Source organism: Corynebacterium sp. P4-C1, from assembly GCF_030503595.1.
In the GTDB taxonomy this organism is placed as follows: Bacteria; Actinomycetota; Actinomycetes; order Mycobacteriales; family Mycobacteriaceae; genus Corynebacterium.
Genome location: NZ_CP129966.1, coordinates 1,603,819 through 1,658,852, shown reverse-complemented (window position 1 = coordinate 1,658,852; position 55,034 = coordinate 1,603,819). Strand labels below are relative to the sequence as shown.

Annotated in this window: 53 protein-coding genes, 6 tRNA genes, 1 other RNA gene and 1 pseudogene (2 of these 61 only partly in view); 32 read left to right on the top strand and 29 right to left on the bottom strand. The window is 64.7% G+C overall.

Features of this window, described 5'->3' with window-relative positions:
- Positions 1 to 1,046, bottom strand: partial view of an ROK family protein gene (locus QYR03_RS07860; protein WP_259849159.1) — the 5' portion only. The gene continues 34 nt to the left of window position 1, outside the view; 1,046 of the gene's 1,080 nt are visible here — the first part of the coding sequence; the start codon lies at positions 1,044 to 1,046; its stop codon lies beyond the left edge, outside the window.
- A gap of 119 nt (positions 1,047 to 1,165) precedes the next feature.
- On the opposite strand from QYR03_RS07860, the gene QYR03_RS07855 reads away from it, so the two are divergent.
- Complete coding sequence (locus tag QYR03_RS07855) at positions 1,166 to 2,818, top strand: DUF885 domain-containing protein (protein WP_301712726.1); 1,653 nt, start codon at positions 1,166 to 1,168, stop codon at positions 2,816 to 2,818.
- A 35-nt stretch (positions 2,819 to 2,853) separates the two neighbouring features.
- On the opposite strand, the gene QYR03_RS07850 is transcribed toward QYR03_RS07855, so the two are convergent.
- Positions 2,854 to 3,921, bottom strand: a complete 1,068-nt coding sequence (locus QYR03_RS07850; RefSeq protein WP_301712727.1) for an AbrB family transcriptional regulator — start codon at positions 3,919 to 3,921, stop codon at positions 2,854 to 2,856.
- Between the two features lie 26 nt (positions 3,922 to 3,947).
- On the opposite strand from QYR03_RS07850, the gene QYR03_RS07845 reads away from it, so the two are divergent.
- Positions 3,948 to 4,694, top strand: coding sequence for a TSUP family transporter (locus QYR03_RS07845; protein ID WP_301712728.1), 747 nt, complete (start codon positions 3,948 to 3,950; stop codon positions 4,692 to 4,694).
- 58 nt (positions 4,695 to 4,752) lie between these two features.
- Positions 4,753 to 5,070, top strand: a complete 318-nt coding sequence (locus QYR03_RS07840) for a hypothetical protein (protein ID WP_259849153.1) — start codon at positions 4,753 to 4,755, stop codon at positions 5,068 to 5,070.
- Here the strand turns inward: QYR03_RS07840 and QYR03_RS07835 are convergent.
- From QYR03_RS07835 to QYR03_RS07825, 3 genes are read right to left on the bottom strand one after another with little or no spacing between them, the layout of a single operon-like run.
- Positions 5,045 to 6,526 (bottom strand): amino acid permease, encoded by a 1,482-nt coding sequence (locus QYR03_RS07835; RefSeq protein ID WP_301712729.1) that lies wholly within the window; start codon positions 6,524 to 6,526, stop codon positions 5,045 to 5,047. The genes QYR03_RS07840 and QYR03_RS07835 overlap by 26 nt on opposite strands.
- A 47-nt stretch (positions 6,527 to 6,573) precedes the next feature.
- On the bottom strand, positions 6,574 to 8,844 hold the full coding sequence (locus tag QYR03_RS07830; protein WP_301712730.1) for an ATP-dependent RNA helicase: 2,271 nt from the start codon (positions 8,842 to 8,844) through the stop codon (positions 6,574 to 6,576).
- A 43-nt stretch (positions 8,845 to 8,887) separates the two neighbouring features.
- Positions 8,888 to 9,490 (bottom strand): sugar O-acetyltransferase, encoded by a 603-nt coding sequence (locus QYR03_RS07825; RefSeq protein WP_301712731.1) that lies wholly within the window; start codon positions 9,488 to 9,490, stop codon positions 8,888 to 8,890.
- A 61-nt stretch (positions 9,491 to 9,551) separates the two neighbouring features.
- On the opposite strand from QYR03_RS07825, the gene QYR03_RS07820 reads away from it, so the two are divergent.
- The 6 genes from QYR03_RS07820 to QYR03_RS07795 all read left to right on the top strand — a co-directional run bounded on the left by QYR03_RS07820 (position 9,552) and on the right by QYR03_RS07795 (position 13,318).
- Positions 9,552 to 10,262, top strand: a complete 711-nt coding sequence (locus QYR03_RS07820) for an SDR family oxidoreductase (RefSeq protein WP_301712732.1) — start codon at positions 9,552 to 9,554, stop codon at positions 10,260 to 10,262.
- Entirely contained in the window at positions 10,262 to 10,927 is a 666-nt protein-coding gene (locus QYR03_RS07815) for a LysE family translocator (RefSeq protein ID WP_301712733.1), read from the top strand. The genes QYR03_RS07820 and QYR03_RS07815 overlap by 1 nt, the downstream gene beginning before the upstream one ends.
- A gap of 40 nt (positions 10,928 to 10,967) precedes the next feature.
- The gene (locus QYR03_RS07810; RefSeq protein WP_301712734.1) at positions 10,968 to 11,288 is read left to right on the top strand and encodes a YbjQ family protein; all 321 of its coding nucleotides are present in this window, start codon (positions 10,968 to 10,970) and stop codon (positions 11,286 to 11,288) included.
- 23 nt (positions 11,289 to 11,311) lie between these two features.
- Positions 11,312 to 11,614, top strand: coding sequence for an RNA-binding S4 domain-containing protein (locus QYR03_RS07805; RefSeq protein WP_301712735.1), 303 nt, complete (start codon positions 11,312 to 11,314; stop codon positions 11,612 to 11,614).
- 3 nt (positions 11,615 to 11,617) lie between these two features.
- Positions 11,618 to 12,421: a VOC family protein gene (locus tag QYR03_RS07800; protein ID WP_301712736.1), complete on the top strand. Its 804-nt coding sequence runs from the start codon at positions 11,618 to 11,620 to the stop codon at positions 12,419 to 12,421.
- Between the two features lie 63 nt (positions 12,422 to 12,484).
- Positions 12,485 to 13,318 (top strand): hypothetical protein, encoded by an 834-nt coding sequence (locus tag QYR03_RS07795; protein WP_301712737.1) that lies wholly within the window; start codon positions 12,485 to 12,487, stop codon positions 13,316 to 13,318.
- Between the two features lie 8 nt (positions 13,319 to 13,326).
- Here QYR03_RS07795 and QYR03_RS07790 read toward each other — a convergent pair whose 3' ends face one another.
- From QYR03_RS07790 to QYR03_RS07760, 7 genes are all read right to left on the bottom strand, one after another.
- A complete protein-coding gene (locus QYR03_RS07790) occupies positions 13,327 to 14,232 on the bottom strand; it encodes an alpha/beta hydrolase (RefSeq protein ID WP_301712738.1) in 906 nt (301 codons plus the stop codon).
- Entirely contained in the window at positions 14,229 to 16,157 is a 1,929-nt protein-coding gene (locus QYR03_RS07785; protein ID WP_301712739.1) for a M13 family metallopeptidase, read from the bottom strand. Before QYR03_RS07785 ends, QYR03_RS07790 begins: the two co-directional genes overlap by 4 nt.
- 44 nt (positions 16,158 to 16,201) lie before the next feature.
- A complete protein-coding gene (locus QYR03_RS07780; RefSeq protein WP_301712757.1) occupies positions 16,202 to 19,639 on the bottom strand; it encodes an arabinosyltransferase domain-containing protein in 3,438 nt (1,145 codons plus the stop codon).
- A 155-nt stretch (positions 19,640 to 19,794) separates the two neighbouring features.
- Positions 19,795 to 21,798: a galactan 5-O-arabinofuranosyltransferase gene (locus QYR03_RS07775; protein ID WP_301712740.1), complete on the bottom strand. Its 2,004-nt coding sequence runs from the start codon at positions 21,796 to 21,798 to the stop codon at positions 19,795 to 19,797.
- Between the two features lie 38 nt (positions 21,799 to 21,836).
- The gene (locus QYR03_RS07770; protein WP_301712741.1) at positions 21,837 to 22,601 is read right to left on the bottom strand and encodes a decaprenylphospho-beta-D-erythro-pentofuranosid-2-ulose 2-reductase; all 765 of its coding nucleotides are present in this window, start codon (positions 22,599 to 22,601) and stop codon (positions 21,837 to 21,839) included.
- Positions 22,602 to 22,657: 56 nt separating this feature from the next.
- Positions 22,658 to 24,073 (bottom strand): FAD-binding oxidoreductase, encoded by a 1,416-nt coding sequence (locus QYR03_RS07765; RefSeq protein WP_301712742.1) that lies wholly within the window; start codon positions 24,071 to 24,073, stop codon positions 22,658 to 22,660.
- A gap of 117 nt (positions 24,074 to 24,190) precedes the next feature.
- The gene (locus QYR03_RS07760; protein WP_259849134.1) at positions 24,191 to 24,412 is read right to left on the bottom strand and encodes a hypothetical protein; all 222 of its coding nucleotides are present in this window, start codon (positions 24,410 to 24,412) and stop codon (positions 24,191 to 24,193) included.
- A gap of 44 nt (positions 24,413 to 24,456) precedes the next feature.
- On the opposite strand from QYR03_RS07760, the gene QYR03_RS07755 reads away from it, so the two are divergent.
- From QYR03_RS07755 to QYR03_RS07745, 3 genes are read left to right on the top strand one after another with little or no spacing between them, the layout of a single operon-like run.
- Positions 24,457 to 24,945 (top strand): hypothetical protein, encoded by a 489-nt coding sequence (locus QYR03_RS07755; RefSeq protein WP_259849132.1) that lies wholly within the window; start codon positions 24,457 to 24,459, stop codon positions 24,943 to 24,945.
- 20 nt (positions 24,946 to 24,965) lie between these two features.
- Positions 24,966 to 25,889 (top strand): hypothetical protein, encoded by a 924-nt coding sequence (locus tag QYR03_RS07750; protein ID WP_301712743.1) that lies wholly within the window; start codon positions 24,966 to 24,968, stop codon positions 25,887 to 25,889.
- A 6-nt stretch (positions 25,890 to 25,895) separates the two neighbouring features.
- Entirely contained in the window at positions 25,896 to 26,354 is a 459-nt protein-coding gene (locus QYR03_RS07745) for a GtrA family protein (protein WP_259849129.1), read from the top strand.
- Here the strand turns inward: QYR03_RS07745 and QYR03_RS07740 are convergent.
- Complete coding sequence (locus QYR03_RS07740) at positions 26,351 to 27,325, bottom strand: glycosyltransferase (RefSeq protein WP_259849128.1); 975 nt, start codon at positions 27,323 to 27,325, stop codon at positions 26,351 to 26,353. The two genes, QYR03_RS07745 and QYR03_RS07740, sit on opposite strands and share 4 nt — an antisense overlap.
- A 90-nt stretch (positions 27,326 to 27,415) precedes the next feature.
- Here QYR03_RS07740 and QYR03_RS07735 point away from each other — a divergent pair, with 90 nt between their 5' ends.
- A complete protein-coding gene (locus QYR03_RS07735) occupies positions 27,416 to 28,396 on the top strand; it encodes a hypothetical protein (protein ID WP_301712744.1) in 981 nt (326 codons plus the stop codon).
- A gap of 150 nt (positions 28,397 to 28,546) precedes the next feature.
- Here QYR03_RS07735 and QYR03_RS07730 read toward each other — a convergent pair whose 3' ends face one another.
- Complete coding sequence (locus tag QYR03_RS07730; protein ID WP_301712745.1) at positions 28,547 to 29,365, bottom strand: ABC transporter ATP-binding protein; 819 nt, start codon at positions 29,363 to 29,365, stop codon at positions 28,547 to 28,549.
- Between the two features lie 39 nt (positions 29,366 to 29,404).
- Positions 29,405 to 30,253 (bottom strand): ABC transporter permease, encoded by an 849-nt coding sequence (locus QYR03_RS07725; RefSeq protein ID WP_259849508.1) that lies wholly within the window; start codon positions 30,251 to 30,253, stop codon positions 29,405 to 29,407.
- Between the two features lie 154 nt (positions 30,254 to 30,407).
- Here QYR03_RS07725 and QYR03_RS07720 point away from each other — a divergent pair, with 154 nt between their 5' ends.
- Together QYR03_RS07720 and QYR03_RS07715 are read left to right on the top strand one after the other, a co-directional pair.
- Entirely contained in the window at positions 30,408 to 31,658 is a 1,251-nt protein-coding gene (locus QYR03_RS07720) for an aminotransferase class V-fold PLP-dependent enzyme (protein WP_301712746.1), read from the top strand.
- A gap of 77 nt (positions 31,659 to 31,735) precedes the next feature.
- A tRNA-Ser gene (locus QYR03_RS07715) sits at positions 31,736 to 31,820 on the top strand.
- A gap of 117 nt (positions 31,821 to 31,937) precedes the next feature.
- On the opposite strand, the pseudogene QYR03_RS11045 reads toward QYR03_RS07715, so the two are convergent.
- The 4 genes and pseudogenes from QYR03_RS11045 to QYR03_RS07695 all read right to left on the bottom strand — a co-directional run.
- Positions 31,938 to 32,561: pseudogene (locus tag QYR03_RS11045) on the bottom strand (SGNH/GDSL hydrolase family protein); the annotation flags it as partial.
- Positions 32,562 to 32,758: 197 nt separating this feature from the next.
- Positions 32,759 to 33,142 carry a phage holin family protein gene (locus tag QYR03_RS07705; RefSeq protein WP_301712748.1) on the bottom strand — a complete coding sequence of 128 codons (384 nt, stop codon included), beginning with the start codon at positions 33,140 to 33,142 and terminating at the stop codon, positions 32,759 to 32,761.
- 56 nt (positions 33,143 to 33,198) lie between these two features.
- Positions 33,199 to 33,627 carry a hypothetical protein gene (locus QYR03_RS07700; RefSeq protein ID WP_301712749.1) on the bottom strand — a complete coding sequence of 143 codons (429 nt, stop codon included), beginning with the start codon at positions 33,625 to 33,627 and terminating at the stop codon, positions 33,199 to 33,201.
- Between the two features lie 38 nt (positions 33,628 to 33,665).
- Positions 33,666 to 34,724: a histidinol-phosphate transaminase gene (locus tag QYR03_RS07695; protein ID WP_301712750.1), complete on the bottom strand. Its 1,059-nt coding sequence runs from the start codon at positions 34,722 to 34,724 to the stop codon at positions 33,666 to 33,668.
- A 93-nt stretch (positions 34,725 to 34,817) separates the two neighbouring features.
- On the opposite strand from QYR03_RS07695, the gene QYR03_RS07690 reads away from it, so the two are divergent.
- Positions 34,818 to 34,907 (top strand) — tRNA-Ser (locus tag QYR03_RS07690).
- Position 34,908: 1 nt separating this feature from the next.
- Positions 34,909 to 34,984, top strand: a tRNA-Arg gene (locus tag QYR03_RS07685).
- 41 nt (positions 34,985 to 35,025) lie between these two features.
- Here the strand turns inward: QYR03_RS07685 and QYR03_RS07680 are convergent.
- The 3 genes from QYR03_RS07680 to QYR03_RS07670 are packed head-to-tail and all read right to left on the bottom strand — an operon-like array spanning position 35,026 to position 36,983.
- The gene (locus QYR03_RS07680) at positions 35,026 to 35,991 is read right to left on the bottom strand and encodes a hypothetical protein (RefSeq protein WP_301713555.1); all 966 of its coding nucleotides are present in this window, start codon (positions 35,989 to 35,991) and stop codon (positions 35,026 to 35,028) included.
- A complete protein-coding gene (locus QYR03_RS07675; protein WP_301713556.1) occupies positions 35,984 to 36,637 on the bottom strand; it encodes an ATP-binding cassette domain-containing protein in 654 nt (217 codons plus the stop codon). Before QYR03_RS07675 ends, QYR03_RS07680 begins: the two co-directional genes overlap by 8 nt.
- Before the next feature lie 28 nt (positions 36,638 to 36,665).
- Positions 36,666 to 36,983, bottom strand: coding sequence for a hypothetical protein (locus QYR03_RS07670; protein WP_301713557.1), 318 nt, complete (start codon positions 36,981 to 36,983; stop codon positions 36,666 to 36,668).
- Between the two features lie 368 nt (positions 36,984 to 37,351).
- Between QYR03_RS07670 and mgtE the strand changes: the two genes are divergently transcribed.
- On the top strand, positions 37,352 to 38,653 hold the full coding sequence (gene mgtE / locus QYR03_RS07665) for a magnesium transporter (protein ID WP_301713558.1): 1,302 nt from the start codon (positions 37,352 to 37,354) through the stop codon (positions 38,651 to 38,653).
- 69 nt (positions 38,654 to 38,722) lie between these two features.
- Positions 38,723 to 38,795, top strand: a tRNA-Arg gene (locus QYR03_RS07660).
- Positions 38,796 to 38,895: 100 nt separating this feature from the next.
- Here the strand turns inward: QYR03_RS07660 and QYR03_RS07655 are convergent.
- A complete protein-coding gene (locus QYR03_RS07655) occupies positions 38,896 to 40,083 on the bottom strand; it encodes an IS481 family transposase (RefSeq protein ID WP_301713561.1) in 1,188 nt (395 codons plus the stop codon).
- Between the two features lie 287 nt (positions 40,084 to 40,370).
- The gene (locus QYR03_RS07650; protein WP_301979024.1) at positions 40,371 to 41,333 is read right to left on the bottom strand and encodes a prephenate dehydrogenase; all 963 of its coding nucleotides are present in this window, start codon (positions 41,331 to 41,333) and stop codon (positions 40,371 to 40,373) included.
- A 153-nt stretch (positions 41,334 to 41,486) separates the two neighbouring features.
- Between QYR03_RS07650 and QYR03_RS07645 the strand changes: the two genes are divergently transcribed.
- The 6 genes from QYR03_RS07645 to tgt all read left to right on the top strand — a co-directional run bounded on the left by QYR03_RS07645 (position 41,487) and on the right by tgt (position 46,761).
- Complete coding sequence (locus tag QYR03_RS07645) at positions 41,487 to 42,011, top strand: tRNA adenosine deaminase-associated protein (protein WP_301713526.1); 525 nt, start codon at positions 41,487 to 41,489, stop codon at positions 42,009 to 42,011.
- A 14-nt stretch (positions 42,012 to 42,025) separates the two neighbouring features.
- A complete protein-coding gene (locus QYR03_RS07640; protein WP_259849108.1) occupies positions 42,026 to 42,487 on the top strand; it encodes a nucleoside deaminase in 462 nt (153 codons plus the stop codon).
- Between the two features lie 107 nt (positions 42,488 to 42,594).
- Positions 42,595 to 42,807: a CsbD family protein gene (locus QYR03_RS07635; protein WP_259849107.1), complete on the top strand. Its 213-nt coding sequence runs from the start codon at positions 42,595 to 42,597 to the stop codon at positions 42,805 to 42,807.
- Positions 42,808 to 42,884: 77 nt separating this feature from the next.
- Positions 42,885 to 42,972: transfer RNA gene (locus QYR03_RS07630), tRNA-Ser, on the top strand.
- Positions 42,973 to 43,066: 94 nt separating this feature from the next.
- Positions 43,067 to 45,487, top strand: a complete 2,421-nt coding sequence (locus QYR03_RS07625; protein WP_301713527.1) for an MMPL family transporter — start codon at positions 43,067 to 43,069, stop codon at positions 45,485 to 45,487.
- The gene (gene tgt / locus QYR03_RS07620) at positions 45,484 to 46,761 is read left to right on the top strand and encodes a tRNA guanosine(34) transglycosylase Tgt (RefSeq protein WP_301713528.1); all 1,278 of its coding nucleotides are present in this window, start codon (positions 45,484 to 45,486) and stop codon (positions 46,759 to 46,761) included. The genes QYR03_RS07625 and tgt overlap by 4 nt, the downstream gene beginning before the upstream one ends.
- A gap of 166 nt (positions 46,762 to 46,927) precedes the next feature.
- Here the strand turns inward: tgt and QYR03_RS07615 are convergent, their stop codons facing one another.
- Both QYR03_RS07615 and QYR03_RS07610 read right to left on the bottom strand, forming a co-directional pair.
- On the bottom strand, positions 46,928 to 47,803 hold the full coding sequence (locus QYR03_RS07615; RefSeq protein WP_301712615.1) for an endonuclease domain-containing protein: 876 nt from the start codon (positions 47,801 to 47,803) through the stop codon (positions 46,928 to 46,930).
- A 321-nt stretch (positions 47,804 to 48,124) separates the two neighbouring features.
- The gene (locus QYR03_RS07610) at positions 48,125 to 48,799 is read right to left on the bottom strand and encodes a queuosine precursor transporter (protein WP_301712614.1); all 675 of its coding nucleotides are present in this window, start codon (positions 48,797 to 48,799) and stop codon (positions 48,125 to 48,127) included.
- 19 nt (positions 48,800 to 48,818) lie between these two features.
- On the opposite strand from QYR03_RS07610, the gene gluQRS reads away from it, so the two are divergent.
- Positions 48,819 to 49,736 (top strand): tRNA glutamyl-Q(34) synthetase GluQRS, encoded by a 918-nt coding sequence (gene gluQRS, locus QYR03_RS07605; RefSeq protein WP_301712613.1) that lies wholly within the window; start codon positions 48,819 to 48,821, stop codon positions 49,734 to 49,736.
- Positions 49,737 to 50,047: 311 nt separating this feature from the next.
- Here the strand turns inward: gluQRS and QYR03_RS07600 are convergent.
- Positions 50,048 to 50,133 (bottom strand) — tRNA-Ser (locus tag QYR03_RS07600).
- 156 nt (positions 50,134 to 50,289) lie between these two features.
- On the opposite strand from QYR03_RS07600, the gene ffs reads away from it, so the two are divergent.
- From ffs to QYR03_RS07575, 5 genes are all read left to right on the top strand, one after another.
- Positions 50,290 to 50,386, top strand: an RNA gene (ffs, locus tag QYR03_RS07595) — signal recognition particle sRNA small type.
- A gap of 90 nt (positions 50,387 to 50,476) precedes the next feature.
- Positions 50,477 to 51,748: an aminotransferase class I/II-fold pyridoxal phosphate-dependent enzyme gene (locus QYR03_RS07590; protein WP_301712612.1), complete on the top strand. Its 1,272-nt coding sequence runs from the start codon at positions 50,477 to 50,479 to the stop codon at positions 51,746 to 51,748.
- Positions 51,748 to 52,320 carry a hypothetical protein gene (locus QYR03_RS07585; protein WP_301712611.1) on the top strand — a complete coding sequence of 191 codons (573 nt, stop codon included), beginning with the start codon at positions 51,748 to 51,750 and terminating at the stop codon, positions 52,318 to 52,320. Before QYR03_RS07590 ends, QYR03_RS07585 begins: the two co-directional genes overlap by 1 nt.
- Positions 52,321 to 52,728: 408 nt before the next feature.
- The gene (locus tag QYR03_RS07580; RefSeq protein WP_301712610.1) at positions 52,729 to 52,866 is read left to right on the top strand and encodes a hypothetical protein; all 138 of its coding nucleotides are present in this window, start codon (positions 52,729 to 52,731) and stop codon (positions 52,864 to 52,866) included.
- Positions 52,867 to 52,933: 67 nt separating this feature from the next.
- Positions 52,934 to 53,095: a hypothetical protein gene (locus tag QYR03_RS07575; RefSeq protein WP_301712609.1), complete on the top strand. Its 162-nt coding sequence runs from the start codon at positions 52,934 to 52,936 to the stop codon at positions 53,093 to 53,095.
- A 116-nt stretch (positions 53,096 to 53,211) separates the two neighbouring features.
- Here QYR03_RS07575 and QYR03_RS07570 read toward each other — a convergent pair whose 3' ends face one another.
- Both QYR03_RS07570 and QYR03_RS07565 read right to left on the bottom strand, forming a co-directional pair.
- On the bottom strand, positions 53,212 to 53,856 hold the full coding sequence (locus tag QYR03_RS07570) for a response regulator transcription factor (protein ID WP_301712608.1): 645 nt from the start codon (positions 53,854 to 53,856) through the stop codon (positions 53,212 to 53,214).
- Positions 53,853 to 54,530, bottom strand: a complete 678-nt coding sequence (locus QYR03_RS07565) for a sensor histidine kinase (protein WP_301712607.1) — start codon at positions 54,528 to 54,530, stop codon at positions 53,853 to 53,855. The genes QYR03_RS07570 and QYR03_RS07565 overlap by 4 nt, the downstream gene beginning before the upstream one ends.
- Before the next feature lie 92 nt (positions 54,531 to 54,622).
- Between QYR03_RS07565 and QYR03_RS07560 the strand changes: the two genes are divergently transcribed.
- Positions 54,623 to 55,034 carry the 5' portion of an ABC transporter ATP-binding protein gene (locus tag QYR03_RS07560; RefSeq protein ID WP_301712606.1) on the top strand. Its footprint extends 269 nt past the window's final position, so only the first 412 of its 681 coding nucleotides appear in the window; the start codon lies at positions 54,623 to 54,625; its stop codon lies beyond the right edge, outside the window.

Genomic DNA, 55,034 nt, shown 5'->3' with positions numbered 1-55,034 from the left:
ACGAGGTCCAGGGCCACGGCGCGGGCGATATCGCGCACCATTTCGCGGTGGGTGGGGATCATGCGGAGGCTGGCGTCGGTGCCGTCGGCAAGCGTGTGGCGCACGGTGCGGGCGAAGATGGCGGGTGCTTTCGGGTCGTCGATGAAGGCGGAACCGGCGACGACCAGGGTGGTGGCGCCGTGCTCGGCCATCAGTTGCGCTGCGACTTCGCCCAGGCCCCCGGCGCGGCGGTCCAGGGCTTCGCGGATGGAGGGGTCGGTGCGGGAGAGGGAGATGGCGTCGTTAAGCGATTGCCCGCCGCTGCCGATCTGGTCGAGGAGACCCTGCGTGGTGAGGTCCCCGCGGTCGACGGCGATGGGCACGACGCGCTTGTCGGCTGTGACGGACGCGCCGATGGAATCGTCGGCGAAAATCGCCATGATGGGGGCATCCCCGATGATGTCGCCGGACTGGATTTCGGAGCCGATGATCGCGGCGACGGCGGAGGAGACGGTGACGGGCACCGAGAACTGCTCGTTGAGCTGCGCGGCGATATTCGCGTCGCGCCACCCGAGGTTCGGCGCGTTGACCACGCCGTCGGGGCTGACGGCGCCGGAGGTGGTCACTCCGACGGTGGCCAGGGGGCGTGCGAGGTCCGCCATGATGCGGTTGAGGCCCGCCATGATGTGCTGGATGAAGTCGTCCTGGCTGAGATCGGCGACGGGCACGTCCACGTCGAGGTCGCGGATGGTGCGCCCCTTGATGTCGAACAGCGCGATGTACGTCGCGGTCGTGCCCACGGAGATGCCGGCGAAGACGGGCTCCAAGTCGGAGAGCTCGAGGGGGATGATGGGGCGTCCGCGGCCCTTCGACTTCGACAGGTCCATTCGCTCAGTGACATAGCCGGCGGATATGAGGGCGGCGATGGCGCGTGTGACGGTGGGCTGCGACAAGCCGGTCGCGGTGACAAGCTCGCTTCTCGATGTCACCGGGTTCAATCTCACCAGGTGCAGACACTTCGCGGCAGGGTTTTGGGGGCGTGAAAACGCAGACCACGAGGATTTCATAACATTCATTCTAGAACGAGACTAGACAATGTTGTCCATTCGGGGCTCGAAAGAGCGTACCAAGCGGACTATTTTTCGCGTATGCGGAAACTACCTCTACGGGGTTAGACTCTGCACTCATGAGTGAACGCGCCCCATCGCTCCTTGACGCGACGTGCGAGGACTTCGTCTACGACCTCGCGGAGCTGTCGCCGACGCTCGCCACGGAGCTCGGTATCCCGGGTCACGACGACCAGCTGCAGGACTTCAGCCCGGAGCACTGGAACGACGTCGCCGACCGCATCCGCGACCTCATCGCGGACGTCGACGCGCTTCACGACGGCACCGACGCCTCCGACGACGAAGACGATTTCGACGAGGTCGACTACGTCACCGGTGAAATCCTGCGCGACCGCATGGTGGTGGAGCTCGACCTCCACCACCGGGGCGAGAACTTGCGCATGCTGAACAACGTCACCTGCCCGGTGCAGATCATCCGCAACGCACTGACGGTCATGCCGAAGGACACCGAGGAGGACCTCCACAACTTGGCGGAGCGCATGCTGTGCGTGCGGCGCTCGTTGGCGGGGTACCGCGAATCGCTGGCGGAGGCGGCGGGGCAGGGCGATGTGGCGTCGCAACGCCAGATCGACGCTGTGATCAGCCAGTGCGAGGCGCTCGCCGAGGACGGCTCTCTCCTGGAGTCCATGGGCCTCGCCGTCGATTCCGAGCCGGTCGCTAGCGCGAAGAACGCGTTCGCCGAGATGGCCGATTGGCTGTCGACCGAGCTCGCACCGCTGGCCTCTCACGAGGATGCTGTCGGGCGCGAACGCTACGAGCTGTTCTCGCAGTTCTTCCTCGGCCGCGAGATCGACCTGGATGAGGCGTACAACTGGTCGCTGGATGCGCTGGCGGGGATCGTCGAGAAGCAGCAGAAGGTCGCCCGCGAGCTCTTCAGCGAGGAGTGCACGGCGCGCGGCGCTTACCGACGCCTCGACGGAGACCCCGACTACACCCTCACCGACAACGACCAGCTCGTCGAATGGATGCAGAGGGTCTCCGACCAGATGATCGACCGCCTCGACGGCGAGATGTTCACCCTGCCGGAGGAGGTGCGCAGCCTCGACTGCCGCGTCGACGCCGCCGGCACCGGCGGAATGATGTACACGCCGCCGTCGGAGGACCTGCTGCGTCCCGGCATTTTGTGGTGGTCCGTGCCGCAGGGGCAAGACGGCTTCCATGCTTGGCACGAGCTCGCCCGCATCTGCCACGAAGGCGTGCCCGGCCACCACGTGCAGCAGGGCATCGCCATGACCCAGCGCAGCACACTCAACCTGTGGCGCCGCACTCTGAACTGGAACGCCGCCCACGGTGAAGGCTGGGCTGTCTACGCCGAGACCCTCATGGAGGACCTCGGTTTCTTCGACGACCTCGGCTACCGCATGGGTCTGCTCGACTCTCTGCGCATGCGCTTCGCCCGCGTGGCTGTGGACATCGGCGTGCACCTGCGCAAGAAGACCCCGGATGGCACCGGCCATTGGGACGCCTCCTACGCCAAGGCATTCCTGCGCGACAACACGGCCATGAACGAGCAGAACCTGGGCTTCGAGCTCGACCGCTACATGGGCTGGCCCGGCCAGGCCACGTCCTATGCCCTCGGCTACCGCGACTGGATGGACCTGCGCGCCAAGGCCTGCGAGAAGGGCATGACCCTGCGTGAATTCCACGACAAAGCCCTGCGCTTGGGTTCCATGCCGATGGACATGCTCGCCCGCGAGGTGTTACGCGACTAGATCGTGCGACTAGACTGCGCGACTAGATCGCGCGGTTAGCCCGCGTCCTTCCGGCGGTCCATCGCGTGCAGAATTTTCGGCAGCGACCCCGCAAAGATGAGGATGCAGATCAGGCGGATCAACTGCAGCGCCACGACGGCGGGGCCGCCCCCGCCCTCCGACGAGAGAGCCAAGACGGTCTCGATCGCGCCGGGACTGGTGGCGAGGTAGCCCTCGAAGAAGGTGATGCCCAGCCATTTCGCCACGACGAAGCCCATCATCGCGCACGACGCCATGACCACCACGATGAACGTGATGGTGGCGGGCAGCAGACGCGCGAACCGTTTCAATGCGGGCACCGAGAGTCCGCCGCCGCACGCCCAGCCGATGGACATGAACGCCACGACCGCCAGGGGTTCCGGCGGCACGATCGGCACAGGCAGCAGCGTCGCGATCACCGCGGTGAGGATCAACGGCCCGAACACGGCGGGCGCTGGCAGGTGGACCTTCCGGGCGATGGGCACACCGATCAGGGCGATGGCGATGACGAGCAGCCACATCCACCAGGTCACCTCCAGCCCGTCGGAGTGGTTGTCGCCGGGATGGGTCAAAAACGACGCGACCAGGGGCAGGGTCATTGACACCGCCAGCAGGCGCAGGTACTGGGTGAGGGCGACGTAGCGCATGTCGGCGCCGAGTTCGTCAGCAAGCGTCATCATGATCGACGCGCCGCCGGAAAGCATCGACAGCACGCCCGTCTCGCGGCTGACAGTTAGTTCGCTACCGCGGCTTTTACGTCCCGCGTACTGCGCGAGCGAGAGCCCGCCGACGAAGCCGATGCCGATGATCACCGCCGCCGACGCGAGGCCGGGCAGCAGGTAGTGCAGCAATTCCGCGGGCGGCACCCCCGCGAGGGGGACAGCGGCGAGAACGCCGATGATCCCGCGGCAGAAGTTGTAGAACTTCGCGTTCACCTTCAGCTCGCGGCCGGTGCCCAGAGCGGAAAACCCCGACACCACGATCGCGCCCAAGATCCAGGCGGCGGGCACGTGGAGCCGTGCGAGCACGTATCCGACGAGCACCGAAAGCGGCGCGACAATCATCCATCGGCTGCGTTGTTCCACGGTTGGTCATAGTAGCGTGAGTGCCTATGTGGGTGATCCTGATTGCGGCGGCGGCGCTCGCGGGCTGGGTCGACGCAGTCATTGGGGGTGGTGGCTTGATCCTCATTCCCGTGCTCATGGCGGGCACGCCCATGCCGCCGGCGGCGATCCTGGCGACGAATAAGATCGCGGCGGTGTCGGGCACCGCATCCGCGGCGGTCACGCTTGTCCGGCGAGTCGGCGTTCCCCGGGTCACCTGGGTCTACGCAGTGACCGCGGGGGTGCTGTCTGCGGCTGGTGCGCTCGTCGCGTCGCGTGTCGACGCCGCCCTCCTCCGCCCCCTCATCCTCTGCCTTCTCATCGCCGTGGGGGTATTCGTGGCGGTGAAGCCGGAGTTCGGGACGGGGGACACCGACAACAGGCCCCGGTTGACGCGCGGCCGCACCGCCGCTGCCGCGCTGCTGGCCGCAGCGGTCGGGTTTTATGACGGTACTTTCGGCCCCGGCACCGGAATGTTCCTGATCATGGGGTTCACGGCGCTGTTCGCCCAGAATTTCCTCCGGTCGGCCGCCATGTCGAAGGTGGTGAATAGCGCGACGAATATTGGTGCCCTAGTGGTGTTCATCTCCGCCGGCTTCGTGGACTGGCCGCTGGCTCTCGCGCTCGCCGTGGCGAATGTCGCCGGCGCGCAGTTCGGGGCGCGCACCGTGCTCGGCGGCGGCGCGAAACTCGTGCGGTACGCCCTGCTCACGCTGGTGGTTGTGCTGTCGACGTACCTCGCGTTCCAACTTTAGGCGGGACCTGACGCGTGCCACAGAGATTCCTCAGGCACCCGGGCTACAGTCACCGGTCATGATCAGAACTGAAACGGCCATTGCGGTCACGGTGGCTCATTGCGAGGACGCCCCCGTGGGAATCGAGGAGGCCGAAGAAATTGTGGACGCCGCGCTGCGTTTCGTCGCCGGCACCACCATCGGGCAGCTGCACATCGTCGCTGACTCGGAAGCCCTCCCAGCACTCGCCGTCGCTTTGGCGACCAGGGAGGAACTGCCCGCGAACCTGACGCTGGTCGAAGCCGGGCACGAGCTCGACAACGAATTCGTGCTCGTGTCCTCCGACTCCATTCTGGCGATGGCGGGGCGCGCTACTCCAGAGTCAGGGAGCCGTTGAACAGCCCCACCACCGCGAAGACGGCACCGATGAGGACCACGCCCACGACGACCCACTCGAAGGTGTTGAAGACCTTTTCCTTGTTGGCCAGGCGCGTCCACAGGTAGGGGACGAGACCGGGGATGACCGCCAGGGCGCCGAAGAGCACGTAGACCGGGTCGGCGGCGTAGATCAGCCACAGCGAATAAATGAAGCCGACGATGCCGATGGCGAGGTGACGGCGGTTGTCGGAGGAGGAGATGGTGGGGCCGGAATCGTCGAAAAGCTCGCCTGCGTGCGGGTGCGTCAGGCCTTTGCCGCGCACGGCGAGGAGCACGAGGTAGAGCGCCGAGAAGATGTACGGCAGCAGGTACATGATGGTCGCGAGCTGCACCATCGTGTTGTACGAGGTCTCGTTGGTGAAGAACAGGATGACGAAGAACTGGACCACCGCGGTGGAGACCAGCTGCGCCATCCACGGCGCGCCCGCCTCGTTCTTGGCGGCGAGACGCTTCGGCAAGAGGCCGTCGGAGGCCATCATCACGATCGGCTCCGCGCACAGCATCTGCCAGGAAATATAGGCGCCCAGCACCGACAGGCAAAGGCCGATGGAGATCAGCGCGCCGCCCCACGGGCCGACCGCCGCCTCGAGGACCGCGCCCATCGAGTTATCCGGCAACGCCGCAAGCTCCTCGCGGGTGAGCACGCCGTAGGACAGCGTCGACACAGCCACGAGCAGGCCCAGCACCGACAGGAAGCCGATCACGGTCGCGCGGCCGACGTCTTGGCGGGAACGCGCCTGCTTGGAGTACACCGAGGCTCCCTCGACACCGATGAACACCCACACTGTGAACAGCATGATGCCCTGGATCTGGTCGGAGAGTGAGATGCCCGAGTTCTCGCCCCAGAAGTCCAGGGTGAATTTGTCCCAGCTGAACCCGATGAAGGCGATGAGCACAATGAATGCCAGAATCGGGACCAGCTTCGCGATGGTGGTGACCAGGTTCATCAGCGCCGCCTGCTTCACACCCCGGGTCAGCGCGAAGAAAATGCCCCAGGTGAGCACAGAGACAGTCAGCGCCATCACCCAGGGGTTGTCCTGGTCGAAGAACGGCAGGTAGTGGCCCAGCGTGCCGAAGAACAGCGTCGCGTAGCCCACCTGCGCCATCACCGAGCCGAGCCAGTAGCCCCAGCCGGAGGTGAAGCCGATGAAATCGCCCAGGCCTGCACGCACATACGAGTACACGCCGGAGTCCAGGTGGGGCTTGCGCCGCGCGAGGATCTGGAACACGAACGCGATGGAGAGCATGCCCACTCCCGCGATCGCCCACCCGATCAGCATCGCGCCGGGGCTGGCCACAGACGCGATGTTCTGCGGCAGGGCGAAGATGCCGGATCCGACTGTGGAGCCGATGATCAGGGACACGAGAGTCCAGATGGTCACCGAGTGGGTGCGTTGGCTTTGGGCTGTGCTCATAAAGGTCTAACTTACTGGGAGTTTCCCAGCCTTTGTTAATAATGGAGTCACATCCGGTTCTTGGTTTTCGCGGTCGCTTGCGCGCTCCAGGGGTCTTTGGGCCAGGGGTGCTTGGGGTAGCGGCCGCGCATTTCTTTGCGGACGTCGGCGTAGGGCCCGCTCCAGAAACTGGCCAGGTCGTCGGTGACGGCGAGCTCGCGGCCGGCGGGCGACAGCAGGTGGAACAGCACGCGCACACCGCTGACCTCGGGGGATGCGGCGAGGCCGAAGCATTCCTGGAGCTTGACGCGCACGATGGGCCGCCCGGTCGAATAATCCACGCGGGGGTGGGAGCCGCTGGGTACCTCGAGGCGCTCGGGTGCGAGTGTGTCCATGTCGGCGGCTTCGGGCCAGGGGAGTTGCCGCATCATCGCGGCGTAGAAGTCGAGCTTGCTTATCGACGCCCCCCGCGCCAGCTCCCCAACCTCCGGCGCATAGTCGCCGCTGTCGATGTCGGGCCACGGATCCCCGTGCCGTGCGCGCAGGAAGTCGATCCTGTCTTTGAGACGCTGCGCTTTCTCGCCCAAAGGGATGGCGCCGAAGTCGAAGCGGAAACCGGAAAGAGCTTCCTGAGCCTCGGCGGGGGAGAGCTTGATGGGGGTGGAGGTCAACTCGATGGCGCCGATGGAGGTGGTGAGGCGGGAGCGGAGGCGGCCGTCAACAAGCGAGGCCGCAGTGGTTTCCTTGACGCGGTGCCCGGGAAAATCCGTGCCGGCGGCGGCGCGGATGATGGCGCCGGAGCTGGTGAGCTGGATTTCGGCGGCGGCGATCCACTCGGCGGGCGGGATCGTGGAGTCGAGGCGTGCGCGGGTGCCGCTGGCCAGCAGGTATTCGCGCTCGCCGAGGTGTTTGCCCACCCATTCCGGGTAGGCGGTGGCGATGACCTCGCCGGCCGGTACGTCGCCGGTGGCGGGCACCATGCTGGCGAACCGGTCGACCTGTTTGCGGGGTGCCCGCGCGCGGGCGAGGTCGCCGCTCATGCCCTCGGCGAGCGCCGCGACGGTGCGGGCGGCCCCGGAGCCGTGTGCGAGCAGCGCGGCGCCGAGACGCGGATCGAGGGGCATCGCGGCGAGACTCTCGCCCAGCCCGGTGACCGTTCCGTCTCCGTCAGGCGAGGTGAGGGCGCCCAGGGCGTGGAGGGTGCGGCGGGCGTCGGCGAGCGCGCCGGCGGGCGGCTGAGTGAGAAGCGGCAGGTCGGGAGACCCCCAGGCTGCGATGGTGAGCGCGGCCGAGGTGAGGTCCGCGGTGGTGATCTCCGGGGCGATGTCGGCGGCGAAATGCTGGTAGTCGGACTGGGAGTAGGCGCGCAGCACCTCGCCCGGACCGAGACGGCCGGCACGGCCCGCACGCTGGTCGGCGCTCGTCTTCGCACTCGAGACCGTGACCAGGCCCGTCATTGCGCGGGCGGCGTCGCGGCGCGGCACGCGGGACAAACCGGCATCGACGACGCGGTGGACACCCGGGACGGTGATCGAGGATTCGGCGATGGAGGTGGCCACGACGACCTCCGCGTCACCGTTGAGCGCCTCATCTTGCTCGGCGTTGGTGAGCCGCCCGTGGAGCGGAGCCGCGCTGGGCAGCTGCGCGCACACCATGTCCACCTCACGTGCGCCGGGGACGAAGACCAGTGTGCGGCCGTCGTGCGCGGGCGGTGTCGCGGCCAGCTCAGCGACGTGGCGGTAGAACTCCCGCGATCCCTCCGCGCGGCCGGGGTGCGGATGGTAGTTCACATCCAGCGGGTGGGTGACCGCCTCGGTCGACAGGACTTGCGCGTCCATGTGGCCGGCCAGTGCCTGGGCGTCGAGGGTCGCCGACATGGCGGCCAAGTAGAGGTCGTCCCGCAGAAACGCCACTTCCATCACCATCGCCAACACCAGGTCGGTGTCCAGCTGCCGCTCGTGGACCTCGTCGATCATCACCGCGCCCACTCCGGTCAGCTCCGGGTCTTTGAGCAGGCGGTTCAACAAAACACCGGGAGTGACGAACTGCACCAGCGAGCCGTCCTTGTGCTCGCCGCGGATGGAGTAGCCGACGCGGTCGCCTAGCGGGGAGGCGTCGAGAAGCGCGAGCCTGCGCGCCGCGGCACGCACCGCGACACGCCTGGGTGCGGTGACGAGCGTGACGCCGTTGTCTGCGGTGAGGTTGTTGATCGCCGGCGGCAGCAACGTCGTCTTGCCCGTGCCCGGCGGCGCCTCCACGACGAGCGGTCCGCGCACCGGGAGGTCCCCGATCACGTCCGCGACGGGGAGGTCGGCGCCAATGGTGGAAAGGTCGAACATCGCAGACAAATCTACCCGTGGTGCCTCCCGCGGAGATCGGGAGCTAGTTCGGCTCGCCCGGCTGGTTCAGTTGGCGGATCAGCTTCGCCGGCACACCGCCGACGAGACTGTCGCCGGGCACGTCCTTGGCCACCACCGCTCCGGCGGCGATGACGCAGCGGTCACCAATGGTCACGCCAGGCATGACCATGGCGCCGGCGCCGAACCAGCAGTCGTCGCCGATGGTGATGGGCCGGCCGCGCTCCCAGCCGTCGGCACGCGCGGCGGCATCGTTGACCGGGTGCTCGACGGTGATGAGCTGGCACGCCGGCCCGAACAGGGTGCGCTTGCCCACTGTCACCTCGGCGACGTCGAGAATGACGCAGTTGTAGTTGATGAAGCACCCTTCGCCAAAGGTGGTGTGCGCACCGAATTCGACCTGTAGCGGTGCGAAAACTTCAGGGATGGCGGAACCAGGGGCGAGGATGCCTTTCAAGAGCTCTTCCGCACGCTCAGAATTCAAATTGCCTAAAGAATTCAGTTCGCGGATGCGCTCCCACGCGGCGTGGCGGACAGTTTCCAGCTCGTCGGAATCCGGCTTGTACCAGCGGGAGGCGCGGAGGTCGGCGAGGTTGGGGTGTTCTGTCGCATCATCAAGCGTGGCCATATGCGCAAGGGTACGCGTTAAAAACCAGTGCCCGCCGAGGGGCACGCCTACACTGCACCACATGAGCGAGAAGAAGATTGCGGTAGTCACCGGCGGATCAGCAGGCATCGGGGAGGCCGCGGCCAGGGCCCTAGCTAAAGACGGGTACACCGTCTATGTCTGCGCGCGCCGTAAGGAGCTGTGCGATGACATCGCCGCAGAGATCGGCGGAGTGGGGGTGGAGTTGGATGTGACGGATGAGGGGAGCGTCGAGAAGCTTGCGAGCGTACTTGAGCGCGTTGATGTCCTGGTGAATAACGCGGGCGGTGCGCGCGGGCTTGACCCGCTGCGTGAGGCCAAGCCGGAGGATTGGGACTGGATGTATCAGACGAATGTGCTGGGCACCGTGCGCGTGACCAAGGCGCTGTACCCGGCGATTGTCGCGGCGGAAGGCCTGGTCATCAACATCGGCTCTGTCGCCGGCTGGGACGCCTACGTCGGCGGTTCCGGCTACAACGCGGCCAAATTCGGGCTGCGCGCCCTCACGCGAGCGTTCCGGCGGGAGGAGGTCGACGCCCCCATCCGCATCACCGAGATCGACCCGGGCCGCGTGAAGACCGACTTCGCTTTCAACCGTTTCGGCGACACGGCCCGTGCCGCGGAAGTTTACGACGGCAAGCTCAACCTCACCGCCGAGGACATCGCCGAGGCGATCCGGTGGGTGGCGTCGCTGCCGACGCACGTCAACATCGACACGATGAACATCATGCCGCGCGACCAAGCTGAACGCTGATGACCACCGGCACCCTCCTCGCCCTTGCAGGCATCTGGGTTGCCGCGATCGCCAGCCCCGGTCCCGATGTCGTGCAGATCGCCCGGCTGGGCGTGAAGTCGCGCGCGGTGGGCGTGGCGTGCGCCGTGGGCATCATGGTGGGCAACACCTTCTGGATCGCGGCATCGCTGCTCGGCTTGAGCTCGCTCATTCAATCCGTCCCCGAAATCCTCGCTGTCCTGCAGCTCCTCGGTGGCGCCTACCTGCTGTGGATGGGCATCGGCGCCATCCGCGCCGGGCTGGCTGCCAGCGAAAACCCGGGCCCGCCGGAAACCGCTGGCGGGGACGGCGCCGGCCAGGCAGCGGGGGCGGGGGCGGGGCCGTCGACACGCAAGGCGTTCAGCACCGGTGTGGCCACGAACTTGTCCAACCCCAAGGCGGTGCTCTTCTTCGGGGCGGTCTTCGCGCAATTCGTGCGGCCCGGCATGGGCTGGGAATGGATGCTGGTCATCCTGCTCACCCTGGTGGTCATCGGGTTCGCGTGGTTCGTGGGTGTTGCGCTGCTGGTGGATAAACTCGCTGGGTTCCTCGACCGGCACGGACACGTGGTGGACATCGCCACGGGCCTGATCTTCATCGCGCTGGCGGTGTGGATGATCGTTGAGGGCGCTACGAGCCTGCTTTGAACCCCGGCTGCGGCCGGGCAGCCACGTTAAAATCGCTTTCATGATCCTCACTACTACGCAGACAGTCGAAGACCGGGAAATCATCGAGTACATGCGCATCATCGGCGGCGAAACGATCACTGGCATGAACATGTTCAAGGACATCGGCGCAGGTTTCCGCAACATGGTGGGCGGCCGCGCGAGTTCTTGGGAGCAGGAGCTCATCCAGGCCCGCGACAGCGCGCTCAACGAGCTGTGGGAGCGCGCCCGCCAGATCGGCGCGGACGCGGTCGTGGGCGTTGAGCTGGACTATTCGCCGATGGGTGCGGACGGTTCGATGATGCTCGTCGCCGCGACGGGCACCGCGGTTCGGCTGGATTAACACCGGGCTGCTTACATAGAGGCATGGATGTAAGCATCACGGGCGGGAGCATCAAGCTCGGCCAGTTCCTCAAACTCGCGAATCTTGCGGAATCCGGCGGCCACGCCAAAGAGCTCATTTCTTCGGGCGAGGTCGACGTCAACGGCGAGGTAGTCACCTCCCGGGGCTACGAGCTTGTCGACGGCGACGTAGTCTCCATCCCCTCCGCCTCCCTGTCCGCCACCGTGTTGGCCGACGGCGGGAACAGCGGGGACAGCGGGGACGATTATTTCGACGAGCGCACCGCCAACGACGACTTCGACCCGGAGAAGTGGAGGAACCTCTAAGCCATGCCCGCATTCGAAGCCCGTGAGGGCATGCCGTACTGGATCGACCTTCTGACCTCCGAGACGAGGAAGTCGGCGTATTTCTACTCCCGGATCCTTGGCTGGGATGTCGAAGAGGGCGACTACCGGATCGCCCGCCTGCAGGGAATGCCGGTGGCCGGGATGGTGCCGCAGGCCGACTCCAGCGACGGCGACGGCGCCGCGATGCCGGATGCGTGGGTGACGTACTTCCTGTCTACGGACATTGCGCGGGACGCCGCGCGCGTCGCGGAGCTCGGCGGGCGCGTCCTGGCGGAACCGCAGCGCGTCTCCTTGGGAACGATGGCGCTGTGCGCCGACAGTGCCGGCGGCTGGTTCGGCCTGTACGAGCCCGAGGGGGAGGATTCCTTCGTCGCGGCCGGGGAGCCGGGGACACCGGTGTGGCACGAATACACGTGCACGGGGGACGTCGATAAGCTCGCTGCTTTCTACGGAGACTTGTTCAACTGGGACATCGTGGAAAACGACGGCTACCTTTTGGCCATGCAGGACGGTGCTGCGTTCGCCGGCATCTGGGATGCGCGGGAGCAGATTCCCGCGGACGTGCCGAGCTTCTGGCGCTCCTACCTGGGCGTGGCCAATATCGCTCAGACCCGCAGCCGTATCGAGGAATTCGGCGGCGAGGTGCTGCGCGGCCCGGAGAATTCCCCGTTCGGCCTGCTGCTCACCGCCGTGGACTCCACTGGCGCCGTGGTGACGCTGTGTGAGGTCGACGAACCCGTCGACGAGGAGACGCTGGACGAAGGCGATTCGATCCTGCACCTCTAGTCTTCCTGTCCGTGGCCCGCACAGATTCCGCAGTGTGCGTGGACCAGTGCATAATGTGCTGTTGTGAAAAGATTCCTCGCCGCCGCCACGGTGACCGCGGGCCTGCTCACTGCGCTCAATGCACTCAATGCGCCACAGGCCGACGCGGTCGACGTCATTCCCGGCGACCCCGGCGAGCGCACTGACCTGGCCGTCTACCACGCCGACGGTCACTGGACGGGTTCGCCGAATGCCCGGGAGACTCGCCCGGCGCTGTCCCTGGCGAAGCTGTACCTGGGCTATTACGTGCTCGCGCACGGAACCCCGCAGGAACAAGGCAAAGTGCTGCGCATGGTCCGCGTGTCCGATGATGAGCTCGCCGTTGAGCTGGATGAGGAGTACCCGGACGCGATCAACAAGGTCGCCGAGGAATTCGGTCTCGAGGGCACCTACAGCAGCGGCTACTGGGGAAAGTCCGGCACGACGCCGTACGACTTGGCGAAATTCGTCATGGAGATCATCGACGACCCCGTCGCCGAGCCCCTCATCCGCGGCATGGCCAACCATGCCTTGTACGCGGAGGACGGGATGAAGCAGGATTTCGGCACCGACCAGCTCGACGGGGCGGTCGGCTCGAAATTCGGCTGGGCCGACGACCGCGAGTCCGCCTCCGGGTCAGTCACATTCGGTCCGGACTGGGTCGCCGCCGCCATGAGCTACGGGGATATCGACGAGCACACCGACGACGTGCACAAGTGGATCGACCAATCCGAACGGACCACCTTGTCGTTCAGCGTTGACCGCGACACCGTGGACGCGCTCGACGCAGCCAACGGCGCCGACGCCTTGACCATCTGGATGTCCGACGGGGCGCTCTGGGGCCTCCACACCATCGACCCGCCGCTCGTGGAGCGGTAACCCCCGGCTTAAGCGCGCAGGTCATCCGCGATGTCGCGGACGATCCGCCGGTACTCCTCCGGAGTGGCGATGATTCCCGGCCCCGCCTGGGCGACGGCGTAGTCACCGGTGGTGCGGACCTGCACCGGTTTCCCGCCCGGTCCAGCCGGCGGCCCGGAGACGGGGAAGGTGAGCACCACCGAGTCTGCCGGGTGCTGTTCAGCGAGCAGGGCTGCGCCACCGCCCGCGGCCCAGACCGTTACCCGCGCATCAGACGGATTCTGCGCCGCGATGTACTCGAACGCCTCGTTGAGGGTGCCGCGGGCACCCGATCCGCAGGTGTCGTTCAGGTCGACGATCGTCGTGCCGGACAGTTGCGCCACCGCCGCCACCAGGGGGCGCCAGTAATGCTCCACCGCACGGGGGCCGAAACCCGGATGCAGGGCCACCGCCCACCGGCCCGCCGGCTGCGCGGAACCCGCGGGAACGAACACGCGGGCACCGAGATCGGGCAGGTCGCGCGCATCCACGTCCATGCCATAGGCGACACCGGGCATCGTGTGGTCCAGGCCCGAGCCGAGCATCAGCATCGCCGCGTGGGTGAGGCGGTCCGGCAAGGCGGCGAGGTACCGGTCCACGGCATCGGTGTCGGCACCGGTGCTGTCGGCGCCAATGCCGGCGCGGGTACTGCCGGGCAGGGGGTAGCTGGACTCCATATAGGAGACCAGCTGCGCCAACTGCTCCGCGGGCGGGAGGGAGCGCTCCACCCCGCCGACCTGGAAGTCCTCGAGGTGCTGCTCGTTGACGGGGTAGACCGCACCCACCTCACCCTGGGGGAGGGGAGCGTCGGGTTGCAACGGCTCCGGGACGTGGCGCATGCGCTCCTGCGCGGCGCTGAAGCCGCTGGCCGGGGATTCGCTTCGGGGATTTATCACCAGATCACCACACGGTCCTCCGGGGCGACCCACATCTCGGAATCCTCGTCGACCTCGGGGAACGCCTCGTAGAACTCGGAAACGTTTCCGGCGATGACGTTGCAGCGGAATTCGGCGGGTGAATGCGGGTCGATGGCCAGGTACTGCTCGGCCATCTCGGGGCGGATGGCAGTGCGCCAGATGCGCGACCAGGACAAAAACAGGCGCTGCAGGCCGGTGAATTCCTTCCCGTCGAGTTCCGGGGAGGCGCCGTCAGTGTCGAAGGGGAGGGCCGGGCCGTCGTCAAGCTGCTGGTCTTTGAGGTAGTTCTTGTACGCGACCACGGCGATGCCGAGCCCGCCCAGGTCGCCGATGTTCTCGCCGAGGGTGAATTCGCCGTTGACGCCCTTGGTGTCGTTCCCCTCGAGGACGTGCGGGACGAGGCCGCTGTACTGCTCGACGAGCTTGCTGGTCAGTTCCTCGAAGCGGGCGCGGTCCTCGTCGGTCCACCAGGAGTTGAGGTTGCCGGCACCGTCGTAACGCGAGCCTTGGTCGTCGAAGCCGTGACCGATCTCGTGGCCGATGACGGCACCGATCGCACCGAAATTCTCGGCCGGGTCGGCGTCAATGTCGAAGAACGGCGGGCGCAGGATCGCGGCGGGGAATGTGATGTCGTTGACCACCGGGTTGTAGAACGCGTTGACGGTCTGCGGGGTGGTCACCCACTCGTCGCGGTCAGCGGGCTTGCCGATCTTGGCCACCTGGTAATCGTGCTCGAATTCCGCGCCGGCGCGCACGTTGGCCACGAGGTCGGCACCGTCGCGGGAGAAGTCGAGGCCGTCGTAGGAGCGCCAGGAATCCGGGTAGCCGATCTTCGCGCGGAACTGCGACAGCTTTTCCAGCGCGCGTTCGCGGGTGGCCGGCGACATCCAGGCCAGCGTGCTGATGCGCTCGCGGTAGGCGGCGACAAGGTAGTCGACGAGCTTCAGCATTTCGTCCTTGGCCTGCGGGGAGAAGTGCTTATCGACGAAGTCCTTGCCCATGTCTTCCCCCACCAGCGACTCCGCCAGCGCGATGCCGCGCTTCCAGCGGTCGCGCTGCTGGGTCGCGCCCGACAGTGCGGTGCCGTAAAACTCGAAATTCGCGGCGCCGACCTCTTCTGGCAGCACGCCGGCGCGGGAAATGAGGATGTGCCATGTCGCCCACAGCTGCCAGTCCGGCAGGGTCTCGGCGCGGAGCATGCCGGCCAGGTCGGCGGTGTAGGACGGCATCATGTCGATCACGCGGCCGTCGCCGAGCCCGGAGCCTCGCAGCAGCGTTTGGACGATGTCCGGCAGGTCGCTGAGCTGCTTCGGGTTGTAGGTCTTCACCGCATCGCGGCTGGCCACGACATCCCAGTGGCTGTGTGCGATCTGCTTCTCCGTTTCCACGATGCGCTCCGCGGCGGTGGCAGCGCTCAAGCCGAACAGGCGCGACGGATCCAAAAAGCCCAGCATGCGTTCGACGTGGGCGCGGTATTTCTCCAGTGTTTCCGCGTGCGCCGGATCGCGGTAATACGCCTCGTCCGGCAGGCCCAGGCCCGACTGCACGAGGTACGGGACGGCCGTGTCGCCCTCCGAATCCTTCTCCACCCAGTAGCTCAGCGGGCCGGAGACGCCGCGGCGGTCGAGCACGCCCAGGTTGTGCGCCAGCTCGTCGATGTCTGCGACGCTCAACAGCGCGAAGTCCTCGTCGAGAGGGGCGAGGCCTGCCGCGTTGATCGCCCCGGTGTCCATGAACGAGGCGTAGAGGTCGCTGGCGCGGCCTTGCCCGTCCTTCACTAGGTCGTGGACATCCTCCTCAGCGCGGTCGCGCAGGCCGTGAAACGTGCCGTCCACTCCGCGGTCGTCGGGGATGACGTGGCTTTCCAGCCACGGTCCGTTCACAAGTCGGTAAAGGTCCTTCATAGGACCCCACTGTAGTGAAGTGGAGGAGGAGCGAAGCTGCCCCGCTACTCCTCGTCCTCGTGGGGGTTGCGGATCTTCATGTCTGACGACTTCCACCAGCCCGAGCGGGTGATCTGCTCGTGGTTGATGTGGGCGGGGGCGGGGGCGTCGCCAAGCGAATTCGTGCGCAGCACGTAGCGGTACGCCGAACCCCAATCGCGGTGCCAGTCGTTGTCGAGGTAGCCCGGCATCTCGTAGGCGGAGTTCACGGCCTCCGACGTGGACATCGCGCCGCCGCCCAGGAAGTCCTGGAAACCGCTCAGCTGCTCCTTGCCCGGGGCATCCGGAGCGATGCGGAACTGCGGAATCTCCGTCACGCCCGCGTAGTGGTTGAACGTGCGGTTGCACGGGAACTGCAGCGCCACCGGCCAGTCCAGCAGGCCCGGGGTGTCCGCGTCGAAGACATCCGTGATGTGCTCCAATTTCGGGTTGCGCAGCGGGGTCAACGCCATCCACTCGTACGGGTCGAGGTTGATGTCCTCGCCCACCAGGCGCACCACGTTGGCGCCCTCAGGTAGGTCCGAGATCGGGTAGCGGACGTTGCGCCACTTCACGCTCGGGCCCGGATCCATCATCTCCACCTCACCGATATTGGTGACGGAGCCGCCCGAATTGCGGGTGCCGTACTCGAGCTTGAGGGTCTGGCCCTTCTTCTCCTCGCCGTTGATGTCGTGGTGGGCGATACGGCCGGCGACGGATGCGACGAGCAACGGTGCCTCCTCTGTGGACTCCGGCAGCTCGTACCAGCCGGTCTTGATCTCGGAGGAGGACTGGGCTTCCTCATCGAAGGTGCCCAGCACGGGAACGCGGTTGTAGTCCAAATTGAACGGCAGGCGCACCGTCGAGCCGTTGACGCCCACCTGGTCCTCGGAGCGGTTGCCCTGCGTGCCGGCGCGGCTCGTGGACTGGACGGTGTCGGAGGTGACGTCTTCGCCCTGCTCCGTTGAGCCGGCCGCGCCGCCGCCAGCCTTGCCAGCCTTGTCGGTGGAGCCGTCTGCGTCGGTCTTGTTGGCCGCGCCGGTGTTGGCGGAGTTCGCGGAGTTCGCCGAGTTCGCGGTGCCGGCGTTCGAGCCTGTGTCCGAAGAAGCGGCGGCCGGGTCGCTGCCGATCGCGCCGACGCTCGCGGAGCCCTCGTTGTCCGAATCGATGTAGGCGGGCACGCCCTCCGGGTGGAAACCGCGGACGGTGCCGGATTCGAGCGAACGGCCCAGCGGCACCCCGTCGACCGGGGTGAGGAAAGAATCGTTGGTGTCCGTCTCCAGCAGCACATCGCTGCTGAGCTGGCATTTGTCGCCCTTCAGGGAGCGGATGTTGCCCATGCCCACGGAGTAGGCGGGAGCCTGGTCCACGAAAGACTTCGCAAAAGTCAGGCAGGAGAAGGCGACCATGAGGATGGAGGCGACGGCGATGGGTGCCGTCATCACCTTGGCGAAGCGGGAGCCCTCGGCGGCCTGGGCCGCCTCGAATTCGCGGACTCGACCCGCTTCCTCGGCTTCTGCGCGGCGCTGGTCGTAACGCAAGGTCTGGATCACGCCGACGACAACGGTGACCAGGGTCAGCAGCAGCATGACCGAGCTGGCCTGAATGCCCTTGAGCTGGACCGTCTTATCCCACCACGGAACCGCGAAGGAGGAGACGTACCACCACGCGTTCCAACCGGCCAGAGAGATGGCTAGCAGGAACATAACTGCCGCCAGGGAGAAGGTGCGGGCGCGGGCGGAGCGGGACGCGATCTGCGCCAGCACCACCGCGCCGAGCGCCGCCGCCGCACCGGCCAGACCGGCGTAGATGCCGAAGTGGTGGGTCCACTTCGTCGGGGTGAACATGAGGAAGAACATCGACAGCGCGAAAATTGCGAGCAGGCGCTTCGTCGGCGCCTTCTCCGCGCCCTGCACCCCGCCGAAGCGGGACATGCTCCACATCACCAGGCCCAGGCAGAACAGCAGGGTGAACATGGCGAAGCGGCGGGTCATAGAGCCGTCCACGGTCGCTTCGAAGAGTGTGGTGTAGCGGACGTACTCGTTGAACCACTCCAGGGCAGGACCGACCTCGGAGCGCACGGAGGTCGCCTCCAGGACCGCGGCGAGGGTCTGGTCGTGGAAGACCGGAATCATCACGGCGAAGCCCAAGCCCAAAAACGGCAGGATGAACGCCGCCGGGGGAGCGGTGGCGGAACGCTCACGGACAATGCGCAGCAGCTGCGGCAGGCACACCAGGAACACACCCACCGCCGTCAGGCCGGTCGGGCCGCACGCCAGAGTGAAGGCGGCGAACACAGTGCCCAACGCGGCGGGCAGCAGGCGGCGTGAAGCAATCGCGCTCTCAAAGGACGCCCAGGTGACGATCGTGCCTAGGGCGATGATCGGCTCCGGGCGCAGGCCGTTGTCGTACGGCATCCAGAACGCCAGGAACATGAACGCGGCCGTCCAGTAGGCGACGCGGCGGTTGGCGATGGCCTCGCCCAGCCGCGGCAGGATTTCGCGGGAGAGCACCCACCAGATGGCGATTCCGGACAGCAGCGTCGGAATGCGCATCCACGCCGAGGCGGTGCTCACCTTCGCCAGCAGTGACAGCACGTTGTAGAACGGAGCGCCGAACGGCGATTCGGGCACGCCGTACCAGCGGTAATAGTTGGCCATGTAGTCCGAGTCGTTGGCCACGCGCGCCATGGTGAGCAGGAAGCCGTCGTCGGAGGTGTTCGCGCCGAAGAAGTGCCAGAACAACAGCAGACCGACGACAACGCCGTCGAGCGGCTTGAAGGAGCGCCACTCCCGGCGCAGCGGGCGCAGGCGGCGGCCGTCGAAAAGATCCAGGCGGGCCAGGGACCACAGCGCGACGATGGCGGAGATCGTGCCGGCGATCATGGCTAGCCACTTCACGGCCGTCGGTGAAGAAGTGAAGCGGGAGTTGATCTCGACGTGGGCGCTGAGGCCGGCGTCGATAAGCGTCTGCGCGGCGTCCCCCGAAAGCTCGGTGTAGATGCCCGTGAGCTGGGGACGCATGTCGTCCTCGGTCTCTTCCGCGAAGTCCGTGCCCGGGACCTCGACCGTGACACCGTCGCCCGTCGCGCTCACGTGCAGCGCGGCGTCGTCAGCCTTGCGGGCCTTGTCCAGCTCGGCGGGGGTGAGCTCGAAAATGACCTCGTTGAGCGAGGAAACCGTCAGTCCGCCGTCCTGCGGCGCGGTGATGAAAAGGCCGCGGTCCAGCGCCTCCGTCGAATCCTCCGGCAGCGTGGACAGCACGTTCGTCTGGCCCGGATTGAGTGAATCCGTCACGCTCAGCGGCACCGTCAGGTCGAGCGATTCCGGCGCCAGCGAAATGAGCGGCGCGTTCACGGAATTCAGCGAGCCGTCCTGCGGCCAGTCGAACGACGACTGGGTCTGGTTCACCGGCAGCAGCGGGGTGAGCACGAAGAACAGGAAAGCCAGCGCACCCGACAGCATCGCCGTGAGGTTCAGCGTGCGCGGGCTGCGCTGCGAGGCAGCCGCTCCCACGCGGGTGCTGCCCTCCGTGGGCGAGTCCGTCCGCGTGCTGTGCTTCATTTTCTCCACCTTGGTCACCTTATTCACGGCGGGTGATTCTACTTTCTGCTTCTTGCTCACTTGTTACGGACCACCACCACGAACGGGCCGAATTGCTCGACCGTCCAGTCAGCGGAATCGAAGGCCTCCGGGTTGAAGAACAGGGCCTCGTAGCGCACGTTCGGCTGGCTGGGGAAGATGTCGTGGGCGATGTGCGTCTTCCACGGCTCCTCCGGGTCGTCCTCGCTGCCGCGCAGCAGGAAGACATCGGGTGCGCGCCAACGCTCGTTGATCTTATCGACGGCCCCCGTGAACGCCCCCGGGTCAGCCAAGTCGCCGAAGGAGCCGCGCGCCAGGCCCGCGATCGTCTCGTTGCGCGCGTCGAATTCGCCCAGCGGGTTGGCGTAGTGGCTGGTGAAGGCATTGAACCCGTGGTACGGGTGGTAGGCCATGAAGTTGATCTCATCGGTGAGCATTACCGTGTCGGCCGGGTTGTAGCCCTGCTCCTGGACGAAGTCGTTGATCTGGATGTAGTAGCGGCCCACATCGGATTCGCGCAGGTCCGCGCGTTCGCCACTGCCGTCGGTGCTGGTGTACGCCTGGTCGATGAAGCTCTCGTTCTCGTCCGGGATCTGCTGGACGTATGCCAGAGCACCGGCGCCGAGCAGCACCACGAAGATAGCGGTGACAGCGCGGTTGCCCCGTTCTCCGAGCATGTCCGGGTAGAGCAGGTCCACCCCGACGAGGCGCAGGTCGGCGAGCGCGAAAATGCCCGCGGTGGAAAGCAGCAGAGCAATGAGCACCTCGACGCGGAAGCCCAGCAACGTGGTGCCCGCCAGCGAGATCACCATGGAGCCGAAGACCCAGGCGTAGCAGATGCTCACAGCCATGGCGAGGTAGGTGATCTCCGGTTCACGGAAGCGCACGATGATGTAGATCAAGCCGATCAAACTCAGCGCGCCGACAGCGCTGAGCGCGAAGAACGGCAGCGGGATCGTGGTGCCCTCCGAGGGCAGGAAGTGCTGGGCGGTGGAGCGGACCGCCTCCGGGCTGTTGATCAGCCCCTTCAAGTACGGCCACCACGCCACCAGTGCGATGGCGATGGAGCCGAAGCCGATGACGGCCAGCTGGCGCACCGGCACCCACCAGGGCTTACCGCGGGAGCCGGAGAGGACAGCGGTCAGGGTGAAGATGGTCATCGTCAGCGCCAGGATGCCGGTGTAGAGGGTGTAGAAGCAGGCGGACACACCCAGGTAGAGCATCAGGACGATGGTGGCGGACCAGGAGCCGCGCATCGCGCGGTAACCCGTCACCGCGGCAGCCGGGAAGCCCATGGCCACAATCGCGGCGTACGGCTCGTCCGGCACCATGGCCAGGCAGATCGCGGTGGTGGCCACGGCGATTGCGGTGGCCACCGGGAGGGAGCCGACGAGCTTACGCCACACCGGCACGAGAGCGGCACCGGCGGCGGCCAGGGAGACCAACGCCCACGGCTGGTAGACCTCCCAGCCCGGCATCCCCAGCAGGTTGGCCGCGCGCCCACCGAGCCAGAACCACCCGAGCGGGTAGAACGACGGCAAGTCGAGGTAGTTCATGTCCTGGTTGGTGGCGGTCTCCGCCATGCGCGTCAGGAACTGAGTGCGGAAGCCCTGGTCGACCTGGATGCCGTCCAGGTACAGGCGTGTCGACGCCAGCGGAATCCCCAGCGCGGAAATCACGAGGCCGGCGGGGGCGAGGGTGCACACCACCTCGGTCAGAACGGTGCGCCAACGGGGGCGGTGGCCGTCGCCGTCGCGAAGCCACAACCAGGTCAGCGCGCCGACGGCGACGACGACCAGCAGGGAGCACGCCGTCGCCAGCGCACGGGTGACCATGGAGACGTTGAACGCCGCCAACGGAACGGAGTGCAGCACGTACCAGCAGGCCAGCGCAAAGACGCCGCCGCCGAGGAGAGAAAACAGGAAACGCACCGCGGCGCCTGTCAAGGACAAAGCGTCGGGTGCGTAGGCGGAAACCCGCTTGGGCTCCGCGATGGTCGATCCTGCCTGCCGCTCGCGCTGCTCGGTGAGGTGCTCTGTCATACCTGACAGTGTCCCACAGCGCGGGGCAGTTCCCGGTATTAGAAGCTCAAGCGGCGCATGATCGGTGCGGGGATGTGCTGCAGCACGAGCGTGATCGGGCCGAAGAGCTTGTGCACGAAGACGTTCGGCTTGCCTTCGAGTGCGGCGGCCACAGCGGCCTTTGCGACATCCTGCTTATCGACGGTCAACGGCGCTTCATCCAGCCCCTGCGTCATCTTCGTGCGGACCTGGCCCGGACGGACGACGGTGACCTTCACGCCGGAACCGCGCAGGGCCTCGCCAAGCTGGGTGTAGAAGCCGTCCATGCCCGCCTTGGTGGCGCCGTAGACGAAGTTGGAGCGGCGCACCTTCATGCCCGCCACGGAGCTCATGGCGATGATGGTGCCGTGGCCCTGCTCCTTGAGCTTCTGGCCCAGCAGCACGCCCACGGACACCGGGGCGGTGAAGTTCGTCTGTGCGGAGGCCACGGCGGCCTCCTGGTTCTGCCACAGCTCCTCCTGGTCGCCCAGGGTGCCGAAGGCAACGATGGCCACGTCCACGTCGCCGTGCGCGAAGGCCTCCTCGATCACTGCCGGGTGGGAAGCGGTGTCGAAAGCGTCGAAGTCGACCACACGTACCTCGCCGGCGCCGTGGCTGGTGACCTCGTCCACGGCGGCGTCGATACGCGGGCTGTTCTGGCGCGCCGCGAGCGTGACGGTCGGGGAGCCGCCGCGGGAGACGAGCTCGTCGACAATCGCGAGACCGATCTCGCTGGTGCCGCCGAGAAGAAGGATGTTCTGTGCCTGTCCTACTGCATTGAGCATTGTGATTGTCCCTTTTCTTAGTTCGTTATCTCGTGAGCGTTTTTCTCTTGAGCGACCTAAGAGAGCTCAAGGCGGCGCGACATATCGGACGCGAAGACACCGGTCGGGTCAATGGCGCGGCGGGTCTCGAGCCAGCTGTCCATTTCCGGGTACATCTTGTGGAACTTCTCGGCGGACGTGCGGGACTCCTTGGCCAGGTACAGGCGACCGCCGAACTCCATGACCTGCTCGTCCAGGCGGTCCAGGAAGGAGTGCAGGCCGTTGCGGATCGGGAAGTCCACGCACACGTTCCAACCGCGCATCGGGTAGGACAGCGGAGCACGGTTGCCCTCGCCGAACAGCTTGAACACGTTCAGGGCGGTGTAGTGGCCGCTCGACTGGATGTCGTAGATGATCTGCTTGAACGGCTCTACCGCGTCCGTGGGCACCACGAACTGGTACTGCAGGAAGCCGGCCTTGCCGTAGCCGCGGTTCCACTCCGCGATCATGTCCAGCGGTTGGTAGAACTGCGTCAGGTTCAAAATATCGTTCTGGCTGGGCGAACCCATCATGTAGTACGCCTCGCCGATGGCCATGAGCGACAGCTTGTTCATGGTCCAGGACGGGAAGATGTCCGGCACTGTCATCAGCTGCGGGGCGGAGAATTTCAGCGGGTTCTTGGCCAGCTTCGGCGCGAACTCCTCCAGCTGGGCCAAGGTGGCCAGGGAGCCGCGAGAAATGGTTGAGCGGCCCGTTTTCGGCGGCGCGGAAATCGCGTCGAACCACGCCGAGGAGTAGGTGTAGCCCTCCTCCTGGCCATGGGAGTGCTCCTCGATCGTCTCGTCGAGGGTCGTCGTGCGCACCGTGTCGGAGATGAAGTAGGCGGTTTCCGTGAACGTCATCTGGATGCGCGCCCGGAGGATGATGCCGGTCAGGCCCATGCCGCCGACCGTCGCCCAGAACAGCGAGCCGTCTGGGTCGTCCGCGGATCCTTCCGGCTCTAGGTGCAGCACGCGGCCGTCGGCGACGAGCAGCTCCATCGACAGGACGTGGTTGCCGAAGGAGCCGGCGGAGTGGTGGTTCTTGCCGTGGATATCCGGCCCGATCGCGCCACCGATGGTCACCTGGCGGGTGCCAGGCAGCACCGGAACCCACAGGCCGTACGGCAGCGCCGCCTTCATCAACTGGTCGAGTGTCACGCCCGAGTCCACGTCGACAATGCCTGTCGAAGGGTCAATGTCGTGGATCTTGTTCAGTTCCTGGATATCGATGACCAGGCCACCGCCGTTCTGCGCCGGGTCGCCGTAGGAGCGGCCCATGCCGCGGGCGATGATGCCGCGGCGGCGGCTTTCCGGCAACGCCGCGTTATCCTCGGCGACCTGGCGGACGGCTTCCTTGATCACATCTACATCCGGCGTGGACAGGACGTGTGCGGTGGACGGAGCCGTGCGGCCCCAGCCGTAGAGCGATTTCGCAGTGGTGTGAAGTTCCATCTCTTCCATCCCATAGATTGCGGTTGCCCTCCTCCGGGCACTGTGAGCCAGCCTAGTCCCGGAGCTGGGGTCCCGACGGGCCTGAAATGCCCGAATGGGTCTGATTAGCGAGAAGAATCACAGCTCCATGATCTCGCGGATTCGCTCCGGTAGCCCCTCCTGGCTGGTGATCGTCGGCTGCCCCGATTCCTTGTACGCGCGCAGCTCCTCGTAGACGATTGAGCGGCTCGTGCTATCCAGAAGCGGCAGCTCCTGGGCGACGAGTCGGGTCATGAAATCATCCAGCGGAAGGTCGGTGAGCTGGGCAGCAATGTGCGGGGCGCCGTCAGAATTAGCCATGCCGGCCATTCTACGGCCGTTGTTTCAGCAGTATTCTGGTGGCCATGACTGAGCAGACCACCAAAGCGGGGACCGTCCAGGAACAGACGGGGGAGGACCGCATCGACTACAACGCCCTCGACAACACCACCGGCGGCCGGTTGATCCAAGCCGCGTACGCGGTTGCCTTCATCTCGGTTCCGGACTACGTGCGGTCGACGCCGGGGCGTGCGGCGGCCTGGGTGTCCATCGCTGCGGCGTTCGGTGGCACAGTCGCCGTCTTCAACGCCTTCGACGAGGATCCGCGCAACGATCTCACCGCCCACGTCCAGGACGCGCCCGAGGCTGCCGGACCGGCGAAGACGTGGGGGATCCTACTCGGCGTTGTTGCGGTCCTCGTCGGCGGCACCCGCCTGGGCATTACGGTGCAGAACGCGCTTGCCCGCGCCCTGAGCCGCCGCGGCGTGAAGCGCCCCAACACCTTGCTCGGCCTCATCATTGGCGCCCTGATTTTCGCTGGCTCGGAGGCCCAGGCTCGCGCCACCGCCCGCTGATCCCCACTAGGGTGGGGCCTATGCCGAGCACGTTGTACCGACCGCAGAGCCGCCAGCAGGTGGCGTCTGTCGTCGACCTCGATGCAGCTCGCGCCCGCCTCCGAGGCACCCGCAGCAACCGCACGTTGCTCGTGCGCTGCTGCACGTGGCTTGCCGACGAAGAGGTCCTCCGCCACATCGGCCTCAGCTCCGACAGCTCTCTCGAGGACGCCCAGCGCGCGATCCACACCGCCTTCGCGGTGCCGGAGGACATCCCGACACCGAGTCGCTTCACCAGGCACCACGGCGATTCCGGGCGTCTCGACGCCGCGGACTCGCTCGGCGGCTACCTGCGCAACCCCGGCGACGTCCTGTACTTCCATTGGGGGCTGTGGCAGTTCACTCTGACCCTCATGGACATCTACCCGCGCGACGCTGCCACCCCGCGCGCCCTGTGCGTCGCCGGTGCCGGCGACTTCGCGGGCGAGCCTTTCGATGTCGCCGCCATCAACGCCCAGCTCCTCGGGCCGTCCGCTGTGGAGACAGTCATGGCCAGCGTCCGCCCCGACGTGGTGGATGTGGTCACCCGCTCCCGGGCAATGGATTTCCTGCCGCTGCTGCAAGCCCTTGACCTAGCCCGGCCTGCCGAACTCGCCCCCGGCGTGACCGATGTGCTGGACAGCCTGCCGCGGGAGCGCACCCAGCAAGCCCGCGACGCCTTCTGGTGTACCGTGCTTGCCTTGTCCTGCCTCGTCGACTCCGCAACCACCGACGACGTTGCCGAATCCGCCATGGCGGCCCTCGGCTGGACCGCCGCCGACGGCAGTCTTCTGCGCGCCTGCCAGATCGAGCAGCTCTGCGCCGGTTCCCTGGTGCGTCTTGCTTCGGTGGGGGGATATGGGGCTGGGGGGAAATCGGCCGTCGATAAGCTTGACCTTTATCGCGCACTGCTTCGGGTAAAGTAATCCGGCGTGTCAACCAAGGTAGAAGCGACTCGGCCCACAAGCGCGAAGAAACAGCTGGTCCGGTTCCTCGCAGTCGGCGTCTTCTGCGCCATCCTCGACTTCGGGCTGACGTACACCCTCACCCACGTCGTCGGATACGACCGCCTCGTGGCGAAAGTTTTCGGCTGGTGCCTCGGCACCCTCGTCGCCTACCTGCTGAACTCCAAGTTCACTTTCCAAGCGAAAATCACTGGCAAACGCGCGCTTGCCGTGTTCATCCTCTACGCGTCTACCCTCGGTGTGCAGTGGATGCTCTTCGCCGTCACCAACGCCCCGCTGCGCAGCCTCGGCCTCGTCGATCCGTGGAAAGACGCAGTATCCTTCGTGATCGCACAGGGCGTGGCCACCGTGACAAACTTCGTGCTGCAGCGCGTGCTCATCTTCCGCGAACCCGCCCGCGTCGTCATCGACGAGCCGCCGCGCTAGGTCTGTGAGCCGCTGCGCTTAGGGCGCTCGAAGTTCTCGTTTGCACCCATGCGCAGCAGATTCAACCACTCCTTGAACTCGCGCGGGTTGCGGCGCTGGATAAGGAAGAACCAGCCGAAGCGCACCAGTTCCTGCAGCTTCATCTTCTGCATCCCGCGCTGATTGATGATGTACCCGCGGTTGCGGTACGTGAAATACCGCTTCGTGTCGTTGTCCGGCCATTGCGCGTGCGCGCGGCCTCCCATGATCGGGTAGAACTCCGCCGAGCCATCCGGGTGCAGGTACGCCGTCGTCAACGCCGTGCCGTACCTCATGCCCGACTGGGCCAGCCTGCGGTGGTACTCCACTTCGTCACCGCGGATGAACAGGCGGTAATCCGGCACGCCGATGCGCTCCATCGCCCTCGCGCTGATCAACGCGCCGTTGAACAGGCTCGCGTACTGCGGCAGGAATTCCCCCTCCAACTCGTCGCGGCGCCGGTGCCACGTCAGTCCCTGCCGCAGTGGGAACGCGAGCCGGTTCGGGTCGTCGATATTGCACACCACCGGGGAGACCTCCGCGAGGCCTTCCCGTTGCGCGACTGTGTAGAGCGTTTCCAGAACGTTCTTGTCTGCGGGGCGGCCGTCGTCATCCGCGCACCAGATCGCGTCCGCGCCCAACGCGAGCGCATGCAGGAACCCGTAGGCGAAACCGCCCGCGCCGCCGAGATTCGTCCGGGAAGGGAGGTAGACGGCTTTTTCGCCTGCTAGTTCGGTGACCAGGTCCTGTACTTCAGATTCGCAGCCGTTATCCACCACGATCACCCAATCCACCGGGTGCGACTGCGAAACAACCTGCTTCAACGAGTGCTGGAGCAGCTCCACCCGCTTATGCGTCACGATCACCGCGGCCGTCGTCGTGCCCTGCGGATTCAGCGTTACGGCGGCATCAGAACTGGAACTGCCACGGGGAACGAAAGCGGGGGAATTCATGCGCACCATTCTGCCACGCGCCCCCTCATCTACCGCCTACCCGCGCCGAGGGCACGGAACCGCAGGTCGGGTTGCGCAGTCTAACTAGGCATGAAGCCGAGAAAAGCTCCGGACAGGACGGTCACGCTGCGCAACAACATGGATGTCAGCGGTCTAGTGCACACGGTGTTGCGAGACGATGGCGTCGGAACGCGTGTTTCGCGCCGCTTCTTCACAACTCATCCGGTGCTTCGACCGCTGGAACTCGCGGGAAAGAACTCCCTTTTTCATCCCCGGAAGATCGTCTACAGGGTTCCGGCAGCAGCCCGCGCAGTAGCGATGGCCCTCGAACGGCCCGACCACTCGGTAGGCGGAATGTCCGCGTTGGCGGTGTACGGCCTTAGATATTTCGTTGATGCCTGCGACGTCGCTCTCTACGGGCCCGTGGCCAAGACTGAGCTGGGTTCGGTCTACGCTCCGTCGGTTTTCAGAGACCCGAAGCGGAGCGTCTGGATCGTCCGCTATCACGGGCAGCCAATCCGGATTTCCCCTCCTTACGATGCTTTGATCCAGGCATTGAAGCATGTCCGGCGAGGTTTCGACGCATGGCAGATTCATCCCGTTCCGGGTTTGGATGCGCGAACTGTTCGCGCTGTGCAGCTGGTGGATGCGTGTCGTCGGCGATTCAACTTGGATCCCAGTGAGATTGAGTCCTGCGGTAAGCAACGACTGGCGAAAAGGTGGTTGAGGCAGGTGCTGAAGCTTTCGAGTGATGGTGCCGATTCACCGAAAGAAACCGAAATGCGCCTTTTATGTTCCTCAGTGTGTCGGACTCACGGTCTCGATCTGGAAGAACAGGTGGTGCTTGAACGCGGTGGGAAGATCGTTACGGTATTCGACCTCGCCTTGTCCGGCCTCAAGATCGGGATCATGTATGACGGCGAGGATCATTTGCGCCGGAGCCGCCGGGATCGGGATTCGCGGATCAACATGCAGGCGGCCGTTTTGGGGTGGACGGTGCTGAGGGTGGGGAAGGAGACCCTTGCGTCGGTGGGCGTTGCCCTGGACGAGTTGATTCGTATCCGCACCTGAAAAAATCGACACCCCGAAAATTGGGGAATCATAAATCGCCAGGTAGGAGGTTTGTGGGTGGGCGACGAAAACGGGGAGCTGTTGATTTTTTCAAGAACGATCCAGCGCCTAGCTTATCGACGCCTCCGATGGTCGCCCTTTCCGCCCGATTCAGCCGAGCTCGCCGGTGTCCGGGGCGCTCTCCTCCTCGTCGAAGCGGGTGAGAAGGTCGCGGACATAGTCACCGGCTTCGGGTCCTTCATAGGCTTCGACCACCTCGTCGACGAGACCGGCTTGCTTGATCTCGCCCTTGTCCACCCAGAGGGCGGTGTTGCAGAGCTGGGCCAAAAAATCGTTTGAGTGGCTGGCAAATACGAGGATGCCGGATCGTTTGACCAGCTCGGCGAGGCGGATGCGGGCTTTGGCCATGAAAGCGGCGTCGACGGCACCGATGCCTTCGTCGAGGAGGAGGATCTCGGGCTCGATGGAGGTGACCACGCCGAGGGCGAGGCGGACGCGCATGCCGGTGGAGTAGGTGCGCAGGGGCATGGAGAGGTAGTCGCCGAGCTCGGAGAACTCGGCGATCTCGTCCATCTTGTCCTTCATCTGTTTGCGGGTCTGGCCGAGGAAGAGTCCGCGGATGATGATGTTCTCGTAGCCGGAGATCTCCGGGTCCATGCCGACGCCGAGGTCGAACACCGGGGCGACGCGGCCGCGGACATCGGCGACGCCGCGGGTGGGCTCGTAAATTCCACTGAGCAGGCGGAGCAGCGTGGATTTGCCAGCACCGTTGTGGCCGACCAGCCCAACGCGGTCGCCTTCGCGCAGGTGCAGGTTGATGTCCTTCAGCGCTTCCACAACGACAGTGTTGGAATCGTTTTTGCCGATGGCGCCGCCGGCGGAACTCATCACCGCTTTCTTCAGGGAGCGGGACTTGGCGTCGAAGATGGGGAAGTCGACGCAGGCGTTGTAGGTGTCAATGGAAACCATGGTGAACTCCTTGTTTTACACCTGTTGCGGATCTCGAGCTTAAACCCAGTAGGGGACGCGGAAGCGCCACTGCTTCATGGCGAGCATGGCGAGGAAGAGACCGATGACAGTTCCAACCAGCACGATGCCCCAGTGGTAAGCGGCCACGGGCTCGCCGATGAGCGGGGCGCGGACGACTTCGAGGTAGTGGTAGAGCGGATTGAGCTCGGCGATGCGTGCGCGCTGGGCGACTTCGCCGCCCTGTTCGCGCAGGGTTTTGGTGGTCCAGACGATCGGGGTGACGTAGAAGAGCAGCTGCACCAGAGCTTCGAGCAGGGGAGCGACGTCGCGGAAGCGGGTGGCGATGATGCCGAAGAGCATGGTCACCCACACGCCGTTGACGACCATCAGGGCGAGCGCCGGAATGAATAGCAGTAGGTTCCACCCGAGAGGAATCCGGAACATCAGCACGAGGATCAGCCAGATCACCATGTTGTGGGCGAAGAACAGCAGTTGGCGCCACACCAGCCGGTACACATGGACGGACAAGGCGGAGGGGAGCTGCTTGATCAGCCCTTCGTTCTCGATGAAAACGTTCGCGCCGTCCTTGATGCAGCCGGAGATGAAGCCCCAGACGATGAAGCCCACGGTGACGTGGGGGAGGAATTCGCGCACGGAGATCTGGAACAGCATGGAGTACAGCAGGCCCAGGGCGAGGGACATGACACCTGTGGCGATGGTGATCCACAGCGGTCCGAGCGTCGACCGGCGGTAGCGCTGCTTGATGTCCTGCCAGCCGAGTTGGAGCCAGAGCTCGTATTGGTTCCAGCCGCGCGCGAGGTCGGAGGCGGACGCCGAGAGGGTCGTCGATTTGGAGGCGGGGGTGTGGTCGTGGGCCGCCGAGGTCATGCGGGAGACGTCGGCAAGCAGCTGTTCGTTGTCCTGCACTTGTACCACCCTAGTGCCCTGCGCGGGCCAAATTGTGCAGGCATACTTGTTGCTTGTGGCGTGGGTGGTGTTCAATAGCCACACACTGTGATTTCGTCCGGAAGGGAGCGTCGTCGTGGCTTACGATGTGGCCAGCGTGCGCGGGCTGTACACCTCGCTTTCGGATGGCTGGACGTATTTGAACGCGCATGATTGTCCGCAGGTGCCGGAGCGGGTCTCTGCGGCGGTGGCGCGGTCGTTCAGGATGGCCACGGCGGTGCCGGCCCCGGAGGTCAATGCTGGGTCGCATTCGCGTCAGGCGTTGGGGCGCCCGGAGGGGGAGACTTTCGTGGCGTCGGCACGCCATGCGGTCGCGGATCTCGTGGGGGCGTCGGCGGAGCGCGTGGTGCTGGGCCCGAGTCTTCCTGTGCTGTACGCGTCGCTGGTCACTGGCATGAAGCCGCTGTTCCGCTACGATTCGTCGATTGTCGTGAGCGCGCTGGATGCGCCGGCGTTGACGGCGGCTGTGCGCCGTGCCCCGGCGGAGGTCCGTAGCGCGCACGCGGATTTGGGTACGGGCGAGCTTCCTGCATGGCAATATACGCAGCTTATCGACGGCTCCACCCGCCTCGTCACCCTCCCCGCCGCCCATTCCCTCCTCGGAACAGTGACTCCTGTTTCCCAGATCGTCGATGAGGTGAGGGAGCGCTCGCGCGCCTGGGTCGTGGTAGATGCGTCGTCGTACGCGCCGTACCACTCGATTGATTTCGATGAGTGGGGCGCCGATGTTGTCGGCCTCGATCTCGGTGCACTGGGCGGCCCCCAGATCGCGGCGTTGGTGGTCCGCGATACCGCGATGTTCAAGCGCATGGAGGCCCTGTCCGGCGACCCGCGCGTGACGGGTGCGGACAAGCTGCTTCTCGACGTCTCCCCGGGCCTCGCCGGCGGCGCCGCCGCGGTGGTGGACCACGTGGCGAGCCTCGTGCCGGAGCAGGGCGGCCGCACCACGCGCCGGGCCCGACTGACAAGGTCGATGGACCAGATGACCGCCTACCTGGACGGCCTGCGCGACGATTTGTACACCTTCCTGGGTACCCTGCCGGCCGTGCATATCCTCGGCGTGACTGGCGAGGCAGCCTCCGAGGCCAGCACTGAACGGCTTCCGCGGCTCACCTTCGGGGTGCGGGGCGTGCCTGCGGCGACGGTGTACGAGCGGCTTTTCGATAACGGCATCGTCACCACCCTGACCACTCCTGAAGAGGCGACACCGCTGCTCACCGAGATGGGCATCGAGGAAATTGGCGGCGCCGTCACCGTGGGGTTGGGGCCCTTCAACACGGAGGCTGACGTGGAGCAGCTCATCCGCGTCGTGGCGTCACTGGCGTAAAAGGCGGGCATTCCGCCGTTAGCGGGACCCGGTGGGCGGTGTTGTAAGGTGAGTGAGTCGCAATTGCTTTGCGACGGGGAGACGTGGCAGAGCGGCCGAATGCACTGGTCTTGAAAACCAGCGAGGGTCACACCTCCGCGGGTTCAAATCCCGCCGTCTCCGCAGTTCAAGCCCGATGTGTGGAGCTACACGTGGGGGGGAGATCGTCTCCGCCATGAAGCGCGAGCCGCCACTCGTCGGGTGCAGCGACATGTGGTGGGGAGTACCGGGGTCGACGACTCCGGCAACCCAGCGCTGCCGGTCCGGCGCGCAGGTACTGTGAGACCGTGACGGGTCTTTGATCTCCACGTAGGTGGCGCCCGTCGCCGCGGCTGCGGCGCGCTGGTTGTCGCGGGCGAGGTTCTCCACTTGCTGCAGGGGTGGCATCGGGATGCCGGCGGGCGCGTTGGGGACGACGTTGAGGAAGCACAGCGTGTTCAGCGGGCCCGGATCCGAAATGGAGAGGGTGCCTGCGATGATGATCTTGGCACCGGGTGCCGCGGCGCGGGCCTTGTTGACGGCGGTGCGGATGTTGTTCACGTAGTCGCTGCGGACCTTGCCCGGGTTCAGCGGGTCGGCGCCGCGCGCCATTCCGTAAGGCCCGAAATCGTTGATGCCCACGGAGATGACCACGGCACGCGTGCCGCGGTGGATCGTGCCGGAGCCGATCGCCCAGTTAACTCTGGTGGGGATGGTGTGGGAAGAGTCGGCGGTGCAGGAGAAGTCGTCGATAGGCACGCCGGTGATCCGGCCGAGCTGGCGCGGCCAGTTGTCCTGCGACTGCAGGCAACCGTGTCGGCTGGGCTGGCCATTTCCGTAAACGAAGTCCTGCACCTGCGGGATGGGGGACCTTGCGCACGGCATTGCGCAGCTCATCCGGGTTGGAGGTGTAGGAGTCTCCGAAGGTGACGATGTTGCCGTTGGGAGCTGCCTCCGCCGCGGGAATGCCCGCGCCGACGACACCGCCGCCAATTGCAACGACCGCCAGGGAAGCGGCGGTGAGTGCACGCGCCAGTCGTGTCCGGCGGTGGTGCCGGAAGCGGGCTCGAGCTGCTGTGAAGTTAGGCCTTCGTCTTGTCGCCGCTCAGGCCGGTCGCCTTGAAGACTCCCTCGACGATCCAGGAAGCGATCGCCATGACGATCGCGCCGAAGAATGCCGCCCAGAAGCCGTCGATCTGGAGGCCGTTGCCCAGGCCGTCGGAAATCCAGCCGACGATGGAGAACAGCAGGGTGTTCACCAGCAGGGAGAACAGGCCCAGGGTGAGGATCTTCAGTGGCAGGCTGATCAGGTTCACCACCGGGGAGATGAAGGCGTTGACGAACATGAACACCAGCGCCACCCAGATGAAGGCGCCGACACCGCCCATGACTTCAACACCGGGAACGACGAGAGTGACCAGCCACAGTGCGAGGGCGGTCATGATGACATCGACGACAAAACGCACGAATAATCTCCTTTAAATTGAAAAAATGGGGCAATTAACTCCAATTATATGCCCGATTATTGTTCAAAGAGCTCGTGGATGATGTGGAACTGGCGCTCGCCGGGGACGTCGATAAGCGCGCTTTGTGCTTGTCGACGAGCCGGACCCGTCTTCGCGGCGACCACGCGCACCACGTCGAGCTCCACTGGACGGGACGTGCTCACCTTCGCGTCCGCGCCGTCGGTGTAGGAGAGCTGTTGCGGGTCGAGCGATGCGTCAATGTCGAGGCCAGCTTCGCCCACAGGAACGCCCAAGAGGACAGTGTCCTCGCTGAGCTGGGGAATCGCGCGTGGCGTCAAGAAAAAAGTCGTGCCGAGCGTGGTGTCGGCAGTCAGGTCGGATGCGGGCACGGGCGCCCAAGCGATCCACGAGTCGATGTTGTCCCGGGTCGGCGGAGCGCCGTCGCCCGAGGCGAAACCAGTGTTGAGGGAATAATTCAGCTTCATGCCCGCAATCTTAGTGATTTCGAGCCGGGACGCTCGGTTTACCGACGAGCATGATTGGCCGAAACCTGTGCGACCTGCAGAGCATCCCAGGCAGAGAGGAGCTCGTCAGTTTCGTCGCGGTTGGTGACTGTGATGCGGAGCCCCTCAGGGAATGCGCGGACGAGAACGCCGTGCTGGGCTAGGCGGTCGGCAATCGCAGGGGCGCGCTCGGGGTCGTCGAAAGGCACCCACACGAAGTTGGCCTGCGAGCGCGCCGCCCCGATCTTGTCGGCCACTTCGTCGCGGACCTCGATCGTGTCCTCCACGCGCGCAAGCAGTTCATCGGAGTGCTCGAGGGAGGCGATGGCCCCAACCTGCGCAACAGCGCTGACCTGGAAGGGCACTCCGACTTTGTTCACGGCAGCGACGAGCTCGGCGTTGCCGAAGGCGTATCCGACGCGCACTCCGGCGAGCCCGTAAGCCTTGGAGAACGTGCGCAGGCAGAGCAGGTTGGGGTAATCGCGCCAGACCTCTTGGCCGTTGACAGCGTCCGGGTCGCGGTTGAACTCGAAATAAGCCTCATCGAGCGCCACAGTCACATGCTCCGGAACCCGGGCCATGAAGGCGCGGAAGTCAGCGGTGGAAAGGACGGCGCCGGTCGGGTTGTTGGGGGAGCAGAGGAACACCAGGGAGGTGGAGGCGTCGATAAGCGAAAGCATGCACTCGAGGTCGTGGTTGCCGTCGACGAGCGGGACGGGGCGCGGCTCGGCACCGGCGATGCGGCAGAAGATCGGGTACGCCTCGAAGCTGCGCCACGGGAAGATGATGTTGTTCCCGACGGTGGAAGTCGCCTGGGCGAGTTGCTGGCACAGCGCGGATGAGCCGCAGCCGACAGCCACATTCCCGTCTTCGACACCCAAGTGGCGGGCAAGGGCGCGGCGCAGTGAAACTGCGCCCATATCCGGATACCGGTTGCCCAGCATGGCTGCCTTCGCCATCGCCTCCGCAGCTGCGGGCAGGGGAGCACCCGCGACCTCATTCGAGGACAGCTTCAAAGCATGCGGATCAGTCTTGCCAGGAACGTAGGCGGGAATTGCGTCGAGGTCGTGGCGAATCATGGCTCATTAGTCTATGTCCCCAGCCCCGTCGGTTAGCAGTGCGGTGAGTTTTTGTTCGGCTGCCCTGTTGTGGGTAGTGTGTAACAAGGCTATGGAGATGTGCCAGAGTGGCCGATTGGGGCTCCCTGCTAAGGAGTTGACCTTTCACGAGGTCCGCAGGTTCAAATCCTGTCATCTCCGCCATGCGCCCGTAGCTCAACGGATAGAGCATCTGACTACGGATCAGAAGGTTGGGGGTTCGAATCCCTCCGGGCGCACCAATTTTGTGGGGGTCTACATGTTGCGGGCGATGCGTTCGTCGTCAAGCCTGCTGTGCGCGGCGAACGCGCTGAGCGCAACGATGGCTGCGCCCCCCCAGAAAGATCGGGAGCGTGAACTGAACATGCTTGTCGAGGACTAACGCTGTGCCGCAAAGCACCGAAGTAGCCACTGTGAAGAGCATGACTAGGCCCACACGGCCGGGCACTGAGCCGGCGAAGAAGAAAATGCTGTGCAATAAGTGTGCCCCGATGAACAGGGAGACCGCGATGCCGAGGGCGATGATCGGGGCGAAACCAGCGAGCAGCCCAGCGACTAACACGCCGGTGAAAACGAATCGTGCTTGGCGGCCCCCGAAGCGCCTCACCTCCGTGCGCAAATAGTCGGGGACAAAGACCCCGGGCGTGAAACCGCTGAGACGCCGAGCGAAAGCGATCTCGCTACCGATGACTGCGACGAGTCCCGCCGATTGGACGATGTTCTCCATCGGTGCCGCATCGTGTACAGGAACGGCGATCGCCGCGAGCACGACGGGAATGATGCACGTGACACCGCCGTCGCGCACGAACTGCTCGAATGAAGCTTTCCCGTCGGCCTTGCGCGCCTCCATGACCACGAGGATGACATTCTGGGCTAGGAGGAGCGCTACTGCGACCGCGACCTGCAGCGGACTCGGGCGAGCAATGAACACGATTGCGGCGAGCAGTACCAGTGCGGGGAGTTCCACAGCGGTCATTCCGGCGAGGATGCGGTGGTTGCGGTTGCCCGGCCAGAAGGATGTGAGGGCACCGGTAGAAAGAGCCCTCGACTGGGATGCTTCCAACGCGAGTAACCCTGTCCACCCGACGAGAAAGCCGATGGCGTTCCCGCCCCATTCGAGAGCGTTCCCAGCCAACAGAATCCCGGTGACGGTGGCGAACCGGAACACACACCGGATGATGCGCTCGGTGAGCGCACGCGGAAAGAAGCTCTTTCGGAGCAGATTGATTGTGCGCGCCTGGTCAGCCATGGGCCTCCGGGGCGGCAGCGGTCTTCAGCGAATGGTTCTTGATTTCCACGGTCGTGTCGACGCGGAGGAGATGGTCGACGGACCGGTGCGAGACGATGAGAACGGCCGCACCGCGGGCGACCTGGTCTGCGATCTTGGAGGCCATGATTTCCTGGCCGTAAAGGTCCACCTCCTCAAATGGCTCATCGAGAAAAATTGCGTCCCGCTGCAGAGCAACCGCGGACGTGAACAGGCTCTTCTTGCGGTTCCCGGACGATAAGTTCTCGATGATGCTGGAGGGGTTTCCACGGCCGCCGAGGTCATCCCAGAGAGTGTCCACCTCCGCACGCGGGATGCCGTAACCGGAAGCGATGAGGGAAAACCAGTTGTCCAAGGTCAAGTTCGGGTAGCCGGTAACCGTGCTCGGCAAATAGCCGATGGCGCGCTGGTAACCCTCCGTTCCGGGTCGATGGGGGAAAGTCCACGTACCGCTAACTAGGGGTAAAAGCCCTAGCGCTGATTGGATGAGCGTCGATTTCCCTGTGCCGTTCGCGCCGATGAGGCGCGTGACGGTGCCTGGTTGCAGTACTAGATCGACGTTTTCGAGCAGTGCGTTGCCGTGGTGGCCCACGGTGGCGTCTCGGAGAAAGCTGATCTCGCTGCTCATTGGTTCACACTTCGGTCTGCGCTTCGGTCTACGCCGAGAGAAGCTGCTGGATCTGTGTGTAATCGCGTTCGAAGAACTCCTGGGCTTTCGGAGTGGCGAACATGTCGGGGGAGTTGGAGCTCAGGGTCACGGTGGTGGAGTCGCCTTCGCGAGTCGCCTCGATAGCAATGGGCGCCTGGTAGTTATCGCTCAAGTACACGCCGATCATCTTGAACTTGAACACGCTGCCAACGGTGGCGCTCAGCTTGTCGGAGGAGGAATCCTTGAGCTTGAACTTGTCCAGACTGGCCAGACGGGTTGGGATCTCGTCAAGGGGCAGAGAAGTGGTGAACTTCTTTTCGTGCATCTCGGAAATCCTTTCCTCGTCTTCGTCGTTCCAGTTGAGTGAAGGAAGCGGGTGATGTTTTATTCCGTTTCGCCTTAATAGGTCGCCGTAATAGTTCGTATTTGTTTGGCTATTCTCACTGACTGGCTTGCTATCCGAAACTAGAAAAAGTTCTCCGCATTTAGCAACCGCTTGAACGATCAAGCGGTAGGTTCGTTGCCGCACTGTTACATGCCTCGAGACGAGACCGGCCGCCCCTAAGAGTCGGCAGATCTACTAATCTCGCAGGGGAATTGCAGCTCACACAGGGACGAGAGAAAGAGGACGCCATGCCCGCTACGCAGCAGAGTGAGGCTCTGCGGGATTTGGAAAGGCTCGTCGAAAAGCGGATGCGCACAGACCGTGCGGAGGAGATCTCCGGTCTGCTTGAAAGGGCGGAGCTCAGCGAGATCATCCGACTGATCGAGCATTTGCCCGCCAAGCGCGGTGCGGTGCTGTTCCGCCTGCTTCCGCCCGAGCGCGCCGGTGTCGTGTTCGATGCGCTGGACCCGCGCCACCAGGCGGACATGGTGCACGCGCTGGGCAGCGGGAGCGTCGGCGAGTTCTTCGAGGGAATGGGTGCGGAGGACCGCGTCATGCTTCTCGACGAGCTCCCCGGCCCCGTCGCCGGACGCCTGCTCAAAGAGCTGAATGAGAAGGACAAGGAGAACACCCACGCGGTCCTCGGATACGCGAAGGGGACTGTCGGCCGCGTAATGTCCCCGGAGATCCCCGAGATCTACGGAACGATGACAGCGCACGAGGTGCGCGAGCTGCTTCGCGAGCAGCATGATGACCTGGAAACGCTGTACACCCTCCCCGTGATCGACCGCGACCGGCAGCTCACCGGCATCGTGAAGATGCGGCGGTTGTTCCTGGCGGACGGTGACACGCAGATCGCGGACTTGCTCGAAGTGACTCCCTCTGCTGAGGCCGGCGCCAATGCCGAGGAGACCGCCCGCTGGTTCCTGCCGCTGGCGCTGCTCGCGTTGCCGGTGGTGGATTCGGGCAACCGGCTCGTGGGCATCTTCACCTTCGATGAGGCGCAGCACATCGTCGAGAGCGAGGATTCCGAGGACAGCGCACGCCAGGGCGGTTCTGAATCGCTGAAGCAGCCGTACCTGTCCACGCCCCTGACCAAACTGGTGCGCTCCCGCATTGTGTGGCTGCTCGTGTTGGCCGTCTCCGCGATCCTCACCGTGCAGGTCCTCGACATCTTCGAGGCCAAGATGGAGCAGGCGGTGGTTCTCTCCTTGTTCATCCCGCTGCTCACCGGCACGGGAGGAAATACGGGCAACCAAGCCGCGACAACAGTGACGAGGGCATTGGCGCTTGGCGACGTCCACAAAGCAGACATCCTCAAAGTCATGTGGCGCGAAGTCCGGGTGGGGCTCCTGCTCGGCGCCGTGCTGGGCGCCCTCGGGTTCTCCCTGGCCACTCTTGTTTACGGATTGGACATGGGGATGGTGATCGGCCTGACCCTGCTGTCCATTTGCACGATGTCGGCGACGGTGGGCGGCGCGATGCCGATTATTGCGAAGACCGTCGGCGCTGATCCGGCGGTGTTTTCCAACCCCTTCATCTCCACGTTCTGCGATGCCACAGGCTTGGTCATCTACTTCCTCATCGCGACATCGATTCTGGGGCTGTGACAGCTCTGCGACCAGCCGATTTTGCCTGCTGTTCACCGTGGTGTACCGTTACATCTCGTTGCAAAACACGCGCCCGTAGCTCAACGGATAGAGCATCTGACTACGGATCAGAAGGTTGGGGGTTCGAATCCCTCCGGGCGCACGTTTTGTCCTCAGTCGCGACATCGTTGACAGATCAGTCGCGACATGGTGGACAAACCGGTGTCTTGGTTTTTATTTTTCCAAGGCGCCGGTTTTGGTTTTCAGGTCAGTGGGGGTTGGCCTTTTCGCCAGTAGGCTTTTTGGTAATTGCGGGATGTGTCGATGTAGTGCTCGGCGATGGGTTCGCCGGTTTCTTTTAGTGATGTTGTGATGTGGTTGTCGGTGATGACCATCAGGACTTCTTCGCCGTAGTAGGCGCGTCCGATTCCTAGGCTGTAGAGCCTGCCGGCGTAGCGGATGGTGACTTTGCCGCTGGGGGCGACGACATCGTTGCGGACGCGCCATTCTTCTTCGGGGGTGTGGTTGGGTTCGGCCTTGGGTCCTGTTGTGTATGCCTGTTGTGGGGTGCGCCGCCCAAGTGATCTGTGGGGGCGTTCGGTGTTGTAGTAGGCGGCGAATTCGTTGAGTTGTCGTTGAAGGTGGGGGATGGTTTCGGCGGGTGGTTGGGCGTTGATCCAGCGTTTGAGTGTTTGGTGGAAGCGTTCGATTTTGCCTTGAGTTTGTGGGTGTCCTGGCCGGCCGTTTTTCTGTTGGATGCAGTTGTCGGTGAGGACTTTCTCAAAAGCGTTGCGGCCGCCTTTTCGTCCGGCTAACCGGGCGGTGAACACCAGCCCGTTGTCAGTGAGCGTGGATGCCGGTGGGCCGTAGGTGTCGATGAGGCGTTGGAGTTCTGCTGCGACTGCTGGGCCTGTAAATGCTGGCCGGGCGGTGATTGATAGCAGGTAGCGGGAGTGGTCGTCGATGAAGTCGAGGACTTCTACGCGTCTGCCGTCGATGAGGAAGAGGTAGGTGATGTCGGCTTGCCAGCATTCGTTGGGCATGGCGGCTTCAAACCTGATGTAGGAGCTGCGTGGTTTCTTTTGTGGTTGCGGGTCGACGAGTCCGGCGTCAGTGATGATGCGGCGGATCGTTGATGTTGACGGGGTGCGAAGCCCCTGCCTGTCTAGGTGGAAGGCGATGGTGTCTGGGCCTGCGTCGAGTCCTGCTTTGGTGAGTTCTTTGCGCATGTCGATGATGTAGTTGCGCAAGCTGTCCGGCACGGCATTTGGGTGGGTGTGCGGTGCGCGGGATTTCGGGGCGATGGCCTCTGCGCCGCCGGCGTCGAACTCGGCAAGAATCTTGTAGACGCGCTGGCGGGAGATGCCGAAGCGTTTGGCGACTTTGATGACTGGTTCACCTTGATCACGGACGGCTTTGACGATGGCAAGGTTGCGGTTCGGGCTGTTCATTTGTCAACGATGTCCCGACTGATCCCCGCATCGGCACCAGACGCGCGGGGGTAGCGGAAGGTGCCAACGATGTCGCGACTGAGGTGTCAACCATCACCCCAGAATGTTTCCGCCCCCTAAGTGTCAACCATGTCGCGACTGACCTGTCAACCATCAGGAATGATGTCCCAGGCACGCCGTGTCAACTATGTCATGACTTCAGACACCTCCGGGCGCACGTTTCATGAGTGGCCCGTGACCCGGCAATCCCGCCGGATCGCGGGCTTCTCTGCTGTTCGGGGATTTCCCTAGAACACGTCGATGCGCCCGCCCAGCGACTCTGTCTGGCGCAGGGCTTTGACCCACCCGTCGGCACCGAGCTGGATGCGCATGACGGGGCGGGAGGAGATCTTCACCGGCGAGACGGATTCCGCCCGGGCTCCCTTGCGCGCGCCCATGCGGGTCACGGCTCGGTAGCCGGCGCCGACGAGCTGCTCCAGGTCGGGGCGCGGGGAGGCGAGCGATGCGCGGGCGTCCTGCAGCAGAGGGATGATCTCGTCGAGGGTCTTCACAACGGCATCGGCGTTGGTCTCGCACATGGCGCGGACGAGCTCCGGTTCGGTGCCGGCCACGCGGGTGGCGCCGCGGAAAGAGCCCGCGGCAAGCGACTGGGCGAGGGTGCCGCCGCGGTCGCCGACGACTGCGAGTGCTTCAGCCAGCACGTGCGGCAGGTGGGACACGCGGGCGACGGCCTCGTCGTGCTTATCCACGGACACCGGGACAGCTTCGGCACCGCACACCCGGGCGAGTTCGCAGACCTGGCCGAACAGGTCCACCCACCCCGCGGGAACGCGCTGGCCGGCGTCCTCGCACTCGGTGGCGTAGTCGTAGGTGATCGCCCAGGCGGCGCGGGTGAACAGGCCGACACGGGATGCTCCCCAGCCGGAGTCCTCGGTGCCGGACATCGGGTGGCCGCCGACGTAGCGCGATTGCATGCCGCGCTCCTTGATTAGCTCGTCGACGGGCTTTTTCACGCTGACGACATCGGTCACACCGCAGTTCGGGGCGTACATCGTGATCGAGTCGAGGACATCTTCCACCGCGTGCATCGGCACGGCGAGGACGATGAGCGCCCCGTCGGAGGAGGCGCGGGAGAGCACCCGTGACAGATCGTCGGAAACGTCGAAGCCTTCGCGTGTCGCGGCGCGCGTACCGGAACGTGAGTGGTTGTAGCCGTACACGGGCAGCCCGGCGGCGTCGAGGTCGCGCATGATGGAACCGCCGATGAGCCCGAGCCCGATGACGCAGGTCGGGGGCAGGGTGCGCCGCCCCTTGACGCTGACGTCGGACCCCTGGATGCCTGCCGTACGGTGTTGCTCGTTCACGCTGACAAGTTTTCCACAACGCGAGTAGTCTGACTAGGCATGAGTGACGGACGCGGGCAACCGGGCCAGGGCGGCGGGTACGGTGGCGCCTTCGAAGACGGCTACGCGGTCACCGTTGCCAGGCGGGACGGCGAGTGGGTCGTCGCTGAATTCGACGACGATTTCGAGGATCTGGCCACCTCCGTTGACGCAGTGCGCGGACTGCGCAGCGAAGGGGCGGCGTTCGCGCTCCTCAATGTTGAGGAGGAGTACCTGGTCATCGTGCGTCCGGGCCCATCGCGCACCCGCGTGCTCATCTCGGACGCGACGATGGCGGTCGACGACGATTTCGCCGCGGACGTGCTGGACGCCGCCGACATCGACATCCCGGACATCGACCCGGACGAGCTGGACAACATCGACGGCTGGGCCGACGGGGATTTCGAGATTCTCGACGATGTGGGCCTCAGCGAGCAGGTCATGAGCGTGCTTATCGACGACTCTGCCGCCGACCCCTCCGACGTCATCGACCGCATCGCCGAGGAGCTCGGTTTCATCGACGAGCTCGACCAAGCGCTCAGCTAGCCCCGCGCACACCGATGAGCCAGCTCGAACGACGCGCCGTGGAGCGGATGCGCCGCGCCATCGAGGTCGCCCGCACCACTCCCGCCGCCGACATTCCCGTCGGTGCTGTGGTGTACGGCCCTGACGGCACTGAGCTGGCCACGGGGACGAACCGCCGCGAGACGGAACAGGATCCGGCGGGGCATGCGGAGGTCGTCGCAACGCGGAATGCGGCGCGCGCGTTGGGTACCTGGCGGCTCGACGGCTGCGAGATCGTGGTCACCCTCGAGCCGTGCACGATGTGCGCCGGCCTCATCTTGGGCGCGCGCATGAAAAGCGTCGTCTTCGGCGCATACGAGCCAAAGACGGGAGCTGTGGGCTCGCTTATCGACGTCCTCCGCGACCCCTCCCACCTCCACACCGTCGAGGTGCGCGGCGGTGTCCTGGAACCGGAGACCGCGCGCCTCATGACCGGTTTCTTCGGGCGCCTCCGCTGAGTGTGCTGCCCGCGTGGTCCAGTTGACACTGAATTGTTATCGAAAGGGCAGCACGTTTTCCCTACCATGGGCAAGGTAAGCGAAAACGATTTAGAAGGAGAAGGATCATGGCTGATCTCAACGGCAAGCTGGACCAGGTCAAGGGCGACGCTAAGGAAGCTCTGGGCAACGTTACCGATAACGACTCCCTGCAGAACGAGGGCAAGGCTGACCAGCTCACCGGTGGTGTGAAGGACAAGCTGAACGAGGCCGGCGACGCAATCAAGGACAAGGCCAACGAGGTCGCTGGCAAGATCCAGGATTCCCGCGACGAGAACTAAGCGTCGCTTCCCGGCGGCTTCGGCCCGGGGGCCTAGGAATTTGGTTCTCCGCGCACGCTACCGCTACTCTGTTCTGCGGTAGCGTGTCCGAGCGGCCGAAGGTACTCGCCTCGAAAGCGAGTGAGGGTAAAACCTCCGCGGGTTCAAATCCCGCCGCTACCGCCACTTTCACGAAGTTCGTGGTTTGGGTAAAATTCGGCGAAATGTCGCCGTGTTCACTCCCCAAACCACGAACTTTTTGTTTTAGGAAAGGATCCCCGTGGCGAAGTTCCTCTACCGGCTCGGCAAATGGTCATTCCTGAATAAATGGAAGGTCATCGTCGCCTGGCTGTTGCTCTTCGCCGCAGGTGTGGCCGGAGCGCTGACGCTGTCGAAGCCGCTTTCGTCCGACTTCGCTATTTCCGGAACACCGTCGATTGACGCACTCGAGTCCCTCGGCGAGAATTTCCCCGGGATCAGCGACCCGGTCCAGGCCCCGTCGGTGAACCTGGTGTTCAAGGCCCCCGATGGTCAGCGTTTGGATGAGCCGGGGAATATGGCCACCATCGACGAGACGGTCGGCTACATCAAAGATAACTTGCCGGACATGGCGGGGACCCAGCGCTTCGGCAACCCGGTCACCGTATCCCGGGAGCAGACGGACCAAATCGTCACCCAGATGACGGAGATGGGGCTGCCGGAGGAGCGCGCGAAGGCCGATGCCCACAACGTTCAGCTGCTTTCCGACGACGCCCGCATCGGCTACACCACCTTCGAATTCGGCGCGGAGACCTCCATGCAGGTCACCGATGAAGACCGTGCTGTCGTCAACGAGGCGCTCGATTTGGGCCGGTCGAAGGGCCTGCAAGTTGAGGCCGGCGGCCCTGGCTTCGGCGACCCCATCGAGATCAAGACCACCAGCGAGATCATCGGCATCGGCGTGGCCTTCCTGGTCATGCTGGTCACCTTCGGCTCCCTCGTGGCCGCGGGCATGCCCGTCATCACCGCCGTCATCGGGGTGGGCCTGGGCACCTTCCTGATCCTCATTGCCACCCGCTTCACGGAGCTCAACGAGGTCACACCCATCATGGCCGTCATGATCGGTCTGGCCGTGGGCATCGACTACGCCTTGTTCATCCTGTCCCGCTACAAGCAGGAGCGCCACCGCCTTCCCGGCCCCGAAGCCGCCGGCCTCGCGGTCGGGACCGCGGGTTCGTCGGTGCTGTTCGCCGGCACCACCGTGTTCACTGCGCTAGTCGCGCTGGTGCTCGCCCGCATCGAATTCCTCTCCTGGATGGGCCTGTCCGCCGCGGCGACCGTGGCCATCGCCGTGTCCGTGGCCATCACACTTCTGCCGGCCCTCATGGGCCTGCTCGGCGACAAGATCTTCGCCGGCAAGATCCCGGGCGTGGCCGGCAATCCCGGTCCTGGTGACCGCCCGGGCAAGGATCTGAACACCCGCTCTCTCGGCCGCGCCTGGGTGAACATCGTGCGCCGAGTCCCGGCACTGGTCATGGCTGCGGTGGTCATCCTGCTCGGTGTGTGTTCCTTGCCGGTGCTGCAGATGGAGATGTCCCTGCCTTCCGACTCCAACAGCGACACCGACACCACCCAGCGCAAATCCGCAGACCTCATGGCCGAGGGATTCGGCGAAGGCGTCAACGCGCCGTTCCTGCTCGTCGTCGATGCCCACGATGCCGACCCGAACGCGGAGGGCCTCGCCCCCTACATGCGGTCCATTCCGGATGATGCGGTGGATGGGGAAGCGGGGGACGTCGATAAGCAAAAAGCCGCTTTGTCCTCCTTCATGTACGCGATGGAGCGCGCTGGCTCGGTGACGGGTGTGCGTCACGCGCAGCTCATCGGCGTCAACGAAGACATGACCGCCGCGCAGATCCTGGCCACCCCGGAAACCGGACCGGACAACCAGTACACGGTGGACACCGCGCACGCGCTGCGTGAAATGGACACCGAGATCGAGGACGCGACCGGTGTCGATGTCGGCCTGACCGGCTTCACCGCGGTGCAGATGGACATCACCGAGGAGCTGGCGGGCGCGATGCCGATATACCTCGCCATCGTCGTCGGCCTGGCGATCCTCCTGCTCATCATCGTCTTCCGGTCGATTCTGGTGCCGCTCATCGCGGGGCTCGGTTTCCTGCTGTCTGTCGGCGCGGCCTTCGGTGCGACCGTCATGGTCTTCCAGGAGGGCGCGGCAGGTCTAGTGAACACCCCGGGGCCGATCCTGTCCTTCCTGCCGATTCTGCTCATCGGAGTCACCTTCGGCCTGGCCATGGACTACCAAGTCTTCCTGGTCACCCGCATGCGCGAGCAGTACACGCGCCTCCGCCGCCCCGGCGACGACCCGGAAGCCGTTCTCGATGCCGTTGAAGAATCCACCGTCGAAGGCTTCGTCCGCGGCGCCCGCGTGGTCACCGCCGCCGCCATCATCATGATCGCCGTTTTCGTCGCGTTCATCGACCAGCCGCTGCCGTTCATCAAGATCTTCGGCTTCGCGCTCGGCGCCGCTGTGCTTTTCGATGCCTTCTTCGTCCGCATGGCCCTCGTCCCCGCCACCATGTTCATCCTGGGCACCACCACTTGGTGGATGCCGAAATGGCTGGACCGCATCCTGCCCAACCTCGACATCGAAGGTGAGGAGCTGGAGCGCCAGTTTGAAAAGGAGCACGCCACAGCATGACCGATACCCCCTCCAACGCTGATCCGGCCCCCGACCTCAGCTTCCAAGTGGGCACCCGCCTCGAAGAAGCCCCTGGCCGCCACGGCCGCACAGGCGTGATCCACACACCGCACGGACCGATCCAGACACCCGCGTTCATCCCGGTGGCCACCAAGGCGACGGTGAAGACGCTCACCCCGGAGCAGATCCGCGAAACCGGCGCACAGGCGATCCTGTCCAATGCCTACCACCTCTATCTCCAGCCCGGCCCCGACATCGTGGACGAGGCCGGGGGAGTGGCCGCCTTCGAGAACTGGCACGGCCCCACCTACACCGATTCCGGCGGCTTCCAGGTCATGAGCCTGGGCGTCGGCTTCAAGAAAGTCCTGGCCATGGACGTCGCAGGACTCACCGACGAGGACATCCGCGCCGCCAACAAGGACCGCATGGCGCGTGTCGACGACGACGGCGTGGACTTCAAGTCCTTCATCGACGGCTCCTCCCACCGCTTCACACCGGAGGTGTCCATGCAGATCCAGCACCAGCTGGGCGCCGACATCATGTTCGCCTTCGACGAGCTGACCACGCTCGTAGACACCCGCGCCTACCAGGAGCATTCCGTCGAGCGCACCCGCCTGTGGGCCCGCCGCTGCCTGCTCGAGCACGACCGCCTCACCCGCGTCCGCACCGGCAAGCCCCTCCAGTCCCTCTGGGCTGTGGTGCAGGGCGCTCAGTACGAGGACCTGCGCAGACAAGCCACCCACGGCTTGCTCGAACTCGACCGCGAAGCGCGTTCTGAAGGCCGCCGCGGCTTCGGCGGCTTCGGCATCGGCGGCGCCTTGGAGAAGGAGAACCTGGGCACCATCGTCGGCTGGGTCACCGACGAGCTGCCCGAGAACAAGCCCCGCCACCTTCTGGGCATCTCCGAACCCGACGACCTCTTCACCGCCATTGAGGCCGGCGCCGACACCTTCGACTGTGTCGCCCCGACCCGCCTCGGCCGCCGCGGCGGGGTATACACCCTGGATGGCCGCATGAACCTCATGGCCGCCCGTTTCCGCCGCGACTTCGTGGGCGTGGACGAGGAATTCGGCGGCTACGTCTCCGAGAACTACTCCCGCGCGTACATCCACCACCTGCTCCGTGCGAAGGAATACCTCGCCGGGACACTGTGCACCCTGCACAACCTGGAGTTCATGGTGCGCCTCGTAGACAACATCCGCGCCGCCATCGAAGCCGGCGACTACGAGGCCTACCGCGACGAGTTCATGGGGCGGTACTACGCGGGGCGCTAGCGCCCGTGCCTCCGCACCCCGCCCCCGCGTGTGCCGCAGCCCCGACCCCGCGACCAGCCAGCCCCCCATAACCGCAAATCCAGCTACCTGGATCCAGCTTAGTGGCCTTTTTCGGCCAAATAGCGGGGTCCAAGTAGCTGGATCTGTTGCACCGGAAGCCAATCAGCTAGAACGGCCTGTTCCGGGTCGCCCGGATACGGACCGGTCCTCTGCCATCCGCGCGTGCCTTGGCTTCGATGACTCGCTGGACGCACCCCTGCTCGTCGCGGAGAATCTCTGCGGGAAAGAGACGTATTACCTCGTAGCCCTGCTCACGGAGCCAATTCTCCCTTTTGAGCTGTTTCAGCACCGTTTCGTGAGGGACTTGCTCGTATTTGGATTCCCCGTCGATCTCAATGACTAGTTGCCCCCACAGCAAATCGACTCGCGTTTGCCGCCCGATCCACATCTGGGGTTGGGCGGTGATTCCGTGTTCGGTGAGGACGACTCTGAACAGCGACTCATACGGTGACTCCGACAGCTTGGAACTGAGCGCTAACGCTTGGCGCGCCACGGCGATGCCTTTCTTACCCGCGAGAAGGGTGATAGCGGCTTCGACGCTTTCACGGATTTCCAGCGCGTTCATGTCGGTGGTCCCGCTGAGCCAGCTGTCCAGCGCTACGACGCCGTGACGCAGGCCGTGCAGCCGGGCCACATCGGCGATAGTGCGGTGCGTTTGGGTGATCCGGAGTGTGCTGCGGCCGGTTCCATCTTCGGCTATGAGCTTTCGGACGTCGTTGACGGCCACTGGTATGTGGTGGTAGCGCACATGCGGCGGCCACTGTTTCGTGGAAGGCGGGCGACCGGATGTCTGGGCGAGTTCCACTGTGTCAGTTTGCAGCGGAAGCACCCACAGACCTGCAACCCGAGCGGCAGAGCGCCCCACGAGGACAGCTTTGTGCGCTGCTGTAGCCACGGCGTAGCACCGGAGGTAGTCCTGTTCGAATCTCTTCAACCGATCCCAATCGGTGGCCCGGATGAATTTTGTGGCGGACAGCTTCACGAAGTGTTGCTCGTGCGCATGGCCTCGCGGGACCAATAGGCCCCGCAATTGGACGTAGTTCATTGTTCCCCCCTCGAGCCGCACCCCCCCGAACGCGGTCTCTGGTCCGCACCATAGCAAGGTTGAGCCACGACCGCACCGCATGGGCGGAGACAAAACAAAAAGAATCCAGCTACTTGGATCCAGCTATCCATCCCTATACGAGTGAAAAGCTGGATCCAAGTAGCTGGATCCACGGACGCGAGCCGCGTGCAGAGGTCCCGCAGGCAACAGACCCCGAGATACTCCCGGAGACACTCCTAAAGACGCCAGCAGCAGCGCCTACGCCGTCACGGCGCTCGCGCGCTCCTCGGCTCGGCGCACGGCGGCGATGGTCGGGTAGGTGACGGGGAGCAGGACGACCTCCATCAGCGTCTTCCACAGGAAGCCGACCACGACGTAGTTCACGAATGCCCCGACCGAATCAATACCGATGACGCCGGCGGCGATGGAGCAGAACAGCAGGGTATCGGCGAATTCGCCGACGATGGTGGAGCCGATCAGGCGCGCCCACAGGCGGTCGGTGCCGAAGCGGTCCTTCATCTTCTGCAGCACCCACGCATTGAGCAGCTGACCCACGACATAACCGGTCAGAGATGCCAGGATGATGCGCGGCAGCAGACCCAGCACGGCGGCGAAGGTGTCTTGCATGTCGTAGAAGCTGGCGGCTGGCAGCCAGATCGCGATGTAGAAGGACAGCACCGCTAGCACGGCGATACCGAAACCGGTGAACACGGCGCGCCGGGCGGCTTTGAATCCGTAGACTTCAGCGATTACGTCGCCGATGACGTACGAGATGGGGAAGAGGAAGAAGGCACCGTCGGTGACCAGTGGCCCGAGTTCGACGCCTTTTTGCGCGGTGATGTTGGAGATCAGGAATACTGCGCAGAATACCGCAAGCAGGTACGGGTACGGCGAGCGCGCGATGGGGTGCGGGTGGGAGATGGGGTTCGACATGCGCAATATCATTGCACATATGTCTCACTCACAACCTGCAGCTGGCCGATATGCACCGAGTCCGAGTGGGGATCTCCACTTCGGCAATTTGCGCACGGCGGTGCTTGCGTGGCTGTTTGCGCGCCAGTCGGGCCGCAAGTTCTACATGCGCGTGGAGGACATTGATTCGGAGCGTTCCAGCATGGAATCGGCCCGCCGCCAGCTCGAGGATCTCGCGGCGCTCGGCATTCAGTGGGATGAGCCGGTGATCTACCAGCACGAGCGCGGTGAGGCGTACGCAGCGGCGTTGGAGCAGCTCGACACGTATGAATGTTATTGTTCGCGCCGGGAGATTCGGGAGGCCGCGTCCGCGCCGCATGTCCAGCCGGGCATGTACCCGGGCACGTGCCGCGATCTCACGGAAGAGCAGCGCGCTTATCGACGTTCCCAGCTCGCCTCCCAAGGCCGCCTCCCCGCCATTCGTCTGCGGGCGCATGTGGATGAGTGGTCTGTGACTGACTTCTATGTAGGTGAGTTCACCGGTCCTGTCGGCGACGTGATTCTCAAGCGCGGCGGGAACCTGAACCAGGCGCAGGCCGGGGATTGGGCGTACAACCTGGCTGTCGTGGTGGATGATGGTTTTCAGAATGTCGACCAAGTTGTGCGCGGCGATGATTTGCTGGAGTCGGCTCCCGCGCAGGCGTATTTGGCGCACGAACTCGGCTTGGTCCAACCTGAATACGTTCATGTTCCGCTGGTCGTGAATGCGAGTGGTGACCGGCTAGCGAAGCGTGATGGAGCGGTCACTCTGCGGGACATGTTGGCTCACCGAACTATTACAGAAATTGTCGAGCAGCTCTCCGCCTCAGTTGGTGCCGCGGGCGCTACCAGCGCGGATGAGTTGATGCAGAAATTCACGCCGGAAATGCTCTCCTGCGAGCCATTTTTGTGGACATGACGTCAATGAAATCCCTTGACCGCACATGGTCCTCACCTGATTGTGATGCCTTTAGGCCCTCCACGGTGGGGCGGGTGAATCTGTTTACATTGAAAATAATGGGTGGACTTAAACCTGCTGGTTAAAAAGTTGGGGCTGTCAAGCGGCCGGCGTGAAATCTAAACAGATTCACCGGCGCTCACCGGCGTGCCAGGCTGGAGTCGCGTGGGCCGAGCAATCGGAAGAGGGCTTGATCGGGTGGGGGAGAGGGAATCAAGCGCCGGGGAAAACAAGAATTCCCCCAGCCCTTATGTGTGGGCTAGGGGACATTGCGGAGGATGTGGGATTTGAACCCACGAGGGTCGTGAAACCCGCACGCGTTCCAGGCGTGTGACATAGGCCGCTAGTCGAATCCTCCAGCGACGTTCACCGCTGTTCGAGCATGGCTCGCGCAGCGCGTCGAGGCACCACTTTAGCGGATGGCGGGGCGGGGACAAAATTGGTGGTGGGGTGGGGCGTCGATAAGCGGAATGGGTGCTTTTTGAACTGGTTGCCGCGAGCTACTACACTTGCCCGCAGGATCTCACGCGGTGCATATCTTGTGAACTCCCCCAGGGCGGGAACGCAGCAAGGGTCAGCGAGCTCTGGCAGGTGCGTGGGGTCCCTTTATTTTGCCCGGATCCGGTGGGGGCTAGGGGTGCTGGGCGCATGTAATCTGGGCGTCGTAAAAAGTCCACTCCTTTGAAGGAAGTGATCCCACGATGTCCCTGCTCGATCTGGACGCCGCTGCCCGTGAGGAACTCGCGGCGAAGGTGCGCGAGGAATACGAAACGCTCAAGGCCCGCAACCTGGACTTGGACCTGACGCGCGGCAAGCCGTCGTCGGAGCAGCTGGACCTCAGCAATGACCTGTTGGAGTTGCCGGGTAACGGCAATTACGTGGACGCCGCGGGCACGGATGTGCGCAACTACGGCAACCTCAAGGGCATCAAGGACATCCGGGAGATTTGGGGCGAGCTCATCGGAGTGCCGGCGGACAACCTGTACGCGGAGGATTCCTCGTCGCTGAATATCATGTTCGACCTGGTCAGCTGGTCCTACATCTTCGGAAACAACGATTCGGAGCGTCCGTGGCGCGAAGAGGAGACCGTGAAGTGGATCTGCCCAGTCCCGGGCTATGACCGCCATTTCGCCATTGCGGAGAAGTTCGGTTTCGAGATGGTCACCGTGCCCATGCTTGAGGACGGCCCGGATGTGGACGCCGTCGCCGAGCTGGTCAAAGACCCGGCGGTGAAGGGCATGTGGACCGTGCCGATGTTCGCCAACCCGTCCGGCGCGACCGCGACGGAAGAGGTCGTGCGCGCGCTCGCGTCGATGGAGACCGCAGCGCCGGACTTCCGCATCGTCTGGGACAACGCCTATGCCGTGCATACCTTCACCGAGGAGTTCCCGCCGATTATCGACATCCTCGGCATCGCGGAGGAAGCGGGCAACCCGAACCGCTTCTGGGTGATGAGCTCCACCTCCAAGATCACGCACGCGGGCGCTGGCGTGGCCTTCTTTGCCTCGTCGACGGAGAACCTGGACTGGTACGCCTCCATTGCTGGGATCCGCGGCATCGGGCCGAACAAGATCAACCAGCTGGCGCACGCGAAATTCTTCGGCAACGCCGACGGCGTGCGTGCCCTGATGCAGAAGCACGCACAGATCCTCAAACCGAAATTCGACGCGGTGTTGGAGATCCTCGAGGGCCGTCTCGGCGAGTACGAGGTCGCTCGCTGGACAACCCCGGCCGGCGGCTACTTCATCTCCCTGGACGTCGTCGACGGCACCGCCCACCGTGTGTGGGAGCTCGCCCGCGAGGCCGGGATCACCCTCACCAAGGCCGGTTCCGCATTCCCGAAGGGCGAGGACCCGAACGACCGCAATATCCGGCTTGCGCCGTCGCTCCCGCCTATCGACGAAGTGCGCACGGCCATGGACGGCGTGGCCACCTGCGTACTGCTCGCCGCGCTGGAGAAACTCGAAGGCTAGTGACTCCCGCCGAAACACACGCCTGGCTCACCGACGTTCTGGGCCCCATGGACCTTCTCGACGTTAACGGGATGGCCATCGGTGTCGCACCTGTGCTCCCTGCGGCGGTCAGCGTCGGGTTCAGTGGGATCGACAGCGGCCTCGTTGTTGACGATCCCGAAGCGGATGGCACCGGCGTTGCTCCTGTAACAGAGGTGCGCTGCGAGATCATCTGCGCCGCTGATGGCGCGACCCCGCAACAGCGCGTCATGGCGGTCGCGGGTGCGTGGAACACGCTGGTCACCGCAGGCATTCCGGGGCAGCCGGGAACGGCGCTTCCGGGGCTGGTGAACGATCCGGCGCTCACCGTCCACCACGGCCTGCTGCGCGAGCCGCAGATCTTTGACTGCGGCACACCGCTGGTCAACGAGCCCGCCACCGACGACGGTGCCCCGGCACGCATGACGCTGTTGCTGGAGCTGGTGCTGCTTACCGACGACGAATACGAGATCGCCTCAGAGCAGGGGATAGAGGTGCTCGAGCGCCGCCTGCATCGCCGGCAAACGAGGATCGGGGATTGGTGTCGGGACTAGCCCGCAGGGGCCGTTCCGAAGCGGTAAAGGGAGGCATCTATACGTGTTTCACAGACCGAAGTTCAGGTAAAGGTTAATTTAACGCGAGATAAATTCCGTAGGTCACTCAGAACTGAAGTATGACTCGGTGGCACCGGAATTTTCGGCTGAAACTGGCCTAGTTTCCAGCGTTACCAATGCAATCGACGTAATGGGCTTGCAGATCCGGCGCAGGGGCCTTCCTCTCCCAGGAGGCGACACGTCCCAGCGGGCAAGGTTAACAGTAGAAGAAGATGAAGAATAGGAGTTGACTGTAGGGACCCTCGAGATATAATAAGCTTGCCTTAAAGATCAGGCGTTCACCACCCGAGACTTCGGGCTATCGCAGTCAACGTGCGGAACCCGAAGCTGACACGTAAGGATTTTCACATGGATCTGAACACCGTCATTTTCCACCTGGACAACTTCGTTGACACCTGGGAAGGCTGGGGCAAGGTCGCTGAGGGCGTTGCTAGCCTCTTCGACATCACCGGCAACCTCGCCGAGGCCATCAAGGCCGTAGCCTAACAACTTGCGGTTCGCCGCAGCCACCAAACCTTCCTCTTTCAAACCAACACTCTCTTAAGGAGTCATCATGGACATCATTAAAGCGATCGCAAAGTTCGCAATTGAGATTGCCAAGGCTGAGGGCGAGACTGGCTCGTCCGCCTACGACCTCGCATACGTCTTCGTCGGCCCGTGGGTCAAGATCGCTGACGGCGCTTCCCAGCTCCTGGGCTTGCTCCCGCAAAACTAACGCGTCTCACGTGTAGACCCCACCGTACGGTGGGGTCTTTTCTTTTTATTCCGTTCCTCCTCAGCAATGGCGGGCCCTGCGGTGCTCAGGACTGGCCTGTGGAGTGGAGGCTGGATCTAGCTGATGCCGCGCTCGGACAGGTACATCAGGATCGCGCGGACGCGGCGGTTCTCCTCGTCGGGGGTGAGCCCCAGCTTGGAGAAGATACTGGAGACGTGTTTGGCCACCGCGGCGCCGGAGAAGTAGAGCTTCTCGGCGATTTCGGCATTGGAAAGGCCCTCTGCCATGAGCTCGAGGACCTCGCGTTCGCGTGGGGTGAGCGTGGTCAGCCACTGTGAGCTGGCGGCCATGAGCTCGCTGGCCACATCGGGGTCGATGACCACGCCGCCGCTGGTCACGGTCTCGCACGCATGGACGAAGTCTTTCACCTCCGCGACGCGGTCTTTAAGCAGATAGCCGGTGCCGCCGTCGCCGCCGGAGAACAGCTCGCGGGCGTACGCGGGCGCGACGTACTGAGAGAGCACGAGCACATTCACCGGGCCGCTTTCGCGCAATTTCAGCGCAGCCTGCAGGCCGTCGTCGCGCATTGTGGGCGGCATGCGCACATCAGTGATCACAAGATCGGGAGCATGCTTATCGACGGCCCCCGGCAGCGCCTCCGCATCCCCCACCTGCGCGACAACCTCGTGGCCGCGCCGCGTGAGCAGACCTGCGACACCTTCGCGCAGCAGCGCGGAATCGTCGGCGATCACGATCTTCATTGAGCTAACCCGCTTTCTCCCCGGTACAGCAGCAACGGTATCCGCGCGGCGATAGTCGTGGGGCCGCCGCGAGGTGAATTCACTTCGATCCCGCCGCCGAATGCGGCGATGCGCTCGCGCATGCCGTCTAGGCCGCCGCCGGGCATGAAGCGCGCGCCGCCGTCACCGGAGTCGGTCACTGCGACATTCAGCGTGTGATCGCTGGTGATCAGCACGCTGACCGGCGCGCCCGGCGCGTGCTTCGCGGCATTGGTCAGGGTTTCGGAAGTGAAGAAATAGGCGGCGGCGAGGACGGAGTCGTCGATAAGCGGAAGTGGGTGCGGCGCGCGGACCGTGACGTGCGGGCCGTACTGCGCGGCGGCTGTCTCGACTGCCTCGACGAGCCCGCGGTCGGTCAGCTCGCGCGGGTGAATGCCCCGCACGGTGCGGCGCAGGGCGTCGAGGCCGTTTTTGAGGTCTCGGGCGGCGGCGTCGAGAAGCGGCGAGTCTGTTTCAAGCTGTGCTTCGCCGAGCTTCATCGCCGCCGCCACGAAATATTGCTGCGCGCCGTCGTGGAGGTCGCGCTCGATGCGCAGGCGCTCCACCTCGTACGCTTCCGCGATCTTGCGCCGCGAGGCCGTCAGTTCGTGGATCGCCCGCGCGGCCTCGGCTTCGTGGTTCTTCTTCCGCCACATGATTGCGAGGGTAGCGGGGTAGTGCTGGCACTACCCGTATTTGGGAGTCTGCACGATGGTGGCCGCGCGCGGCACGCGGTGAAATAGGAACCATGCTCGAACTCAACGACATCACCAAATCATTCACCCAGCAACGGGTCCTCGAAGGAATCAGCCTGAATATCGGCCCCGGCGAGTCCGTCGCGATCATGGGCCCGTCGGGCTCCGGCAAATCGACGCTGCTCCACTGCATGTCAGGCGTGCTCGTCCCCGACCACGGCGAGGTCCGCTTCAACGGGCGCGACATCGCATCGCTTAACGACGCCGCCCGCTCCCAACTCCGGCTCGACCACTTCGGCTTCATCTTCCAGGACGGCCAGCTCATGCCCGAGCTGACCGCGAAGGAGAATGTGGCGCTGCCGCAGATCATGCGCGGTGAATCCCGCGCGAAAGCCCACGCGGAGGCGACGGACATGCTCACGCGTCTTGGTCTTGGGAACTTTGTGGACCGTTTCCCGGGGCAGC

What these genes read in the sequence shown, in the direction of transcription:
- QYR03_RS07775 (WP_301712740.1), bottom strand. Translation starts at nt 21,798, where the DNA reads ATGACAGAGCACCTCACCGAGCAGCGCGAGCGGCAGGCAGGATCGACC.
- QYR03_RS07590 (WP_301712612.1), top strand. Translation starts at nt 50,477, where the DNA reads ATGTCCCTGCTCGATCTGGACGCCGCTGCCCGTGAGGAACTCGCGGCG.
- QYR03_RS07655 (WP_301713561.1), bottom strand. Translation starts at nt 40,083, where the DNA reads ATGAACAGCCCGAACCGCAACCTTGCCATCGTCAAAGCCGTCCGTGAT.
- QYR03_RS07825 (WP_301712731.1), bottom strand. Translation starts at nt 9,490, where the DNA reads ATGGCCACGCTTGATGATGCGACAGAACACCCCAACCTCGCCGACCTC.
- QYR03_RS07785 (WP_301712739.1), bottom strand. Translation starts at nt 16,157, where the DNA reads ATGAAGGACCTTTACCGACTTGTGAACGGACCGTGGCTGGAAAGCCAC.
- QYR03_RS07725 (WP_259849508.1), bottom strand. Translation starts at nt 30,253, where the DNA reads ATGACCTCGGCGGCCCACGACCACACCCCCGCCTCCAAATCGACGACC.
- QYR03_RS07610 (WP_301712614.1), bottom strand. Translation starts at nt 48,799, where the DNA reads ATGTCGAACCCCATCTCCCACCCGCACCCCATCGCGCGCTCGCCGTAC.
- QYR03_RS07805 (WP_301712735.1), top strand. Translation starts at nt 11,312, where the DNA reads ATGGATGTAAGCATCACGGGCGGGAGCATCAAGCTCGGCCAGTTCCTC.
- QYR03_RS07650 (WP_301979024.1), bottom strand. Translation starts at nt 41,333, where the DNA reads ATGCGCGACCTCGACGCCGCCGGGCTGCCCGTGTACGGCTACAACCAC.
- QYR03_RS07570 (WP_301712608.1), bottom strand. Translation starts at nt 53,856, where the DNA reads ATGAAGATCGTGATCGCCGACGATTCCGCGCTGCTGCGCGAAGGTGTC.
- QYR03_RS07575 (WP_301712609.1), top strand. Translation starts at nt 52,934, where the DNA reads ATGGACATCATTAAAGCGATCGCAAAGTTCGCAATTGAGATTGCCAAG.
- QYR03_RS07780 (WP_301712757.1), bottom strand. Translation starts at nt 19,639, where the DNA reads ATGCTGTCGGGTGCGCTGGCTTTCCTGTTCTTCGTGCTCACCCCGCTG.
- QYR03_RS07740 (WP_259849128.1), bottom strand. Translation starts at nt 27,325, where the DNA reads ATGAATTCCCCCGCTTTCGTTCCCCGTGGCAGTTCCAGTTCTGATGCC.
- QYR03_RS07735 (WP_301712744.1), top strand. Translation starts at nt 27,416, where the DNA reads ATGAAGCCGAGAAAAGCTCCGGACAGGACGGTCACGCTGCGCAACAAC.
- QYR03_RS07855 (WP_301712726.1), top strand. Translation starts at nt 1,166, where the DNA reads ATGAGTGAACGCGCCCCATCGCTCCTTGACGCGACGTGCGAGGACTTC.
- QYR03_RS07755 (WP_259849132.1), top strand. Translation starts at nt 24,457, where the DNA reads ATGACTGAGCAGACCACCAAAGCGGGGACCGTCCAGGAACAGACGGGG.
- QYR03_RS07695 (WP_301712750.1), bottom strand. Translation starts at nt 34,724, where the DNA reads ATGATTCGCCACGACCTCGACGCAATTCCCGCCTACGTTCCTGGCAAG.
- QYR03_RS07730 (WP_301712745.1), bottom strand. Translation starts at nt 29,365, where the DNA reads ATGGTTTCCATTGACACCTACAACGCCTGCGTCGACTTCCCCATCTTC.
- QYR03_RS07580 (WP_301712610.1), top strand. Translation starts at nt 52,729, where the DNA reads ATGGATCTGAACACCGTCATTTTCCACCTGGACAACTTCGTTGACACC.
- tgt (WP_301713528.1), top strand. Translation starts at nt 45,484, where the DNA reads ATGACCGATACCCCCTCCAACGCTGATCCGGCCCCCGACCTCAGCTTC.
- QYR03_RS07765 (WP_301712742.1), bottom strand. Translation starts at nt 24,073, where the DNA reads ATGGAACTTCACACCACTGCGAAATCGCTCTACGGCTGGGGCCGCACG.
- QYR03_RS07820 (WP_301712732.1), top strand. Translation starts at nt 9,552, where the DNA reads ATGAGCGAGAAGAAGATTGCGGTAGTCACCGGCGGATCAGCAGGCATC.
- QYR03_RS07830 (WP_301712730.1), bottom strand. Translation starts at nt 8,844, where the DNA reads ATGTTCGACCTTTCCACCATTGGCGCCGACCTCCCCGTCGCGGACGTG.
- QYR03_RS07635 (WP_259849107.1), top strand. Translation starts at nt 42,595, where the DNA reads ATGGCTGATCTCAACGGCAAGCTGGACCAGGTCAAGGGCGACGCTAAG.
- gluQRS (WP_301712613.1), top strand. Translation starts at nt 48,819, where the DNA reads ATGTCTCACTCACAACCTGCAGCTGGCCGATATGCACCGAGTCCGAGT.
- QYR03_RS07815 (WP_301712733.1), top strand. Translation starts at nt 10,262, where the DNA reads ATGACCACCGGCACCCTCCTCGCCCTTGCAGGCATCTGGGTTGCCGCG.
- QYR03_RS07565 (WP_301712607.1), bottom strand. Translation starts at nt 54,530, where the DNA reads ATGTGGCGGAAGAAGAACCACGAAGCCGAGGCCGCGCGGGCGATCCAC.
- QYR03_RS07645 (WP_301713526.1), top strand. Translation starts at nt 41,487, where the DNA reads ATGAGTGACGGACGCGGGCAACCGGGCCAGGGCGGCGGGTACGGTGGC.
- QYR03_RS07800 (WP_301712736.1), top strand. Translation starts at nt 11,618, where the DNA reads ATGCCCGCATTCGAAGCCCGTGAGGGCATGCCGTACTGGATCGACCTT.
- QYR03_RS07835 (WP_301712729.1), bottom strand. Translation starts at nt 6,526, where the DNA reads ATGAGCACAGCCCAAAGCCAACGCACCCACTCGGTGACCATCTGGACT.
- mgtE (WP_301713558.1), top strand. Translation starts at nt 37,352, where the DNA reads ATGCGCACAGACCGTGCGGAGGAGATCTCCGGTCTGCTTGAAAGGGCG.
- QYR03_RS07640 (WP_259849108.1), top strand. Translation starts at nt 42,026, where the DNA reads ATGAGCCAGCTCGAACGACGCGCCGTGGAGCGGATGCGCCGCGCCATC.
- QYR03_RS07845 (WP_301712728.1), top strand. Translation starts at nt 3,948, where the DNA reads ATGTGGGTGATCCTGATTGCGGCGGCGGCGCTCGCGGGCTGGGTCGAC.
- QYR03_RS07750 (WP_301712743.1), top strand. Translation starts at nt 24,966, where the DNA reads ATGCCGAGCACGTTGTACCGACCGCAGAGCCGCCAGCAGGTGGCGTCT.
- QYR03_RS07760 (WP_259849134.1), bottom strand. Translation starts at nt 24,412, where the DNA reads ATGGCTAATTCTGACGGCGCCCCGCACATTGCTGCCCAGCTCACCGAC.
- QYR03_RS07840 (WP_259849153.1), top strand. Translation starts at nt 4,753, where the DNA reads ATGATCAGAACTGAAACGGCCATTGCGGTCACGGTGGCTCATTGCGAG.
- QYR03_RS07810 (WP_301712734.1), top strand. Translation starts at nt 10,968, where the DNA reads ATGATCCTCACTACTACGCAGACAGTCGAAGACCGGGAAATCATCGAG.
- QYR03_RS07700 (WP_301712749.1), bottom strand. Translation starts at nt 33,627, where the DNA reads ATGAAGCTGAATTATTCCCTCAACACTGGTTTCGCCTCGGGCGACGGC.
- QYR03_RS07770 (WP_301712741.1), bottom strand. Translation starts at nt 22,601, where the DNA reads ATGCTCAATGCAGTAGGACAGGCACAGAACATCCTTCTTCTCGGCGGC.
- QYR03_RS07675 (WP_301713556.1), bottom strand. Translation starts at nt 36,637, where the DNA reads ATGAGCAGCGAGATCAGCTTTCTCCGAGACGCCACCGTGGGCCACCAC.
- QYR03_RS07670 (WP_301713557.1), bottom strand. Translation starts at nt 36,983, where the DNA reads ATGCACGAAAAGAAGTTCACCACTTCTCTGCCCCTTGACGAGATCCCA.
- QYR03_RS07680 (WP_301713555.1), bottom strand. Translation starts at nt 35,991, where the DNA reads ATGGCTGACCAGGCGCGCACAATCAATCTGCTCCGAAAGAGCTTCTTT.